At 64.8% G+C, this 55,931-nt stretch carries 54 protein-coding genes (2 of these 54 running past the window's edge); 29 read left to right on the forward strand and 25 right to left on the reverse strand.

Annotated elements, in window-relative coordinates:
* On the reverse strand, positions 1–697 hold the 5' portion of the coding sequence (gene carA / locus QM467_RS11110; protein WP_283366387.1) for a glutamine-hydrolyzing carbamoyl-phosphate synthase small subunit. The gene continues 494 nt to the left of window position 1, outside the view; the window shows 697 of its 1,191 coding nt (coding positions 1–697); the start codon lies at positions 695–697; its stop codon lies off the left edge, out of view.
* Between the two features lie 180 nt (positions 698–877).
* Between carA and QM467_RS11115 the strand changes: the two genes are divergently transcribed.
* Together QM467_RS11115 and QM467_RS11120 are read left to right on the forward strand one after the other, a co-directional pair.
* Positions 878–1,330, forward strand: coding sequence for a GatB/YqeY domain-containing protein (locus tag QM467_RS11115; RefSeq protein ID WP_283366388.1), 453 nt, complete (start codon positions 878–880; stop codon positions 1,328–1,330).
* 76 nt (positions 1,331–1,406) lie between these two features.
* Positions 1,407–1,979: a retropepsin-like aspartic protease family protein gene (locus QM467_RS11120; protein ID WP_283366389.1), complete on the forward strand. Its 573-nt coding sequence runs from the start codon at positions 1,407–1,409 to the stop codon at positions 1,977–1,979.
* A 112-nt stretch (positions 1,980–2,091) separates the two neighbouring features.
* On the opposite strand, the gene rpmE is transcribed toward QM467_RS11120, so the two are convergent.
* Entirely contained in the window at positions 2,092–2,322 is a 231-nt protein-coding gene (rpmE, locus tag QM467_RS11125; protein WP_283366390.1) for a 50S ribosomal protein L31, read from the reverse strand.
* Positions 2,323–2,569: 247 nt separating this feature from the next.
* Between rpmE and QM467_RS11130 the strand changes: the two genes are divergently transcribed.
* Positions 2,570–4,372, forward strand: coding sequence for an ABC transporter transmembrane domain-containing protein (locus QM467_RS11130; protein ID WP_283366391.1), 1,803 nt, complete (start codon positions 2,570–2,572; stop codon positions 4,370–4,372).
* Between the two features lie 416 nt (positions 4,373–4,788).
* The gene (locus tag QM467_RS11135; RefSeq protein WP_283366392.1) at positions 4,789–5,139 is read left to right on the forward strand and encodes a hypothetical protein; all 351 of its coding nucleotides are present in this window, start codon (positions 4,789–4,791) and stop codon (positions 5,137–5,139) included.
* A 358-nt stretch (positions 5,140–5,497) separates the two neighbouring features.
* Here QM467_RS11135 and QM467_RS11140 read toward each other — a convergent pair whose 3' ends face one another.
* The 10 genes from QM467_RS11140 to tkt all read right to left on the reverse strand — a co-directional run bounded on the left by QM467_RS11140 (position 5,498) and on the right by tkt (position 16,188).
* The gene (locus QM467_RS11140) at positions 5,498–5,959 is read right to left on the reverse strand and encodes a GNAT family N-acetyltransferase (protein ID WP_283366393.1); all 462 of its coding nucleotides are present in this window, start codon (positions 5,957–5,959) and stop codon (positions 5,498–5,500) included.
* Complete coding sequence (locus QM467_RS11145) at positions 5,956–6,942, reverse strand: peptidoglycan -binding protein (protein ID WP_283366394.1); 987 nt, start codon at positions 6,940–6,942, stop codon at positions 5,956–5,958. Before QM467_RS11145 ends, QM467_RS11140 begins: the two co-directional genes overlap by 4 nt.
* Positions 6,942–7,835: a flagellar motor protein MotA gene (locus QM467_RS11150; protein ID WP_283366395.1), complete on the reverse strand. Its 894-nt coding sequence runs from the start codon at positions 7,833–7,835 to the stop codon at positions 6,942–6,944. The genes QM467_RS11145 and QM467_RS11150 overlap by 1 nt, the downstream gene beginning before the upstream one ends.
* 116 nt (positions 7,836–7,951) lie before the next feature.
* Positions 7,952–8,743, reverse strand: a complete 792-nt coding sequence (locus tag QM467_RS11155; RefSeq protein ID WP_283366396.1) for an inositol monophosphatase family protein — start codon at positions 8,741–8,743, stop codon at positions 7,952–7,954.
* A gap of 146 nt (positions 8,744–8,889) precedes the next feature.
* Complete coding sequence (locus QM467_RS11160) at positions 8,890–9,807, reverse strand: SEL1-like repeat protein (RefSeq protein ID WP_283366397.1); 918 nt, start codon at positions 9,805–9,807, stop codon at positions 8,890–8,892.
* Complete coding sequence (locus QM467_RS11165) at positions 9,804–10,439, reverse strand: thiamine phosphate synthase (RefSeq protein ID WP_283366398.1); 636 nt, start codon at positions 10,437–10,439, stop codon at positions 9,804–9,806. The genes QM467_RS11160 and QM467_RS11165 overlap by 4 nt, the downstream gene beginning before the upstream one ends.
* Before the next feature lie 101 nt (positions 10,440–10,540).
* Positions 10,541–11,608 (reverse strand): class II fructose-bisphosphate aldolase, encoded by a 1,068-nt coding sequence (gene fba, locus QM467_RS11170; RefSeq protein WP_283366399.1) that lies wholly within the window; start codon positions 11,606–11,608, stop codon positions 10,541–10,543.
* Between the two features lie 233 nt (positions 11,609–11,841).
* A complete protein-coding gene (locus tag QM467_RS11175; protein ID WP_283366400.1) occupies positions 11,842–13,035 on the reverse strand; it encodes a phosphoglycerate kinase in 1,194 nt (397 codons plus the stop codon).
* Between the two features lie 69 nt (positions 13,036–13,104).
* Entirely contained in the window at positions 13,105–14,112 is a 1,008-nt protein-coding gene (gene gap / locus QM467_RS11180; RefSeq protein WP_283366401.1) for a type I glyceraldehyde-3-phosphate dehydrogenase, read from the reverse strand.
* Between the two features lie 90 nt (positions 14,113–14,202).
* Entirely contained in the window at positions 14,203–16,188 is a 1,986-nt protein-coding gene (gene tkt / locus QM467_RS11185; RefSeq protein ID WP_283366402.1) for a transketolase, read from the reverse strand.
* Between the two features lie 341 nt (positions 16,189–16,529).
* Here tkt and QM467_RS11190 point away from each other — a divergent pair, with 341 nt between their 5' ends.
* The gene (locus QM467_RS11190) at positions 16,530–16,904 is read left to right on the forward strand and encodes a DUF4164 family protein (protein WP_283366403.1); all 375 of its coding nucleotides are present in this window, start codon (positions 16,530–16,532) and stop codon (positions 16,902–16,904) included.
* Positions 16,905–17,270 (forward strand): cell division protein ZapA, encoded by a 366-nt coding sequence (locus QM467_RS11195; protein WP_283366404.1) that lies wholly within the window; start codon positions 16,905–16,907, stop codon positions 17,268–17,270.
* An 8-nt stretch (positions 17,271–17,278) separates the two neighbouring features.
* On the opposite strand, the gene QM467_RS11200 is transcribed toward QM467_RS11195, so the two are convergent.
* Complete coding sequence (locus QM467_RS11200; RefSeq protein ID WP_283366405.1) at positions 17,279–18,061, reverse strand: helix-turn-helix transcriptional regulator; 783 nt, start codon at positions 18,059–18,061, stop codon at positions 17,279–17,281.
* A gap of 268 nt (positions 18,062–18,329) precedes the next feature.
* Here QM467_RS11200 and QM467_RS11205 point away from each other — a divergent pair, with 268 nt between their 5' ends.
* The 4 genes from QM467_RS11205 to QM467_RS11220 all read left to right on the forward strand — a co-directional run bounded on the left by QM467_RS11205 (position 18,330) and on the right by QM467_RS11220 (position 23,339).
* Positions 18,330–19,463 (forward strand): E22 family MetX-like putative esterase, encoded by a 1,134-nt coding sequence (locus tag QM467_RS11205; protein WP_283366406.1) that lies wholly within the window; start codon positions 18,330–18,332, stop codon positions 19,461–19,463.
* A gap of 68 nt (positions 19,464–19,531) precedes the next feature.
* The gene (locus QM467_RS11210) at positions 19,532–20,137 is read left to right on the forward strand and encodes a hypothetical protein (RefSeq protein WP_283366407.1); all 606 of its coding nucleotides are present in this window, start codon (positions 19,532–19,534) and stop codon (positions 20,135–20,137) included.
* A gap of 90 nt (positions 20,138–20,227) precedes the next feature.
* The gene (locus tag QM467_RS11215; RefSeq protein WP_283366408.1) at positions 20,228–21,343 is read left to right on the forward strand and encodes an acyltransferase family protein; all 1,116 of its coding nucleotides are present in this window, start codon (positions 20,228–20,230) and stop codon (positions 21,341–21,343) included.
* Positions 21,344–21,416: 73 nt separating this feature from the next.
* Positions 21,417–23,339, forward strand: coding sequence for an ABCB family ABC transporter ATP-binding protein/permease (locus QM467_RS11220; RefSeq protein ID WP_283366409.1), 1,923 nt, complete (start codon positions 21,417–21,419; stop codon positions 23,337–23,339).
* A gap of 105 nt (positions 23,340–23,444) precedes the next feature.
* Here the strand turns inward: QM467_RS11220 and QM467_RS11225 are convergent, their stop codons facing one another.
* Together QM467_RS11225 and QM467_RS11230 are read right to left on the reverse strand one after the other, a co-directional pair.
* Positions 23,445–24,332: an alpha/beta hydrolase gene (locus QM467_RS11225; RefSeq protein ID WP_283366410.1), complete on the reverse strand. Its 888-nt coding sequence runs from the start codon at positions 24,330–24,332 to the stop codon at positions 23,445–23,447.
* 77 nt (positions 24,333–24,409) lie between these two features.
* Entirely contained in the window at positions 24,410–25,423 is a 1,014-nt protein-coding gene (locus QM467_RS11230; protein ID WP_283366411.1) for a polyprenyl synthetase family protein, read from the reverse strand.
* Between the two features lie 161 nt (positions 25,424–25,584).
* On the opposite strand from QM467_RS11230, the gene QM467_RS11235 reads away from it, so the two are divergent.
* Both QM467_RS11235 and QM467_RS11240 read left to right on the forward strand, forming a co-directional pair.
* Positions 25,585–25,809 carry a putative signal transducing protein gene (locus QM467_RS11235; protein ID WP_283366412.1) on the forward strand — a complete coding sequence of 75 codons (225 nt, stop codon included), beginning with the start codon at positions 25,585–25,587 and terminating at the stop codon, positions 25,807–25,809.
* The gene (locus QM467_RS11240) at positions 25,784–26,545 is read left to right on the forward strand and encodes a tRNA1(Val) (adenine(37)-N6)-methyltransferase (protein ID WP_283366413.1); all 762 of its coding nucleotides are present in this window, start codon (positions 25,784–25,786) and stop codon (positions 26,543–26,545) included. The genes QM467_RS11235 and QM467_RS11240 overlap by 26 nt, the downstream gene beginning before the upstream one ends.
* Before the next feature lie 48 nt (positions 26,546–26,593).
* Here the strand turns inward: QM467_RS11240 and QM467_RS11245 are convergent, their stop codons facing one another.
* A complete protein-coding gene (locus QM467_RS11245) occupies positions 26,594–27,091 on the reverse strand; it encodes a hypothetical protein (protein ID WP_283366414.1) in 498 nt (165 codons plus the stop codon).
* 303 nt (positions 27,092–27,394) lie between these two features.
* On the opposite strand from QM467_RS11245, the gene QM467_RS11250 reads away from it, so the two are divergent.
* The 4 genes from QM467_RS11250 (at position 27,395) to QM467_RS11265 (ending at position 32,449) form a co-directional block, all read left to right on the forward strand.
* Positions 27,395–28,336, forward strand: coding sequence for a glycine--tRNA ligase subunit alpha (locus QM467_RS11250; protein WP_283366415.1), 942 nt, complete (start codon positions 27,395–27,397; stop codon positions 28,334–28,336).
* A gap of 114 nt (positions 28,337–28,450) precedes the next feature.
* Positions 28,451–30,583, forward strand: coding sequence for a glycine--tRNA ligase subunit beta (gene glyS / locus QM467_RS11255; RefSeq protein WP_283366416.1), 2,133 nt, complete (start codon positions 28,451–28,453; stop codon positions 30,581–30,583).
* Between the two features lie 62 nt (positions 30,584–30,645).
* Positions 30,646–31,002, forward strand: coding sequence for an endonuclease domain-containing protein (locus tag QM467_RS11260; protein WP_283366417.1), 357 nt, complete (start codon positions 30,646–30,648; stop codon positions 31,000–31,002).
* 217 nt (positions 31,003–31,219) lie between these two features.
* Complete coding sequence (locus QM467_RS11265; protein WP_283366418.1) at positions 31,220–32,449, forward strand: cell wall hydrolase; 1,230 nt, start codon at positions 31,220–31,222, stop codon at positions 32,447–32,449.
* A 1-nt stretch (position 32,450) separates the two neighbouring features.
* Here QM467_RS11265 and QM467_RS11270 read toward each other — a convergent pair whose 3' ends face one another.
* The 3 genes from QM467_RS11270 to QM467_RS11280 form a co-directional block, all read right to left on the reverse strand.
* Positions 32,451–32,858, reverse strand: coding sequence for a hypothetical protein (locus tag QM467_RS11270; protein ID WP_283366419.1), 408 nt, complete (start codon positions 32,856–32,858; stop codon positions 32,451–32,453).
* 288 nt (positions 32,859–33,146) lie between these two features.
* Positions 33,147–34,064 carry a L,D-transpeptidase gene (locus tag QM467_RS11275; RefSeq protein ID WP_283366420.1) on the reverse strand — a complete coding sequence of 306 codons (918 nt, stop codon included), beginning with the start codon at positions 34,062–34,064 and terminating at the stop codon, positions 33,147–33,149.
* A gap of 156 nt (positions 34,065–34,220) precedes the next feature.
* Positions 34,221–35,105, reverse strand: coding sequence for a lytic transglycosylase domain-containing protein (locus QM467_RS11280; RefSeq protein ID WP_283366421.1), 885 nt, complete (start codon positions 35,103–35,105; stop codon positions 34,221–34,223).
* Positions 35,106–35,259: 154 nt separating this feature from the next.
* On the opposite strand from QM467_RS11280, the gene QM467_RS11285 reads away from it, so the two are divergent.
* Positions 35,260–38,445 (forward strand): efflux RND transporter permease subunit, encoded by a 3,186-nt coding sequence (locus tag QM467_RS11285; protein ID WP_283366422.1) that lies wholly within the window; start codon positions 35,260–35,262, stop codon positions 38,443–38,445.
* On the forward strand, positions 38,442–39,761 hold the full coding sequence (locus tag QM467_RS11290; protein WP_283366423.1) for an efflux RND transporter periplasmic adaptor subunit: 1,320 nt from the start codon (positions 38,442–38,444) through the stop codon (positions 39,759–39,761). The genes QM467_RS11285 and QM467_RS11290 overlap by 4 nt, the downstream gene beginning before the upstream one ends.
* Here QM467_RS11290 and QM467_RS11295 read toward each other — a convergent pair whose 3' ends face one another.
* The 5 genes from QM467_RS11295 to QM467_RS11315 form a co-directional block, all read right to left on the reverse strand.
* Complete coding sequence (locus QM467_RS11295) at positions 39,762–41,036, reverse strand: acyltransferase family protein (RefSeq protein WP_283366424.1); 1,275 nt, start codon at positions 41,034–41,036, stop codon at positions 39,762–39,764. It abuts the gene before it with no gap.
* A gap of 141 nt (positions 41,037–41,177) precedes the next feature.
* Complete coding sequence (locus QM467_RS11300) at positions 41,178–42,332, reverse strand: GNAT family N-acetyltransferase (protein WP_283366425.1); 1,155 nt, start codon at positions 42,330–42,332, stop codon at positions 41,178–41,180.
* A complete protein-coding gene (locus QM467_RS11305) occupies positions 42,325–43,128 on the reverse strand; it encodes a glycosyltransferase family 2 protein (protein WP_283366464.1) in 804 nt (267 codons plus the stop codon). The genes QM467_RS11300 and QM467_RS11305 overlap by 8 nt, the downstream gene beginning before the upstream one ends.
* A gap of 398 nt (positions 43,129–43,526) precedes the next feature.
* Entirely contained in the window at positions 43,527–44,912 is a 1,386-nt protein-coding gene (locus QM467_RS11310; protein WP_283366426.1) for an MBL fold metallo-hydrolase RNA specificity domain-containing protein, read from the reverse strand.
* A gap of 52 nt (positions 44,913–44,964) precedes the next feature.
* The gene (locus QM467_RS11315) at positions 44,965–45,930 is read right to left on the reverse strand and encodes an LOG family protein (RefSeq protein ID WP_283366427.1); all 966 of its coding nucleotides are present in this window, start codon (positions 45,928–45,930) and stop codon (positions 44,965–44,967) included.
* Positions 45,931–46,033: 103 nt separating this feature from the next.
* On the opposite strand from QM467_RS11315, the gene QM467_RS11320 reads away from it, so the two are divergent.
* From QM467_RS11320 to QM467_RS11340, 5 genes are all read left to right on the forward strand, one after another.
* Positions 46,034–47,017 (forward strand): magnesium transporter CorA family protein, encoded by a 984-nt coding sequence (locus QM467_RS11320; RefSeq protein WP_283366428.1) that lies wholly within the window; start codon positions 46,034–46,036, stop codon positions 47,015–47,017.
* Positions 47,018–47,121: 104 nt separating this feature from the next.
* Positions 47,122–47,445 carry a hypothetical protein gene (locus tag QM467_RS11325; protein ID WP_283366429.1) on the forward strand — a complete coding sequence of 108 codons (324 nt, stop codon included), beginning with the start codon at positions 47,122–47,124 and terminating at the stop codon, positions 47,443–47,445.
* Between the two features lie 132 nt (positions 47,446–47,577).
* The gene (locus QM467_RS11330; RefSeq protein WP_283366430.1) at positions 47,578–48,153 is read left to right on the forward strand and encodes a sigma-70 family RNA polymerase sigma factor; all 576 of its coding nucleotides are present in this window, start codon (positions 47,578–47,580) and stop codon (positions 48,151–48,153) included.
* Entirely contained in the window at positions 48,150–48,812 is a 663-nt protein-coding gene (locus tag QM467_RS11335; protein WP_283366431.1) for a hypothetical protein, read from the forward strand. Before QM467_RS11330 ends, QM467_RS11335 begins: the two co-directional genes overlap by 4 nt.
* A 24-nt stretch (positions 48,813–48,836) precedes the next feature.
* Entirely contained in the window at positions 48,837–50,303 is a 1,467-nt protein-coding gene (locus QM467_RS11340) for a S8 family peptidase (protein ID WP_283366432.1), read from the forward strand.
* Between the two features lie 25 nt (positions 50,304–50,328).
* On the opposite strand, the gene QM467_RS11345 is transcribed toward QM467_RS11340, so the two are convergent.
* Positions 50,329–50,568, reverse strand: a complete 240-nt coding sequence (locus tag QM467_RS11345; RefSeq protein WP_283366433.1) for a hypothetical protein — start codon at positions 50,566–50,568, stop codon at positions 50,329–50,331.
* A gap of 371 nt (positions 50,569–50,939) precedes the next feature.
* On the opposite strand from QM467_RS11345, the gene QM467_RS11350 reads away from it, so the two are divergent.
* From QM467_RS11350 to QM467_RS11375, 6 genes are all read left to right on the forward strand, one after another.
* Positions 50,940–52,169, forward strand: a complete 1,230-nt coding sequence (locus tag QM467_RS11350) for a tyrosine-type recombinase/integrase (RefSeq protein ID WP_283366434.1) — start codon at positions 50,940–50,942, stop codon at positions 52,167–52,169.
* 156 nt (positions 52,170–52,325) lie between these two features.
* Positions 52,326–52,925 (forward strand): hypothetical protein, encoded by a 600-nt coding sequence (locus QM467_RS11355; RefSeq protein WP_283366435.1) that lies wholly within the window; start codon positions 52,326–52,328, stop codon positions 52,923–52,925.
* A 108-nt stretch (positions 52,926–53,033) separates the two neighbouring features.
* The gene (locus tag QM467_RS11360; protein WP_283366436.1) at positions 53,034–53,228 is read left to right on the forward strand and encodes a helix-turn-helix domain-containing protein; all 195 of its coding nucleotides are present in this window, start codon (positions 53,034–53,036) and stop codon (positions 53,226–53,228) included.
* A complete protein-coding gene (locus QM467_RS11365; RefSeq protein ID WP_283366437.1) occupies positions 53,228–53,830 on the forward strand; it encodes a hypothetical protein in 603 nt (200 codons plus the stop codon). Before QM467_RS11360 ends, QM467_RS11365 begins: the two co-directional genes overlap by 1 nt.
* Entirely contained in the window at positions 53,830–55,608 is a 1,779-nt protein-coding gene (locus QM467_RS11370; RefSeq protein WP_283366438.1) for a DNA polymerase, read from the forward strand. Before QM467_RS11365 ends, QM467_RS11370 begins: the two co-directional genes overlap by 1 nt.
* A 142-nt stretch (positions 55,609–55,750) precedes the next feature.
* Positions 55,751–55,931, forward strand: partial view of a hypothetical protein gene (locus QM467_RS11375; protein WP_283366439.1) — the 5' portion only. 209 nt of this gene lie beyond the right edge of the window; only the first 181 of its 390 coding nucleotides appear in the window; it begins with the start codon at positions 55,751–55,753; its stop codon lies beyond the right edge, outside the window.

A 55,931-nucleotide genomic window follows, 5' to 3' on the forward strand; every position in this document is an offset into this window, starting at 1 on the left:
CTTTGACATCGCAGCCCGCTTCCGCCAGCAGGCGCAGGATGTTGCGCTTCACGCCGAAATCGAGCGCCACCACCTTGAGGCGCGTCCCGTCCTGAGCGCCATAGCCCGAGCCGAGCCGCCAGGTCGTCTCGGTCCAGCCATAATCCTGTTGCGCCGTGACGTCGGGCACGAGGTCCATGCCGTCGATTCCCGGCCAACCCGCTGCTTCCGCCTTCAGGGCGTCGAGATCGAACTTGCCGTCCGGATCATAGGCGATCACCGCATTGGGCATGCCCTTTTCGCGGATCAGGACCGTCAGCGCGCGGGTGTCGATGCCGGCCAGCCCGATGATTCCGCGCGTCTTGAGCCAGGCGTCGAGCCCCGTCTGGGCGCGAAAATTCGACGGCCCCGTCACGGGCGCCTGGACGATCAGGCCGCGCGCGCCATGGACGCGCTCGAAATCCACCGTCTCGATGTCCTCGTCATTGGCGCCGACATTGCCGATATGGGGAAAAGTGAAGGTCACGATCTGCCCGGCGTAGGACGGATCGGTGAGAACCTCCTGATAGCCGGTCATGGCCGTGTTGAAGCAGACCTCGCCCACGGCCTTGCCGGGCGCGCCGAATCCGACGCCCTCGATCACCGTTCCGTCAGCCATGACCAGCACGGCGGTGGCGACGGGCCTGGCCCATCCTTGTTGTTTGGCTTGATCCTGCATCGCGACCACTCTAGAAATCTGCGCGAACGAACCGCCCCTCGGCGCGGCCGTCCCGGCCCGTCTGCATTTAAGAGGCTTAAGCCGCCGGCGCAAGTTTTGCGCGCGGCTTTCGCGGGACGGCCAAGAGAATCGCCAAGAGACAAGCGCCAAAGAAACGCCGCCAATCGACAGGAACAAGCCATGCTGCGCGAAAATTTCACTTCCGAACTCAAACTGGCCATGAAGGCGGGCGAAAAGCGCCGCGTCGAGACCATCCGCATGATCACCGCCGCGCTGAAGGACAAGGACATCGAGGCCCGCGGCGCCGGCAAGGAGGTGAACGAGGACGACATTCTCGCCCTCCTGCAAAAGCTGGTGAAGAGCCGCCAGGAATCGATGGAAATCTATGACAAGAACGGCCGCCCCGAACTCGCAGCGCAGGAGCGCGAGGAAATCGCGGTGATCGCCACCTTCCTGCCGCAGCAGATGAGCGATGAAGACGTCGCCGCCGCGATTCAGGCCGCCATCGCCGAGACCGGCGCCGCCTCGATCAAGGACATGGGCAAGGTGATCGCGCAATTGAAGGCGCGCTACGCTGGCAAAATGGATTTCGGCAAGGCCAGCGGCCTGGTTAAGGCGGCATTGGCGGGATAATTTTAACGGTCCTGCAGGTCTTGCCGGTTAGGCTCGATCTCGTGCGCGCCCTGCGCGAGATCGAGCAGCAAGGTCCATGTTAGCGCAAACCGTGAAAATCGTCGCCGCGCTGGTCTTCGTTGCCCTGATTTCGGTCGCGGCGCTGCAAGATCACTGGTTCGAGCGGGGCGGAAACGCCATTCGCGCCCTGCTCGCGCCGCAACGCGAGGCCATCGTCGTCCAGCCCGCCCCCGCCGCCCTCCCTGCGCCCGCCGCAAGGCCGGGCTCCAGGTCCGGCTTCGGCGTGGTCGAGCTTTCGCCGGATCGCAACGCGCAATATGCGACCGATATCGAGATCGGCGGGGCGCGCATTCACGCCCTGGTGGACACCGGCGCCAGCCATGTGATGCTGACGGCTGAAGACGCCCGCGCCGCCAATATCGACCCGCCCGCCTCGGCCTATACCGCCGCCGTGCAGACCGCCAACGGAACCGTCATGCTCGCCCCGGCGCGCCTGCGCGAACTTCGCGTGGGACAGATCAGCGTGAGCAATGTCGAGGCGCTCGTCGCAAGGCCGGGCCAAACCGGAACCAGCCTGCTCGGAATGAGCTTCCTGCGCAAGCTCACCAGCTTCCAGGTTGCCGACGGCCATTTCCTGATGAAGCAATGAAAAAGGCGGCCAGATGGCCGCCTTTTCTTCATTTGACCGCGCGAGGCGCGGTCAAAATTCCCTCGCGTCAGCTCGGCGGCGACTACGCGCCTGTTTCTCCGAGCCCCTCGGCTTACTTCTTGCCGAAGGACAGGCCGGCGAAGCGCGAGTTGAAGCGCGACAGGCGGCCGCCGCGATCGAGCAGCTGCTGCGAGCCGCCGGTCCAGGCCGGATGGGTGGAGGGATCGATGTCGAGATTCAGCGTGTCGCCCTCCTTGCCATAGGTGGAGCGGGTCAGGAACTCGGTCCCGTTGGTCATGACGACCTTGATCGTGTGGTATTCGGGATGGATATCGGACTTCATGGCTTCGACCTTGCGGCTTCCGTGACGGAAGGCCGCCTTGGAACCCCTAAAAGCGACGCCTCGCGGCGCCGGGAAAGTGGAAGGCCGCCTTCTATACCAGCCGGCGTCCAAGAGCAAGCCTTCGCGGCGTCAAAGAGCAAGCCTTCGCGGCGCCCAGGAGCGAGACTTCCTGACAAGCGCAAGACGCCTCAGGTCTTCACGAGCGGGAAGCCGTGCCTTTTCCGCCGCGACGCCTTATATAGGCGCCATGACCGACGCCCCCACGCCCAAAAGCTCGCCGCGCGATTCCCTCAAGTCCCTCGCGCCCATCCTGCCCTACGCCAGAAGACGCCTCGCCTGGGCGCTGGGCGCGCTCGCCGCCCTGACCGTCGCGTCGGCCGCGACACTGGTGATGCCGCTGGCCGTGCGCGGCATGATCGACCGGGGCTTCGCCGCAGATCACGCCGGCGTGGTCAATTCCTATTTCCTCATCCTGATCGGCGTCGTCGGCCTGCTCGCGGCTGCTTCCGCGGCGCGCTACTTTCTGGTCATGACGCTTGGCGAACGCATCGTCGCCGATCTGCGCGAGGACGTCTTCGCCCATCTGACCCGGCTCGACCCCGCCTTTTACGACACCGCCCAGACCGGCGAGCTGGTGTCGCGGCTCACCGCCGACACCACCCAGCTCAAATCCGCCTTCGGCGCATCGGCCTCGATCGCCTTGCGAAATCTGTTCATGTTCGTCGGCGCGACCGGCCTGATGATCTTCACCAGCGCCAAATTATCTGCTCTGGTGCTCATCGCCATTCCGATCATCGTCGTGCCTCTGGTGACGGCCGGACGCTCGGTGCGGGGCCGCTCGCGCGCCGCGCAGGACCGGCTCGCCGAAGCCAGCGCCTTCGCCGGGGAAAATCTCGGCGCCTTGCGCACCATGCAGGCCTTCGGCGCCGAGGCCGCCACCACAAAGCGCTTCGCCGACGCCGCCGAGGGCGCCTATGTCGCCGCCCGCGCCGCCACCAAGGCCCGCGCGCTGCTCACCGCCTTCGCGATTTTCCTCGCCTTCTCCAGCGTGGTCGGGGTGTTGTGGCTCGGCGCGCATGACGTGCTCGCCGGGCGCATGACCGGCGGCGAGCTTTCGCAATTCGTGCTTTACGCCGTGCTCGGCGCCAGTTCGCTGGGGCAATTGTCGGAAGTCTGGAGCGAAATTTCCGCCGCCGCCGGCGCCGCTGGCCGCCTCTCCGAAATTCTGGCCACGGTTCCCACCATCGCCGCGCCGGTTCATCCGCAGAAACTGCCCGAGCCCGCGCGCGGCGAGATCGCCTTCGACGAGGTCGGTTTCGCCTATCCCGCGCGGGAGGACAAGAACGTGTTCGACAATCTCTCCTTCGTCATCGCGCCGGGAGAGAAGGTCGCCATAGTCGGGCCATCCGGAGCCGGCAAATCCACCCTGTTTCAATTGCTGATGCGCTTCTACGACCCCATCTCCGGCCGTGTCTGCGTCGATGGCGTGAATGCCCGGCAACTCGATCCCGCCGATCTGCGCCGCCGCATCGCGCTGGTGCCGCAGGACCCGGTGATCTTCTCCGGCTCGGTCACGGAAAACATCGCGTACGGGACGCCAGACGCCGCGCCCGCCGATATCGAGGCGGCGGCCGAACGCGCGGCGGCGGGCGATTTCATTCGCGCCCTGCCGCAGGGCTTCGCGTCGCGGCTTGGGGAACGCGGCGTCACCCTGTCGGGCGGCCAGCGCCAGCGCCTCGCCATCGCCCGCGCCATTCTCAAGGACGCGCCGATCCTGCTGCTCGACGAGGCGACCTCGGCGCTCGACGCAGAAAACGAAATTCTGGTGCAGCAGGCGCTCGACCGGCTGATGCAGGGCCGCACCACACTCATCATCGCCCACCGCCTGGCCACGGTGCTGGCCGCCGACCGCATTCTGGTGATGGAGGGCGGCCAGATCGTCGAGCAGGGAACCCATGCAGAACTCGTCGCCGCCGACGGGCTTTACGCCCGGCTGGCGCGGCTGCAATTCGACACGGGCGCAAAGGGATTGGAAGCCGCGACGGTCTGATGCGCCAAAGCGCACGATTGGCGCCATATGGCGATGACAAGATTCGGCTCTAAGCCGAAGTTCGCTGAATGGAGCGTTGTCTTGCTGCGTCGCAAATTTTGGGGTTACGCGCAGGAAAGGCTGCCGCCAATCTTATGCGCCGAATGTCTCTCCGACCGAGAGCAATCAAGTAAAAGTGAATTAGCTGTGACTTAAGTGTTATTCGAATAATTTATATGCTTATTTCAATTTGTTGCCCGACGTTTCCAACATAATCTGGTTATCATATCGCTATGATAAGCTGCATAAAAAAAGCGATTAGCTTTGTCTATAATATGTTACATTCCAGTTTGATCGTCCAAGCGGGTCCGTTGGAAATAAACAGGCGTCAATTTTCCAGTGCCTAGGTCTCGTTGTTCAAACGGGAGGATCATCCAATGAAACACAGGTTTGGCATTCTAACGGCCGCCGCCGCGTCGGCAGCCGCGCTTGCTGTCGCCAGTTTCGCGGCGACGCAGGCAGTACAAGCGCAAAGTATGAGGACCGTCGATGGACAGACGTACTGGCGCGGCGATCCTGGGCCGATCGATCCGGGATCCTTCTGGGATGGCGGCCAAAATAAATACGATCGGCATCACTATTCCGGTAGTTATACCACGAGTCCGGGGATGTTTACTGATGTGGTCTATGCGTCCCATTCGGGAAGCGCGCGCTGCGTCTGGCGCCAGCGCGTCGTCAACTCCAATTGGGAGTTTCACCACCCGTATCTACAGGTGTGTCGTCCGTAAAGGAGCTGGCGGCCCGCTAGAATTGAGACGATCGACGGGACGAAGGCCGGCTACAAGCCGGCCTTTTCGCGTCCGACGCGCCGCGGGCTCAGATGGAAAAAAATGGGCCGCTTGAATCCGAAGGCGTTCGCATCCGCGCCTGCCGGCGTCTCTGCGATATCGACCTTTTCGGTCAATGCGATCGAAGCTCCGCTCTGCGCCGGTTTTCGCCATTGGCTTAATGGGATGTCGTGTCAACCTAACGCCACTGGAGCGCTTTCAGTCGAAGTGGGTTCAGATCCGCGCGATCAACCACCGGGCCGCGAAGCTGAAAATGCATAGCGACAAAAAACAACGGTCACGATCGAATGAAAAGGCGTTAGCGCGCCTGCTGCGGCGGTGTCCAGCGTAGCGAAAGAACCGGCAGGCCGGAGAGCGGGTTCGTTCCCGCGCCGACGAGCTCAAAGCCTTCGCCATGATAAAAGGCCAGCGCCCGGGAATTGTCGGCGTTGACATCGAGGCCGAAGCCCTCGGGGCAGGCCTGTTTTGCGTGACGGATCAGCTTCTGCGCCGCGCCCGTGCCCAGCGCGCGGGGATGGACCGCAATCTGCTCCAGCCAGCTGCGCGCCGGTTCGTAAAGCACGAAGCCGATCAGGCCCTCGCCGTCCTCGGCGACGACGATATGGGCGCCGCGCGCGGCGGAGTCCGCGAACAATGTCCCGAGCCAGGGCGCGCGGGCGGCGAAATCAATTTCTGGTCGCGCGAGGGTCCAGGTTTCGATCCACAGGGCGAGTACAGCCGGCCAGTCCTTGTCGCGATAGGGACGCAGCGAGACTGTCATCGTTCCGTGATCTTGAGTTCGATCCGTCGGTTGCGCCTCAGGGCGTCCTCGCTGTCGCCCTCGTCGATCGGCTGGAATTCACCATAGGCGCCGGCCAAAATATGTTGCGGCGAGAAGCCCTTGGTCAGCAAATATTGCACGACGGCTATGGCGCGCCCGGCGGAGAGGTCCCAGTTCGACTTGAATTGCGGCGACGAGATCGGGCGCTTGTCGGTATGGCCGTCCACCCGCAGAACCCACGGAATTTCCGGCGGAATTTCTTTCGCCACTTCGGAAAGCGCGACAAAGATCTTGTCCACCGCCGCCTTGCCTTCCGTCGTGAGGCTCGCCTGCCCGCTTTCGAACAGAACCTCGGACGGCAGCACGAAACGGTCGCCCACCACCTTGACGTCGGCCCGCTCGCCGAGAATTTCCCGCAGCCGGCCGAAGAAATCCGAACGATAGCGCGCGAGCTCCTGAACCTTTTGCGCCAAAGCAATATTGAGCCGCGAGCCGAGATCGGCGATTCGCGCCTGGTTTTCCTTGTCCTTGGCCTCTTGCGCGCCAAGCGCGTCCTGCACCGCGGCGAGCTGGCGGCGCAAGGCGGCGATCTGCTGGTTGAGCAGATCGAGCTGCGCCTGCGCGCGCGCGGAAAGCTGCTTTTCAGCGTCGAGATTTTCCGCCGCAGCGCCCGCGCCGGCTGCGAGCGCATCGCGCTCCCGGCGCGTCGATTCGAGCGTGGCGGTCAGCGCCGCCAGGTTTTGCTGCGTCTCCGCCTTGCCGCCCTTTTCCAGCGACAGGATCGCTGTCAATTCCTCGATCTGCCGGTTCAGACGCGCCAGCGCCGCGTCCTTGCCGCCGACGTCGCGCGACAGGAAATATTGCGCGAAGACGAAGACCGAGAGCAGGAAGGTGAGGACCAGCAGCAAGGTCGAGAGCGCGTCCACGAAGCCCGGCCAGTAATTCATCGCCTCGGGCCGGCGTCGGCCGCGCGAAAGAGCCATCAGCGCGGCTCCGGCTTCTCGCCCGCGAGATGGGCTTCCATCGCCGCCTGCAAGCGCGCCTGCCGATCCGCCTGGGCCTCGACCCAGTCTCGGATCATCTGCTGCTCCTGCCGCATGTGCCGCACCAGGGCCTGAACGCCGGTGGCGAGGCCTTCCAGCGCCTCGGTGGGATCCTGCTGCGCGCCCTGCGGCGCCCGCGCCGCTTCGAGATCTGCCGAGAGCCGGTCTTCCAGCTCGGTATAGAAGCGGCTTTGCGCCTGCCCGGCCTGAAGATCGAGAAAGCCGAGCACCAGCGAGCCGGAAAGGCCGAACAGCGAGGAGGTGAAGGCGAGGCTCATGCCCGCCAGCGGACGGGCGAGGCCGGATTTGAGGTCGTTGAACAGGGAGGTCGTTTCGCCGCCGCCCTGAAGCGAGGCGATGACGCCGCCGATGGAGCCGACCGTCTCCAGCAGGCCCCAGAAGGTGCCCAGCAGGCCGAGAAAGACCAGAAGTCCAGTGAGATAGCGCGAGGTTTCGCGCGATTCGTCGAGGCGCGTCGCGACCGAATCCAGCACCAGCCGCAAGATCTGCGGCGACAGGGGCGTCCTGCCGCCCTCTCCGACGATCTTCGCCATCGGCGCCAGCAAGGTGGGAAGCCTTGCGGGCGTGCCGTCGTCGCGCGCATTGACCCAGGCGATTTCACGATAGAGCCGGCCGACCTGCGCCAGCGCCAGCAGCACGCCCAGCGCCGCCGCCGCCACGATGAGGCCGTTCAGGCCGGGATTGGCCATGAAGGCGGTTTCGATCTGGCGATGCAGGATCGCGGCGACGAAGCCGACCAGAATCAGGAACACCACCATGCGCACCAGGAAAATGGTGGGCGAGGACAGGCGATAGGCGTCTTTTTCCGGCATTTCCGGCGCCCTCTTGAGGATTGACCTTAGGTTGAGCGCAAGGATGAGGTAAATTCAAGATGAATATTCACGGCCCGCCGCGACAATGCGCGCTGGCCGAGCGAATATCGCCCCCCTCAGGCCTTTTTAAGAAGATCGAGCAGCTGCTTGTGGATGATTTCATTGCCACAGCAGACCGACCCGGAGCCGAACAGATCCTGCTTGCCGTCGGCGTCGGTCAGATAGCCGCCCGCTTCGCGCACCAGCACGATTCCCGCCGCCATGTCCCAGCTCTTGAGGCCGCGCTCCCAGAAACCGTCAAAGCGGCCCGCCGCGACGAATGCAAGATCGAGCGAGGCCGCGCCGAGACGGCGCACGCCGCCCGCCCGGGTCATGACCGAGGACAGCTCCAGCTTGAAGCGCGGATGAATCTTGGCGGCGGCGAGCGGCGGAATGCCGGTGGCGATCAGGCCCTCGGAGACGTCCCGGCGCGCGGCGACGCGGATGCGGCGGTTGTTGTAATAGGCGCCCTGCCCCTTTTCGGCGACGAAAATATCGTCAGTGGCCGGATTGTATATCACGCCCGCGACCATCTGGCCCTCGCGTTCCAGACCGATCGAGACGGCGAAGATCGGCAGGCCGTGAAGGAAATTGGTGGTGCCGTCGAGCGGATCGACATGCCAGACATGGCTCTTGTCGGAGCCCTCGACAATGCCGCCTTCCTCGAGCACGAAGCCATAGCCGGGGCGGGCCTTGGACAATTCCTCGAAAATCGTCCGTTCCGCTTTCTTGTCGGCGATGGTGACGAAATCGCCCGGTCCCTTGACCGAGACCTGGAGGTTTTCGACCTCGCCGAAGTCGCGCTTCAGGCCGCGCCCCGCCTTCAGGGCGGCGGAGGTCATCACATTCATAAGTGCGGAATTGATCATGGGGCTTTCCGGGGCCTGTCCCTGTAGGGACGGCAAAGGCGAACGGCAGGCGCGCAGGCGAAGATCAGGCGCGATACGAAAGTCTCAGGTGATTTGCCCTGCGCGAGCGCCCGCGTCAAGCCGAGGCGCAGGCGACGCCTCGTGGATCATTTGCCGAGATAGGACTTGATCGCCGTCTCGACCTTCTGGCGCTCGTCCTGGGTCAGCTTCCCCGTTTCGGAATCGAGCCAGGGGTCGCGCAGCCCGGCGGAAGCCGAAAGAATGGCCCATTTCGCCGCCTCGACGTGATCCGGCTTCACGCCGCGCCCCGCGAAGAGCATGCGCGCGATACGGTTCTGAGCCACGGGATTGTTGCGATTGGCGGCGCGCAGCAGCCATCTGGCCCCGCCCGCCTCGTCCGCCGGAACGCCGTCGCCATTGAACAGCACGATGCCATATTCGACCTGCGCGGCGAGGAAATCCGCCTGCGCCGCGCGCAGCATCCATTGCGCCGCCTGGGTCCGGTCCTTCTCGACGCCTTTGCCCTCGCGGTAGAGCAAAGCCAGCGAATAGGCGGCGTCGGCGAAGCCGAGGTCGGCGGCGCGGCGGAAATCCGCCGCCGCCAGCCTGAAGTCAGAGGCGACGCCATTGCCTTCGAGCGCGATGACGCCAAGATTGAACCAGGCGCCCGCGTGATCCTGCGCGGCGGCCTTCTCGAACAAGGCCCGCGCCTGCGCGACGTCTTTTTTCTCGCCGTCGCCGGCCATAAAAGCGTTGCCGAGGACATATTGCGCGTTCTTGTCGCCGGCCTCCGCGGCAAGCTTGTACCACCGCATGGCCTCGTCGCGCTTTTGCGGCGCACCGACGCCCGACGAATAAAGCTCGGCGACAAGGGTCATCGCCGCCGCGTCATGGCTGTCGGCGTCGATGCGCTTCATCGCCTCGTCGAAAGCGGTGCGGAAATAACCGCGTTGGAAGGCGCCGAAGGCGAGGTCCGGCTGGCCCGGCGCAAGAATGGCGCAGGCCGGGCTGGCGGCAACGACGGCCGCGGCCAAAAACGCAAATCTGGCGGCGTGACGTTTCAAGCCCGCGCCTCCGCCCGGTCGAGCGCGGCCTGGGCTTCGGCGACCGCCGCGGCGGGACCGCGCGGATCATCGAAAATCTTCGCCCCCAGCGCCACGAATTCGGCGCCCGAACCAGCGAGCGGCTCCACGTCGGCCAGTTCATGCGCTACGGCGATGCAGGGCACATTGAACAGCTCAGCCCACCAGGAAGCGCGTTCAAGAATCTCGGCGGCGCTTTCGTCGCCCGGCTCAAGGCCGCCGAACATCAAATAATCCGCGTCGCTCTCGCCGGCCGCCATGGCCTCGTCGCGATTGGCGAGCGCGCCCACGCCCACGATGCGCTCCGGCTTGAGACTGTCCAGCGCGCCCGCGAAATTCTCGCCGACGCCCTCAATATGGACGCCGTCGGCGCCCGCGCGGGCGGCCAGTTGCGGATCGTCGGGCACCAGCACGGCTGCGCCGGCATCCTGCACGAGCGGCGCGAGCGATTTGACGATCTTCTTGCGCGCTCCTTCATCCTGCGAGGCGAAGCGCAGCAGCACGCAGGCGACGTCGCCCGCGCCGAGCGCGGCCTCCAGCGCAGGCGCGAAGCCTTCCGCATCGGCGATCGGCGGCGTGATGAGATAGAGGCGTGGTTTGATAAAGTCGATCATGGCTCGCCGAGGGAATGGCTCAATTCAAAGGCAAAAATGGGGCCGCGGCAAGCCGCGGCCCCATCGCGATTCTGTCGGACGAAAACCGCCCGGAACGCCGCTCAGGCGGCCTTAGTGGCCAATTCGCCGGCGGCGTAGCGCTTGGCCATTTCGCCCAGCGTGAAGACTCGTCTGATCTTCGACGCCTGGCCGGCGGTGTTGAACTCTTCCAGTCGCTGGCGGCAGATCTTGGTCATGGCGTCGGTCGCCGGCTTCAGATATTTGCGCGGGTCGAATTCGCCAGGATGCTCCGCGAAGACTTTTCTGATCTGGCCGGTGATCGCCATGCGGTTGTCGGTGTCGATGTTGATCTTGCGCACGCCGTGCTTGATACCGCGCTGGATTTCCTCGACCGGCACGCCCCAAGTCTGGGGCATCTTGCCGCCATAGGCGTTGATGATGTCCTGCAGGTCCTGCGGCACCGAGGAGGAGCCGTGCATGACCATGTGCAGGCCGGGCATCTTGCGGTGAATTTCCTCGATGACGTTCATCGCCAGGATGGCGCCGTCGGGCTTGCGCGAAAATTTATAGGCGCCATGCGAGGTGCCCATGGCGATGGCCAGCGCGTCGACGCCCGTCGCCTTGACGAATTTCACGGCGTCGTCGGGATTGGTGACGAGCTGGTCATGCGACAGCTTGCCCTCAAAACCGTGGCCGTCTTCCTTCTCGCCCATGCCGGTTTCGAGCGAGCCGAGCACGCCGAACTCGCCTTCGACCGAGATGCCGCCAAGATGCGCCATGTCGGCGACATATTTCGTGACGCCAACATTATAGTCCCAGTCGGCCGGGGTCTTGCCGTCCTCTTTCAGCGAGCCGTCCATCATCACCGAGGTGAAGCCGGCCTGCATCGCGGTGAAGCAGGTCGAGGCGCTGTTGCCATGGTCCTGATGCACGCAGATCGGGATCTGGGGATAGATTTCGACGCAGGCGTCCATCATGTGCTTGAGCATGACGTCATTGGCGTATTGGCGGGCGCCGCGCGAGGCCTGGATGATGACCGGCGCGTCAACTGCGGAAGCCGCCGCCATGATGGCCAGCGCCTGCTCCATATTGTTGATATTGAAGGCCGGAACGCCGTAATCGTGCTCGGCGGCGTGGTCGAGCAGCTGGCGAAGGGTGATACGAGCCATGCGCGATCCTCTCCATTTTTGAAATCTGATAGGCGCGCGTTTAATGCAAATGGCGTCCGTTGGGAAGCAAGCCCTTTGACGCAGCCTTAATGCGCGGCGCCGGGATGTTCGCCGACATCAAAGCCGGGAGTTCGTTGGCGCTCGCTATCAACGGCCTGCATATCAAGACGTTCCGAGGCGTTCGGCGATGCGAACGGCTGTTTGCGGGACAGCCGTTCGCATTCATTCGCAGGTCAGGCGCGAAGCGCCTCGACGCCTGGCAGGACCTTGCCTTCCAGCCATTCGAGGAAGGCGCCGCCGGCGGTCGAGACATAGGAGAAATTCTCCGCCGCGCCGGCGTGATTGAGCGCCGCCACGGTGTCGCCGCCGCCGGCCACGGAAAGCAGCTTGCCTTCCTGCGTCAGCCGCGCGGCGAAACGCGCCACGGCGTTGGTCGCCGCATCAAAGGGCTCCAGCTCGAAAGCGCCGAAGGGACCGTTCCAGACCAACGTCTTGATCGCGCCCAGCACCGCTTCGACCTCCGCCGCCGATTTCGGGCCGGCGTCGAGGATCATTTCGTCGTCGCCGACATGATCGACGCTGACGACATGCGACGGCGCATGGGCCCTGAACTCGGTCGCGACGACGGCGTCGATCGGCAGAACGATCTGGCATTTGTTGGCGGCGGCGTTTTTCAGGATATCGCGCGCGGTGTCGAGCAGGTCCTTCTCGCAAAGGCTTTTTCCCACCTTCTTGCCCTGCGCGGCGAGGAAGGTATTGGCCATGCCGCCGCCGATAATCAGGAAATCGACCTTTTTGGTCAGATTGCCGAGCAGCTCCAGCTTGGACGAGACCTTGGCGCCGCCGACGACCGCGCCAACCGGGCGGGCCGGCTTTTCCAGCGCCTTGGACAGAGCCTCGATCTCGGCCTGCATGGTGCGGCCGGCATAGGCGGGCAGCTTGCGCGCCAGCCCCTCGGTCGAGGCGTGGGCGCGATGCGCGGCGGAAAAGGCGTCGTTGACATAGACGTCGCCGAGCGCGGCCATTGCCTCGACGAGCGCGGGGTCGTTCTTTTCCTCGCCCTTGTGGAAGCGGGTGTTTTCCAGCAGCAGGAAATCGCCGTCGGCCAGCTTGGCGATGGCCTCCGCAGCCGGCGCGCCGATGCAATCCGTGGCGAAGGCGACCGGCTTGCCGAGATGCGCGGCGAGCGCGGCGGCGACGGGCTTGAGCGAATTGGCTTCGTCCGGCCCGTTCTTCGGACGTCCGAAATGGGCGAGCAGGATGACCTTGCCGCCCTTGCCGGAGATTTCGTTCAGCGTCGGCAGGATGCGGTCGATGCGTGTGGAGTCGCTCACCTTGCCGTTTTCCATCGGCACGTTGAGATCGACGCGGACAAGCACGCGCTTGCCCTTGAGTTCAGCAGAATCCAGGGTGCGAAAAGCGGACATGGCGGCCTCGAGCGAAAGAAATGAAGAAAAAAGCGCGCTTCCGTTATGGAAGCGCGCCTGAAATTTCGTTCAGATCAGCTTGGCCATCGCGACGGCCGTGTCGGCCATGCGGTTCGAGAAGCCCCATTCATTGTCGTACCAGGACAAGACGGACACCAGCGTGCCTTCCATGACCTTGGTCTGATCCATGTGGAAAATCGACGAATGGGGGTCGTGGTTGAAGTCGATCGAGACGTTTTTCTCGGTGGTGTAGCCGAGCACGCCCTTGAGCGGGCCTTCGGCCGCCGCCTTGATGATGGCGTTGATCTCGTCCTTGGTGGTCGCGCGCCTGGCGATGAACTTCAGGTCGACGACCGAGACGTTCGGGGTCGGGACGCGCAGGGCGAAACCGTCGAGCTTGCCATTGAGTTCCGGCAGCACCAGGCCGACGGCCTTGGCGGCGCCGGTCGAGGTCGGGATCATCGACAGGGCCGCCGCGCGGCCGCGATAAAGGTCCTTGTGCATGGTGTCGAGCGTCGGCTGGTCGCCCGTATAGGAATGAATGGTCGTCATCATTCCCTTTTCGATGCCGACGGAATCATTCAGCGCCTTCGCGACCGGCGACAGGCAATTGGTGGTGCAGGAGGCGTTGGAGACGACCAGGTGATCCTTGGTCAGCTTGTGGTGGTTCACGCCATAGACCACCGTCAGGTCGGCGCCGTCGGAGGGGGCGGAGACGAGGACGCGCTTGGCGCCGGCGGTCAGCAGGGTCGCCGCCTTGTCGCGGGCGGTGAAGATGCCGGTGCATTCCAGCGCGATGTCGACGCCCAGCTCGCCGAGCGGCAAGGCGGACGGGTCCTTGATCGCGGTGACCTTGATCGGGCCGGTTCCGACGTCGATGGTGTCGCCCGAGACCGTAACCACGCCGGGGAAACGGCCATGGACCGAGTCATAGCGCATCAGATGAGCGTTGGTCTCGACCGGGCCGAGATCGTTCAGGCCGACGACCTGAATGTCGGTGCGGCCGGACTCGACGATGGCGCGCAGGACGTTGCGGCCGATGCGGCCAAAACCGTTGATGAAGACCTTAACCGTCATTTCGATGCGCTCCTTGAATGATCCCGTCAAAAAACGGGGGCGTTTTGCATCGCCCCTTTCAATTCCGGCGTAGTTGGGCGCGGAATTGCGTTAGAGGCCCTTTAATCCGTTTCGCGCTGCACAAGCAACCGCGGCGGAGTCGATTCCGAAGGCTTCATAGAGCTTTCTAAAAGGCGCGGAGGCTCCAAAGCCGGTCATTCCGACAAAAACGCCCTCGCGGCCCAGGAAAATGTCCCAGCCCATGGCGATGCCGGCCTCGACCGCGACGCGCACTGGCGCCGAGCCGATGATCTCGCGCCGGGCCGCGTCGCTTTGCCGCAGGAACAGTTCGAAACAGGGGACCGAGACGACGCGGGTCGCAACGCCCTCGGCTTCGAGCGCCTTCTGCGCGTCGAGCGCGATCTCGACTTCCGAGCCGGAGGCGAACAGGGTGACCTTGGCGGGACCCGAGGCCGGCGAAAGCTCATAGGCGCCCTTGGCCGAGAGGTTTTCGGCGACGAATTCGCGGCGCACGGCAGGCAGGTTCTGGCGGGTGAGCGCCAGCACGGAGGGCGCCGCGCGATTTTCCAGAGCCGCCTGCCAGCATTCCAGCGTCTCGGTCGCGTCCGCCGGACGGAACACGAGCAGGCCGGGAATGGCGCGCAGCGAAGCCAGATGCTCGACCGGCTGATGGGTCGGGCCATCCTCGCCAAGGCCGATGGAATCATGGGTCAGCACTTCGATCGAGCCGATTCCCATCAGCGCGGCGAGGCGCAGCGCCGGACGGCAATAATCGGCGAAGGCCAAAAACGTCGCGCCCGAGGGGATCAGGCCGCCATGCAGCGTCATGCCGTTGACCGCAGCCGCCATGCCATGCTCGCGGATGCCCCAATGGACATAGCGTCCGCCATAGTTTCCGGGCGAAATGGCCGGGGTGGCCTCGACCTTGGTGTTGTTGGAGCCGGTGAGGTCCGCCGAGCCGGTGATCAGCTCCGGCACGGCCGGCGCAAGAATTTTCAGCGCGGCTTCCGAGGCCTTGCGGGTGGCCACGGCCGTGTCCATGCTGGCGAGGCGGCGCTTTTCCGTCGCGACGGCCTCGGCCAGAGCCGCCGGGAGGCGGCCTTCGAGACGGCGCAGGAATTCCGCGCGCCTGGCTGGCTCCAACGCGTCGACCTTGGCCTGCCATTCAGCTTGGGCCTTGGCGCCGCGCGCTCCGGCCGCGCGCCAGGCGGCGAGAATATCGTCCGGCACTTCGAACGGCGCATGGGGCCAGTTCAGGGCGGCCTTGGTTCCCGCCATTTCCTCGGCGCCCAGCGGTTCGCCATGGGCCTTGGACTTGCCCGCACGGGTCGGCGCGCCGAAGCCGATCACGGTCTTGCAGGCGATGAGGGTCGGCTTGTCGGATCTCTGCGCGGCTTCCAGCGCGGCGAGGATCGCGACCGGATCATGGCCGTCCACGCGGGTCGCCGCCCAGCCGGCGCTTTCGAAACGCTTCAGCTGGTCGACCGAATCGGACACCGAGATCGCGCCGTCGATCGAAATGCCGTTGTCGTCCCACAGGACGATGAGGCGGTTCAGCCGGAGATGGCCGGCGATGGCGATGGCCTCCTGCGAGACGCCTTCCATCAGGTCGCCGTCGGAGGCGAGAACATAGGTGCGGTGATCGACCAAATCGCCGAATTCGGCGGCAAGCATGCGCTCCGCCAGCGCGAAGCCGACTGAGGTGGCGAGGCCCTGCCCCAGCGGGCCGGTGGTCATCTCGACGCCCGCCGTATGGCCATATTCCGGGTGGCCCGGGGTCTTCGAGCCGAACTGGCGGAAATTGCGGATTTCCTCCAGCGTCATGCTCTTCTCGCCGGAGAGATGGAGCAGCGCATAGAGCAGCATCGAGCCGTGGCCGGCTGAAAGCACGAAACGGTCGCGATCCGGCCAGGCCGGGTCGGCGGCGTTATATTTCAGAACTTTGGTGAACAGGACCGTGGCGACGTCGGCGGCGCCGAGCGGCAGGCCGGGATGGCCGGACTTGGCCTGTTCGACGGCGTCGATGGAAAGCGCCCGGACGGCGTTGGCCAGAGAGGCGCTGCTGACTTCGGTCATTTCAGGATTCCGATGGTTTCGCTTGGCGCGTTGGCGTTTGGCGGGTTGGCGTTTGGCGGGGTTGATATCAGGTCGCGCCCCCGAGTCAAAGCTTCACCGGGTCAAAGGGCGAAGCCGTCAAAGCGACGCCGCGTCCGACCGCCCGCGCGCGGCCGATCCAGCGAAAATCGGCTCGCGGCGCCCGATTTCCTGTGGCCTCAGCCGGGAACCACTTGGCGGCGGCTGGGACGATGCTAGATTGTTGGTTAAATTGTCGGCTAGAGTGTTGGAATCGCCCGTTCTCGCGCGCGGCGCCCGACCTGAGCCGCGAGATGAACCGCAAGCCGATCTGAAAGCCGCACTTGTCCCCGACGCTGAACGAACAGACGCCAGCCGAAGTCGAGAGCGCCGCCCCCGCGGCTGCGGCGGATCCGCGCGGCGAGCGGCTGGGGCCTCAGGAACGGCTTGACGCGGCGCGGCGCCGGCTGCGGGCGGCGCTGGAGGGGCTCGACGCCGCCGTGATCCGCCAGGCCGAGCGGGCGATCGAACAGGCCGACCAGACCGCCGAATATTCCGCCTTGCAGGACGATCGCTCCCGGCTGGCGCTGGAAGTCGATTCCGCCCTCAATCGAGTCCGCGCGCTCGAAGGCGCCAATGGCGAGGCCGCGCGTCGGATCGAGCGCGCCGCCGCCGCCGTGCGCGCCGTGCTGGCCGCCGATTCCGGCGAGGAGGCCTGAATGGCGCAAGCCGTCGTCATGATCGCGGGCCGCACCTATCGCATGAATTGCGATGAGGGCGAGGAAGCGCATATCGAATCGCTGGCGCGGCTGGTGGATTCCAAGATCGATGAATTGCGCGGCGCATTCGGCGAAATCGGCGACCAGCGCATCACCGTCATGGCCGCTCTGACCGTCGCCGACGAACTCGTCATGACCCGCAAGAAACTGGCGGCGGAAGTCGAGGCGGCCGCGCAGGCGCGCGAGGAGACGGCGCAATTGCGCCTGCGTCTGGACGAAAGCGCGGCATGGGCGGCGGCGGCGCTTGATGACGCGGCGGCCGAGGTGGAGGCCGCGACCCGGGCGCTGAACGACGAAGGCTCCTGACGCGGCGTCTATTCGACGTCGGGGCCCTCGCCCTTCGACAAGGCGCGGATCTGCTCCATGTCGAACTGGGCCAGCATGACGATGGCGCGGGCGCGGTTATAGACCTTCAGCTTGCGCAGGATCTCGCCGACATGGGCCTTCACGGTCGTCTCGCTGATGCCGAGTTCATGCGCGATGACCTTGTTGGGCAGGCCCTCGGCGAGCAGCTCCAGCACCTTTTTTTGCCGTGCGGTGAGCCTGTTGAGACGCGAGAGCAGGGAATCGCCCTCCTCCGGCGGCCCGCGATCCGGCGGCGCCATTGCGCCGGACAAGGCGCGCAGGTGCCGGTTCAGCGGGTCGGTCATCATCGACGCCATCTTGCGCGCCGAGGCGAAAAATTCCGTGACGCGCTCATTGACGGTGTCGCGCTGGCGGCGCGCCAGCTCGATCTGGCGGCTGGCGAGTTCGCCCGGCGTCTGGGCGGCGCCCAGAGCCTCGAAGAGGTCTATGGTCGCGAGCGCGCTGTCATGGATCGAGCGCAACGCCCGCGCCTGGAGATCCTCCAGTTCGGCCGCGATCTTCACATTACTGCATTCCACCGATTCGGCGGCCTCCTCGACCGCGGTCTGCAGCAGGCCATAAGCCATGCGCACCTGACGGGCGAAAAGGTTCGAAGTCGCATGCGGATCGTCGGCGGCGGGACCGGGCAGCGGTTCACTCGAAAGCGCGCCATCTATATGCGACGCCGTCAGCAGATTCCGCCCCTGCGCGACCCGCGCTTTGCTGCTGCGGCTGTCTTTGACGATGGGCATCTGGCGACCTTGAATTGACGTGAAAGGGGCGACCGGCAAAGCGCCGCGGCGAGCTTCCATCATTCCAATGCTGCAATGCAGCATTTCAGCAAGGTGCGGCTATAGTACTTTCTTACATCCTCGTCGCGCGGCCCTGATTTTTCCCCCGCCTTCGTCCTCCTGAACAATCTCGGCGCGCGGCGGGCGAACGCCTGCGGGCCTCGAAATATTCACGAAAAGAATATAGTGCCGATCAGGCCCCATTCCAACGCTCCCGAAAGGACAGCACGTGGCGGAAGATCTCCTGGTCACAAAGCAGCGTTTCGAGCTTCCCGAATTGCGCACGGTCGGCGGCGCGACGGTCCGCGACGTCGCGGTGGGCTATGAGACCTATGGCGCGCTCAACGCCGCCCGCGACAACGCCATTCTCGTCGCGCATTATTTTTCCGGCACGAGCCACGCGGCGGGCCGCTATCGCCCGGACGACCCCCTGCCCGGCTATTGGGATTCGATCATCGGGCCCGGCAAGGCGGTCGACACGGATCGCTATTTCGTCATCGCTTCCGACACCCTGGTCAATTTCAACGCCAACGACCCCAATGTCGTCACCACCGGCCCGGCGAGCCTCGACCCCGCCACGGGCCGTCCCTATGGCCTGAGCTTTCCCGCCGTCGCCATCGCCGATTTCGTGCGCGTGCAAAAGGCTCTGGTCGATTCTTTCGGCATCAAGCGGCTTCATGCGGTGATGGGCCCCTCGATGGGAGGGTTGCAGACCTTCGAATGGGCGGCCTCCTTCCCGGATTTCATGGAGCGGATCATTCCAGTGATCGCCGCCCCGAACTTCAATGGCTGGCTCACGGGCTGGCTATCGATGTGGACGCAGCCGATCCGGCTCGATCCCGACTGGCGCGGCGGCGCTTACTACGACGGAGCGGCGCCGCGCGCCGGACTCGAAGCCGCGATGCGGATCATGACCTTGCACGCCTTGCATAGCGAATGGGCCGACACCGCCGGCGGGCGCGCCGTCGCGGAAGGCGGCGATCCCGCCGACATCGCCTCGACGCCCTTCGCCATCGACAAGACTCTGGAAGAGGCCGTGCGGGCGCGTGCGCCGATGGCCGACGCCAACCACATGCTCTATCTCGCCCGCGCCAACCAGACCTATATCCCCGGCGCCGGGGCGGGCGCGGCGAGCGTCGCCGAAGGCCTTGGGCGGATCAAGGCGCCGACGCTGCTGATCTACGCGCCTGACGATCTGGTCTTTCTGCCCGAATGGGTCGAGGCGACCGCGAAAGCCCTGCGCGGCCAGGGCGTCGCGGTCGAAACCGCCCAACTCGCCGGTCCCTATGGCCATTACAACGGCATCATGCGCATCGCCGACGCGGGCCCACAGATCGCCGATTTCCTCGCGCGGCGGATTTAGGCCATAATCGCACTGGCTCACGCCCGATGGAGCCGCAATTTCGATTTTCCGCGCGGGGCGTTTTCGCAATGAACAAGAAAAGCAATATGGCGCCGATGGATTCAGGCGCAGGGACGCCCGACGAAAGCGTCGCCCCCAAGAAGCGGACAACGCCAAAGAAGCGGGCGGCCGGCTCGGCGGCGCGCGGCGCCAAAAAGGCCGCCGCCAAGAAGAGCGTCGGCAAGAAGAGCGTCGGCAAGAAAGGCGGATCAAAGAAGGCCGCCGCCAAAAAGCGTTCGTCGGGCGGCCTGAACCTGTTCCTTCCATTAGCCAAGGCGCGCAAGCTCGCCGGAGATCTTTACGAGGCGGCGGGGCTCGCTTTGTGGACCGAAGCGATCGCGTCCGCCGAGGAGCCGAAGAAATCCGGGCTCGTCCATCTCCAGGACTCGATCTGCGACGCCGCCGATTTCCTGCGCGAAGCCAAGGCGTCCAACCCCCGGCACCTACAACTGTTCTGGGTCGCCTGCCTGGACCGCAACGGCCTGCCCTCCACCACGCCGCGCTTCGTCACGGCGGCGACCGAGGAAGACGCGCTGGCGATCTGGCGCGAGGCGTTCAAGGGCGAATATGGCCGCCGCCGCCCGCACGCCTGGCCGGTTCCGGCGCTGGCGCCCGCCCCCGGCGTGCATGAATGACGCGCGCCGGCGTTTCCGCGCCAAAGCTTGCCGATCGGGGGCGAAGCCCCTAAGACGGCGGTCGACAGAAGCGATCGGGGCCGTCAATCGATGATCTATCTGGAGAAGGCGCGCGGCAGGGACAATAATTTCAACCTGATCCGCGTCGTGGCCGCCTTCATCATCCTGTTCATCCACAGCCGCGCGCTGCTCGGGCTCGAACCCGCGGGCGATCCACTTTACCCGCGCCTGGTCGAACTCGGCGGCGCGGCCGTGGACACCTTTTTCTTCACCAGCGGCTTTCTCATCGCCGGCAGCCTGTTTTCGCGCGCCAATATCTTCGATTTCGTCTGGGCGCGCTTCATGCGGGTATTCCCCGGCCTGTGGGTGATGCTGCTGATCACGGTGACCGGCCTCGGCCTGTTCGTCGGAACCCTGCCTGCGGCCGAATTCTTCGCCTCGCCCGCCACCCATGACTATTTCTGGCGCTGCGCGACGCTCATCAATGGCATCCGCTACAAATTGCCGGGCGTTTTCGAGAGCAATCCCTTCGGCGCCGGCGTGAACGGCTCGCTCTGGACGCTGCCGGTCGAATGGCGGCTCTACGAATATATGGCGGCGGCCTGGGTTCTCTTCGCGCTCAAGCCGTCCTGGCGCCCCGCCGCCTTTCGCTATGGCGCGCCGCTCGTGGCGCTGATCCTGGCGATCGTCGCTTTCACCAAGATCGAGATCCATAACGGGCGCGACAATATCGAAGCGCCCATGGCGATGTTTTTCTTCGGCGCCGCTTTCTATTTCTGGCGCAGTCACGTGCGGCTTTCCTATTATCAGCTGGCCGCGCTGGCCGCAGCGCTCGGCCTTGCCGCGCTCAACCGCCACGCCTTCCTTGCGGTCTATATGCTGACGCTTGGCCCGATCGTGCTGCATATGGCCTATCTCTTCGGCGGGCCGATTCGCGCTTATAATCGCCTCGGCGACTATTCCTATGGCGTCTACATCTACGCCTTTCCGATCCAGCAAAGTCTCGTCGCGCTGATCCCCGGCCTGACGCTGACGGGCATGAATCTCTATGCCTGCGCCCTGAGCCTGACCTGCGCGGCGCTCTCGTGGCGGCTGGTGGAAAAGCCGGCGCTGGCCGCGAAACTCATTCCCGCGCAGGCGACCGAGCGCCTGTTCGAACGGCTCCGCTTCGAGTTTCTCGAATGGCGCCGCCGCCGCATGGCCTGATCGCGCGTTGGCGCAACGGCGCGCACGGCCTATATGGGAGAAGAAATTTCCCCCCTCCAGCCCAAGGGCAGGAATGCGCGACTTATCCGCCGACAAGAAAGATGCAGCCAGGGGTCCCCGCCTCGGGCGGGTGCTGATCCGGCTCTGGCCCTATATCTGGCCGCGCGAACGCGCCGATTTGCGCCTGCGCATCTTCGCATCGCTGGCGCTGCTGACGCTCGCCAAGCTGGCGACCGTCGCCGTTCCCTTCGCCTTCAAATGGGCGACCGACGCGTTGGTCGCCCTGCGCGCGGGCGACGCGTCCAGTCTGTCTCTTCTCGCCGCGCCGCTCGCCCTCACCCTGCTTTACGGCGCATTGCGCATTCTCATGGCCGGTCTGACCCAGGCGCGCGATGCGGTCTTCGCCGATGTCGCGATGAACGCCGTGCGCCGCCTTGCCGTGGATGTTTTCGTGCATCTCCACGCCTTGTCGATGCGGTTTCATCTCGAACGCAAGACCGGCGCGCTGACCCGCGTGCTGGAGCGCGGCCGCAACGCCATCGAAACACTGACGCGCATGGTCACGCTCAATGGCGTGCCGACGGCGCTGGAATTCGCCCTGATACTGGGGGTGATGTTTTTCCAGTTCGACTGGCGCTACGCCGCGATCACGACCGGGACCATCGCCGCCTATCTCGCCTATACGGCGGCGGCGACGAACTGGCGCATCGGCATCCGCCGCTCAATGAACGAAAGCGATTCCGACGCCAACGCCAAGGCGATCGACTCCCTGCTCAATTACGAGACGGTCAAATATTTCGGCGCCGAACAGCGCGAGAGCGCGCGCTATGACCGCTCGATGGAGCGTTACGAGCGCAACAGCGTCCGGAGCTACGTCTCGCTGGCGGTGCTCAATTTCGGTCAGGCCTTCATCTTCACGCTCGGCATGGTCGCGATCATGTCGCTTTGCGTCAAAGGCATAAGCGAAGGCCGCAACAGCGTCGGCGATTTCGTCATGCTCAACGCGATGCTGATCCAGCTCTACCAACCGCTCAATTTCATGGGCATGCTCTATCGCGAGGTCAAACAGGCGATCATCGACATCGACATGATGTTCGACATCCTCGAAACGCCCAATGAGATCGCGGAGGCGCGCGACGCGCCCGCGCTGGTGGTCAAGGCGGGCGACCTGCGGTTCGAAAACGTGCATTTCGCCTATGATCCGGCGCGGGAAATCCTCCGCGGCGTCGATTTCGAGGTTCCCGCCGGCCGCACGCTCGCTATTGTCGGCGCCTCGGGCGCCGGCAAATCCACCATCTCGCGGCTGATCTTCCGCTTCTTCGACCCGCAGCAGGGCCGTATCCTGATCGACGGCCAGGACATCGCCAGGGTCTCGCTGGAGTCCCTGCGCGGAAAGATCGGCATGGTCCCGCAGGACAATGTGCTGTTCAACGACAGCGTCCGCTACAACATCCTTTATGGCCGCCCCGACGCGACCGACGCGGAAATGCGCGCCGCCGCCGCGCAGGCGCAGATCGACACGTTCATCGAAAGCGCGCCCGGCGGCTATGACGCCCAGGTCGGCGAACGCGGCCTGAAGCTGTCGGGCGGCGAGAAACAGCGCGTCGCCATCGCCCGCACCCTGCTCAAGGCGCCGCCGATTCTGGTGCTGGACGAGGCGACCAGCGCGCTCGACACCTTCACCGAACGGGAAATTCAGGGCGCGCTGGACGAAGCCTCGCGCGGTCGCACCACCATCGTCATCGCGCACCGGCTCTCGACGGTGGTCAACGCCGATGAGATCCTGGTGCTCGACAAGGGCCGGGTGATCGAACGCGGCGGGCATGAGAGCCTGTTGGCGGCGGACGGCGCCTATGCGGCCCTGTGGCGGCGGCAGGCGCGCGAGGAAGAAGAGTTGGCGGCCTCGCCGCGCGAAGAGGCGCCGATGGCGGAATCCGACGAGGATTCCCTGCGTCGCGACCGCGACGAAGCCCTGCTGCGGGCGTCCGAGATCTAGGTCATTTCTCGCCTATGGCGAGTCCCTCGCATAAGCTCGGCGTCGCATCGGCTCCTAAGAGCTGTTCCCGCTTCACATGAAGCGGGAACAGCTCTCGTGAAAGAGTCAGGCCAGCCAGCGCCGCGCAAAAAGCCCGACATGGTCCAGCGCCTGGCGGCCGGGCTCAAGTCGCGCGTTCCACAAGGGCCACGCGTGGATCATTTGCGGCCAGATTTCGAGCGTGACCGCATTTCCCGCCGCGCCAGCCGCCCCGGCCAGTCGTGTCGAATCCGCCAGCAGGGTTTCGTCGGAGCCAACCTGGATCAGCAGCGGCGGCAGCCCGCTCAAATCGGCGAAAAGGGGCGAAATGCGCGGGTCCTTGCGGTTCGCGCCCGCCGGAACATAGGCCTGCGCGAGTTCTTCGAGATAGGCCTTGTGAATGAGCGGATCGACCGCGTCCTTGCTCGCCATGGCGTCGCCGGACATGGTGAGGTCCGTCCAGGGCGAAGCGAGCCAGCCGCAGGCCGGCGCGTCTTCGCCGGCGTCGCGCAGATGCTGTAGCAGCGCGAGCGTCAGGCCGCCGCCCGCGCTGTCGCCGCCAACGACGATCTTGCCGGCGGCGATTCCCTGCGCGCGAAGATAATTCCATGCCGCGATCGCGTCCTCGATCGCGGCGGGAAAGGGATGTTCCGGCGCCAGCCGATAGCCGATCGCCAGCGTGCGCAAGCCGCAGGCGCGGCCAGCCTCCGTGACCATGCGGCGATGGCTCAGTATCGAGCCGGAGCAATAGCCGCCGCCGTGAAAAAAGAGCAGGATTCCGGAAGGATCGGCGCCCGGGACGCTCGAAAATTCACCCGGCGTCTCGCCGATATCGACGCTTTCGAGCCTGACGTCATCGGCGACCGGCCATACCGAGCCGACCTCATCGAGGCGCAGCCGCCGTTGTTCCCAGCCGACCGGGCGGGGTTTCGACCCCAACAAGGCGCGAATGGCGTCGATTTCGCTCTGTCCCATCGGTCCTGCTCCGATGTTGCGGCACGCTTTCAACGTAAAATATCAGCGCCGCGCGGCGATTGAAAACGCCGCCCGCGTCAGTGCGCGCGGGCGATGCAGAAATCGACGGTATCGAGCAGGGCCTGCTTCCAGGGCGAATCGGGGAAAAGCCCGAGGGCGTCGCGCGCCATGGCGCCATAATGGCGGGCGCGCTCGACCGTGTCTTCCAAGGCGCGGTGCTTCTTCATGGTCGCCAGCGCGGTTTCGAGGTCGCCCTCGGCGATCTCGCCCTGCTCCAGCACGCGCTTCCAGAAGGCGCGCTCGCTTTCGGAACCGCGCCGGAAGGACAGAACCACCGGCAGGGTGATCTTGCCCTCACGGAAGTCGTCGCCGACATTCTTGCCGAGCTTGGCCGACTGGCCTCCGTAATCCAGCGCGTCGTCAACGAGCTGGAAGGCCACGCCGAGATTCATGCCATAGGCGCGGCAGGCCTCAATTTCCGCCTTGGGGCGGTTGGCGACGGTCGGCCCGACTTCGGCGGCGGCGGCGAAAAGCTCCGCGGTCTTGGCCCGTATCACGGCGAGATAGGCGTCTTCCGTCGTTTCCGTGTCCTTGGCGGCGGAAAGCTGCATCACTTCGCCTTCCGCGATCACGGTAGCCGCGACCGAAAGCACGTCGAGACAGGCGAGCGAGCCAACCTCGACCATCATGCGGAAGGCCTGACCGAGCAGGAAATCGCCGACCAGAACGCTGGCCTCATTGCCCCAGAGCATGCGCGCCGCCAGCTTGCCGCGCCGCATGTCGCTCTGGTCCACGACATCGTCATGCAGCAGGGTCGCGGTATGCATGAATTCGACGGCGGCGGCGAGCTTGACGTGGCCTTCGCCCTTGTAGCCGCACAGTCCGGCTCCGGCGAGCGTCAACATAGGCCGCAGGCGCTTTCCGCCGGAGGAAATCAGATGGTTGGCGACTTCCGGGATCATCGCGACATCCGAGCCGGTGCGCGAGAGAATGGTCTGATTGACCCGGTTCATGTCCGCGGCGACCAGGGCGACGAGATTTTCCAGCCCGGATTCGCTGGTTTTCTCATCGAAAGGTATGACCAGACCCAAAGCGCGCCCCTCTTTAACTAGCGGCGCGACCATAGAGCGGCGGAAGCAAAAGGAAAAGTCGCTTTTTCGCCACACAGGTTACGAAAGCCCCGATCGCGGCCGCATTGCCAGCGCCCGGGCGCGGCCTTACAGTTTCTCTCGTCCTCGCCGAGCCCCATGACATGATCGAACTGTTGCGCACGAATGACATCGTGCTGATCTCCGCCATCGAGGCCATTTTGCGCGACGCGGGCGTCTATTTTTTCATCGCCGACCAGAACATGAGCGTGATGGAAGGCTCGCTGGGCTTCCTGCCGCGCCGGTTCGTCGTCCCGGAGGACCAGGCGGACTGGGCGCGGCGCCTGCTGCGGGAGGCCGGCTTTGGCGGCGAATTGTCCGACACCTGAGCCGGACCGCCTCTTCGGCGGCAGGCTCGCGCTGCATCAGCCGGCGCGCGGCCATCGCGTCGGCACGGACGCCGTGCTGCTCGCCGCCGCCGCGCCGGAAATTCCACGCGGTCTGATTGTCGATGTCGGCGCCGGCGTCGGCGCGGTCGGCCTCGCGCTGGCGCAGAAAAATCCGGGCGCGCAGATCGTGCTGCTGGAGAAAAACGCGCCCGCCGCAGCTTTCGCGCGCGAAAATGTGGCGCTGAACGGGTTGGAGGCCCGCACCCGCGTGGTCGAGGCCGATCTGTTCGATGTTCCGGCGCGCAAGGCCGAGGGACTGGTCGAGGCGGCGGAGCTGGTCGTCACCAATCCGCCCTTTCTCACCGCCTGCGCAGCGCGGCGCTCGCCCGACTCCGACCGGGCCTTGGCCCATGTGCTGGACGAGGGCGGCGTGGACAAATGGCTGCGCGCCAGTCTGGCCCTCTTGCGTCCCGGCGGAACGCTCGTCGCCGTTCACCGCGCGGACGCGCTTGACGCTCTGCTCGCGGCCTTGTCGGGGCGGCTCGGCGAATTGCGCGTACTGCCTATCTTTCCGAAAGTGGGAGAGAGCGCCGTGCGCGTGATCCTGCGCGGCCGGAAGGGATCGAAGGCGCCGCTGGCGCTGCTGCCGGGCCTCATCCTGCACGAGCCGGACGGGCGCTTCACCTCGCTGACGGAGGACATCCACCGCACGGGCCGTCGCCTCTTCGCAGACTGAATCAAAAACCGGCCCGAAGGCCGGTTCGAGACGTCGTGAGACCAAGCCTCACTGATAGCAATAGCGCACCCGGCGCCAGCGCCAGCCATAGCGCGTATGCACCTGCACGCGCCGGAGGAAGCATTGCGAATAGACGGGCGACCTGTAAACCGGCGCAGCGTAATAGCCGTCGTCCCAGCCCCAGCCCGGCCCCCAGCCGCCGCCCCAGCCCCAGCCGAAGACGGGCGCCGCGACAATCGGAGCGCCCCAGCCCCAGCCGCCGTTCCAGCCGTTGTTCCACCCGCCATTCCAGCCCGGACGGCCCGCCCAGCCGCCGCCGCGCCAGGCCCCGCCGTTCCAGCCCGGGCGTCCCGCCCAAGCGCCGCCCGGACGTCCGGCCCAGCCGCCGCCACGAAAGCCGCCGCCGCCAAAACCGCCGCCGCGGAAGCCGCCGCCGTGGAAACCGCCGCCGCCATGGAAAGCGAAGGCGGGTTCGGAAAGGACGAGCGCGCCAGTGGAGACCGCCACCACCGCCGCCGTCTTGAAGAAACCACTAGAGAACGCCATGGCGAAACCTCCTGGAAGCCAATTGATCGCCTATTAACCCTTCGCCCCTGAACCTTAGCTGAACGCGAGCGCCTCGCTTTCGTTCCTGCGGCGCTGTGTCGTGAGTCCCTTGGAATTCCTGACCGGATTTTGGCCAATTTACACCGGCGCCGCGCGAAAGAGGCGCAATTCACGCATTAACCTTGCCAGCGCGCTTCCCGCCAACGTCCGCGTGTTGACCGGCCCTGACGCGCGCTTTAGTTTGCGCCCGCCTCGCCGCGACTGCGCGGCCCCCTTTCCCGCCCTTGCCCCCGTGACGGCCCGATGATTCAATCCGACGCGACGCCCAATTCCTCCGCTCTCGACCCGAAGAAGAGCTTTCAGGGCCTAATCCTGACGCTGCAGAATTTCTGGGCGCAGAAGGGCGCGGTGATTCTCCAGCCCTATGACATGGAAGTCGGCGCCGGCACGTTCCACCCGGCGACGACCCTGCGCTCGCTCGGCAAGAAGCCGTGGAAGGCCGCCTATGTGCAGCCCTCGCGCCGGCCCAAGGACGGCCGCTATGGCGAGAACCCCAACCGCCTCCAGCATTATTACCAATATCAGGTCATCCTGAAGCCGAGCCCCGACAATCTGCAGGAGCTTTACCTGCAATCGCTCGCCGCCATCGGCGTCGACGCCGCCCTGCATGACATCCGCTTCGTCGAGGACGATTGGGAAAGCCCGACGCTCGGCGCCTGGGGGCTGGGCTGGGAATGCTGGTGCGACGGCATGGAAGTGTCGCAATTCACTTATTTCCAGCAGGTCGCGGGCGTGGAATGCGCGCCGGTTTCCGGCGAGCTGACCTATGGGCTTGAGCGCCTCGCCATGTATGTGCAGGGCGTCGAGAACGTCTATGACCTGAACTTCAACGGCCTCGACGGCGACGCGCGCATCACCTATGGCGACGTCTTCTTGCAGGCCGAGCAGGAATATTCGCGCCATAATTTCGAGGCCGCGAATGTTGAAAAGCTGTTCGGAGATTTTTCGCGCGCCGAAGCCGAATGCAAGGCCCTGCTGGCCTTCGGCGAACAGGTTGACGACAAGCATCACAAGATGGTGCTGCCGGCCTATGACCAGTGCATCAAGGCGAGCCACGCCTTCAACCTGCTCGACGCGCGCGGCGTGATCTCCGTGACCGAGCGGCAGAGCTATATTTTGCGCGTCCGCGAGTTGGCCAAGGCCTGCGGCGCCGCCTGGATGAAAACCGAAGGCGCGGGACGTTGATTTATTGCCGGTCGCGCCTCAGCGCAACCGGCGCCCCTCGCGTCAGCTCGGCGTCGCATTCGCTCCTACTAGCCGGCCCCAATGGGAACCGGCGTGAATTTCCGAAAGTCCACCATGTCCGATCTTCTGCTCGAACTCTTCTCCGAGGAAATTCCGGCCCGGATGCAGGCCCAGGCCGCCGCCGACTTGAAGAAGCTCGTCACGGACGCGCTGGTCGAGCGCGGGCTCACCTATGAGGCGGCGGAAAGCTTTGTCACGCCGCGCCGGCTGACCCTGCATATCGTCGGCCTGCCCGTGCGCCAGCCCGATCAGCGCGAGGAGAAGAAGGGCCCGCGCGTCGGCGCGCCCGAGGCCGCCGTGCAGGGCTTCTTGAAAAGCGCCGGACTGGCCTCGCTGGATCAGGCCAGGATCGAGACGGATAAAAAGGGCGGCCAGTTCTATCTCGCCGTGATCGAGCGCCCGGGCGCGGCGACGCTCGACGTGCTGGCCGAGATCCTGCCGGCGATCATCCGAAATTTCCCCTGGCCAAAGGCCATGCGCTGGGGCGCGCATTCCGCCGAGCCGAATTGCCTGCGCTGGGTGCGTCCGCTGCACGCCATTGTCGCCACCTTCGGGCCGGAGACGGAAGAGCCGGAAATCGTCCCCTTCGAGATCGGCGGCATCAAGGCGGGCAACACCACCTACGGCCATCGCTTCATGGCGCCGCAGGCGATCAAGGTGCGCCGCTTCGACGATTATCTCACGGCGCTTGGCGCGGCAAAAGTCGTGCTCGATCCGGCGCGGCGGCGCGACATCATCCTCCATGACTGCAAGGACCTCGCCTTCGCACAGGGGTTGGAGCTGGTCGAGGACGAGGGCCTGCTGCATGAGGTCGCCGGGCTGGTCGAATGGCCGGTCGTGCTGATGGGCGAGTTCGACGCGAGCTTCCTGGACATTCCCGGCGAAGTGATCCGCGCCACCATCCGCGCCAACCAGAAATGCTTCGTCTTGCGCGACCCGGAGACCGGCAAGCTGGCCAACAAGTTCCTGCTGGTCTCGAACGTGATCGCCAGCGACGGCGGCAAGGCCATCGCGGCGGGCAATGGCCGCGTCGTGCGCGCTCGCCTCTCGGACGCGCTCTATTTCTGGAAGACCGATCAGGGCCCGCTGCCCGATTACGCCCATCTCGGCAAGCCGCTCGACCAGCGCCTCGCCAAGCTGCGCGCGCTGAATATCGTGTTCCACCAGAAGCTTGGCACACAGGGCGCGCGGGTGGACCGCATCATGGCTCTGGCGCGCGAACTGGCGCCCTTGGTCGGCGCGGACGCCGAAAAAGCGGCGCGCGCGGCGGAACTGGCCAAGGCCGATTTGGTGACCGAAGTGGTCGGCGAATTTCCCGAAGTGCAGGGCCTGATGGGCCGCACCTACGCCGAATTGCAGGCCGAGGACGGCGAAGTCGCCGCCGCCATCGAGGATCATTACAAGCCGCAAGGCCCAAACGACCTGATCCCGTCGGCGCCGGTCAGCATTGCGGTCGCTCTGGCCGACAAGCTCGATACGCTGGTCGGCTTCTGGGCGATCGACGAAAAGCCGACCGGCTCGAAAGACCCGTTTGCCTTGCGCCGCGCGGCGCTGGGCGTGATCCGCATCATTCTCGAGAATGGGCTGCGGCTGCGCCTCGCGTCCCTGTTCGCCGAAATCGCCAGGACCTTCGGCGTCCGCGACGCCGCGGAGCTCGCCAAGAGCCTGCTCGCCTTCTTCGCCGACCGCCTGAAAGTCGACCTGCGCGACCGCGGCGCCCGTCACGACCTGCTCGACGCGGTTTTCGCTTTGGGCGAGGACGACCTCGTGTTGATTGTGTCGCGCATCAATGCGCTGGACTCTTTCCTCAAGACCGAAGACGGCGCGAGCCTGCTCGCCGGCTACAAGCGCGCGGGCAATATTCTCAAGGCCGAGGAAAAGAAGGACGGCGCCGGCGCCTTTGAAAAGCACCCGGAAGCCAATCTGCGCATCGAACATGAGGAACATGTGCTGGCCGCCGCGCTCGACCGCGCCGAGCGCGAGGCCGGCGAGGCTCTGAAGGCCGAGGATTTCGAAGGCGCCATGCACGCCCTCACGAAACTCCGCGCGCCGGTGGACGCGTTTTTCGACAAGGTCACGGTCAATTCCGAAAACCCGGACCTGCGCCGCAACCGCCTGCAATTGCTGGCGCAATTGCGCCGCGCCATCCATCTGGTCGCGGATTTCTCCAAAATCGGCGGCGCGTAGCTTTCTCCCCTTGCGGGAGAAGGTGGCTCGCCCCGCAGGGGCGAGACGGATGAGGGGACTTCGTGTCCGACGAAACAAAGCTTCGTGAACTCCGCTTCCGCGCCCGCGCCATGCGCTGCGAACCCACCGAAGCCGAGGCCGCTCTTTGGCGCATTTTGCGCAACCGGCGCCTCGCCACGTTGAAATTCCGGCGGCAGGCGCCGATCCCGCCTTACATTGTTGATTTCATCTGTTTTCAGCATCGCATCATTGTCGAGGCTGATGGCTCGCAACATGCGGAAAGCCGTTACGATGAGAAACGCGATGCTTTTCTGGCGTCGCAAGGGTTTATTGTCCTGCGGTTCTGGAACCATGATGTGCTGAACAATCCGCGCATAATCGAGGATACCATTCTCACTCGATGCGGACTTGCGATCTGACCCTTACCCCTCATCCGGCGCTCCGCGCCACCTTCTCCCGCCAGGGGAGAAGGAAATCCCTCCTCGTCCCAATTCGGGACTTCGTGCAGCTTGCCCCCGGTAACGCGCTCTCAAGCCTAACAAGCGATAACCATGAGGCTCTTCGCACGCTCAATGCGTCGTGACGGGTGTTGGTGAAGCGGCGCCGCCGCTCCGTTTGTCGAGCATGGGAACGCGTATGCGGAAGGCGCGGCGTCAGGCGCATTTCAATTGGGCGGTGGGCGTCGTCGCGCCCTGGGTCCTTGGCGCCGGCCTGCTGGCGGCCTCCGTCGCCGACGCCGGGCAGGAAATTCCCGCCGGCGCCTCGCTGGCGCCGCTCTCATCGAAAAGCGCCGCCGTCATCCCCGCCGATCTCGCGCCGCCGCCGCAATTTTTCGCGGCCTCCTTCGGCGAGCGCTCCGGACGAGGACTGCTCCGCGAGGCCCGCCTTATCATCGGCGGCCCGGATCAGCTCTCAGGACAGCCGGACGAGGAAATCGAGCCGCGCAAGGATTTGAAGAAAGGCGCCGCCGCCTTTCCGGAAATAGACCGCCGCCACAAGGGCGACCCCGTCGTCGGCCTGCGCCCGACCATCGACGGCCGCCTGCGCCAGCAGAACGCCGTCACGAAGATGCGCAGCAATATTCTGACCTTCGGCCAGGATGAAAGCGGCCTCGCCTCGACCTTCACGCCCGGCGACGGCGACGCGCCCGGTCCCGATTCCGTCGCCAGCTTCGAAGCCTGGCAGGATGGCGAAACGCCCGTGACCGAGCCGAGCGCCGGAGGCTCCTCGCCTTCCGCCGGCGCCGGGGCGCTCACCATGCGCCCGGCGGCTGTGGCCGAACGCATAGCGCAGGGGGCCAGTCCCGCCGTCCCGCGCGCCGCCGCCCTGGCCTCAAGCACGCCCTTCGCGGCCGACCAAACGCCCGTCGAGGCCAATCTTGCCGCCCTGGCGCCCGCCCGGCGCGGGCCAGCCGCCAGGATCGACGAAAAACGCGGCTATCTGGCTTTGCTGGCGCCGGAGCGCGCCGATGCTGAAAAACGCTGCCTCGCGCAGGCCATCTATTTCGAGGCGCGCAGCGAGCCCGTTGAAGGGCAGGCCGCCGTCGCGCAGGTGATCCTCAACCGCATGACGTCCGGCCTCTATCCCTCGACCATCTGCGGCGTGGTGTTCCAGAACCGCAGCCATTACCGCGCCTGCCAGTTCTCCTTCGCCTGCGAGGGCAAATCCTTGCGGATCGTGGAGGCGGAGTCCTGGGCGCAGGCGACGCGCGTCGCCAATGAGGTGCTGGAAGGCAGGACGTGGCTCGCCGACGTCGGCGGCTCAACGCATTACCACGCAAACTATGTGCGACCGCGCTGGGCGCGGTCGCTCAAGAAGACCGACACGATCGGCCGTCACATCTTCTATCGTCTCAAATCCGGCTGAACTATTCCGCCGGCTCAAGCTCGACAGGACGCGCTTCCTCCGCGGGCGCCTGCTCCTCTTCGCGGCGGGGCGTTTCGCGCGCGATGTCGGCCAGGCTGACCAGAACGCCGACGCCGAGCCTGTTCAGCGCGATGCGCAGGCCACTGGCGAATTCGACGCCGTCCCGATACAGGCCTTCCCGAAGATGAACGAAGACGACATTCTCGGCCTCGCTCACCCCAAAAGTCTTCCGGGTTTCTTCCGACAGGTTTTCCAGAGCCAGGCGGGCTCCGCAGCAGATGCAGACCGCGGTCTCGCGATCCTCGGGAGCCACAAGGCCGATCGAACCGCTCGGGAAGCGCGAGGTGACATAAACCTCGCCCTCGCGCGCCGCCCGCGATTGATAGGATTCCAAAGAGTAGTCACACATGGCGTTGCTCCACTTTTCTGAGCATCGCCTCGTCGCTTCGACGACGTCGGCTTCATCGAGCCGAGCTGCGTCCCGGATATTTTCGGTCGGATCGCCTGGACGAGGCGCGCGGGCGATCGCCATTCGTTGTTCAACTTAAGACGAATCGCGCCGAAAAGTTCCGCGCCTTTTCGCCTCTTTTTTGAACGCTGCCAAATGTTTCGCCGCGCGCGCCGCCGCCGCCCGGAAAAAGAAAAAGGCGCGCCGGTCGTCCGACGCGCCTGCCAGGCCTTTGCGGGGCGATTTCGCTTACATCACGACGACGTGCGCGCCCTTGTTGACGCGGCCGTAAAGGTCGATCACATCGGCGTTATGCATGCGGATGCAGCCGGACGACACCGCGTGGCCGATCGAATTCGGCTCGTTGGTGCCGTGGATGCGGAACAGGGTGTCCTTGTTGCCCTGGAACAGATAGAGCGCGCGGGCGCCGAGTGGATTGGCGAGGCTGCCGTCCATATGTTCCGGCAGGTCGGGACGGCGTTCAATCATTTCGGGCGGCGGGGTCCAGCCCGGCCAATAGGATTTGCGGCCGACCATGGCGTCGCCTTTCCAGGCGAAGCCCTGCTTGCCGACGCCGATGCTGTATTCCATCGCCTTGCCGTCGCCCATCGAGAGGTAAAGCTTGCGCTTGGCCGTGCTGATCGTGATGGTGCCCGCCGGCTGCCCGGTCGTGTCGGCGACTTCCTTTTGCGTCTTGAACTTGTAATTGACATCCGGATCGTAATTCACCGGCGTGGAGTAGTTCGGATCGGCGTCGGGCGGCAGCACGGCGCTGGCCGCGGCGGCGCCGGAAACCGCCCCTTGGCGGCGATAGCCGCCATCGAGCAGGGAATTGCGCGAGGCCAGATCGACCACCGGCGCGTTGTCGTCCTCGGGCAGGCGCTGGCGCGCGACCTGCGGACGGGGCTGCTGCGGCTCGGGCTGCGGCTGCCCCCAGAACCATTGCTGCTCCTGGCGCGGCTGGGCCTGTTGCTGATGGGCCTGCTGGGGCTGGCCCTGCTGCTGCTGAACCTGCCGCTGGCGCTGTTGCTGCTGTGGCGTGGGCTTGGCCCGCTGCTGCGGCTGCGGGTCGGGCTGAGCGAACCAGAACAACTGGGCCTGCGCCTGCGGCGCAGCCAGAAGCAGGCCGGCCAGCAGGGCGGAACGAAAATTCGATTTGGGGGACATGGCGGTCCAATCCTTGCGCGGGCGGCGCGCCAAAGACCTGAGCTTCGTTTGGCCGCGCCGAAACAGCTGCGTCTTATTTGCGAAACGCGACCGCCTTTGTAAAGGCTGTTCCTGCAAAGATAGACCCGCTCCGGCGCCTTCTGTGTCAGTAGTGTATCATGTTTTCAACACTGCGCAGGCGCCGCCGGCCCGCTCGATCGCCGTGCAGAGCGCCTGGGCCGCGCCACGGGTCTGCGCGGGAGCCCGCACGCGCCAGAACCGGGCGAAGCCGCGTCCCGGCGCGCGCTTGCCGATCACCATCGGCTCGCCGTCGCCCAGAAGCCCCGCGAATTGCCGGTGCGCGCGCTGGTACGCGGCCAGCGCCGCTCTCTTGTTGAAAGAGCCGGCAAGCTGCACGCCCCAGGGCGCGGTGAGGGTCGAGCCTGCGAAGCGCTGCGGCTCGCGGGCGTTGATCGCCTCGGCCGTGGCGGCGCAGGTCGCCGGCTGGGCGAGTTCGGCGTCGAGCTTGGCGGCCGCCGCGGCGTCGCGCCAGTCCTCGGCCGCGTGGCGGGTGACGAGTTCGACATAGATCTGGGTCTCGAAGGGCAGCCCTCCGCTGCCGGCGAGCCAATTGGCGACCCGGTTCGGCCCGCCATTATAGGCCGCCGCCGCCAGCCCGAGATTGCCGAAGCGCAGCCGCAGCTCGGCGAGAAATTCAGCGGCCTTGGGAATGGCCTGTTCAGGATCGAAGGGATCGGCCAGGCCGCGCTCCGCCGCCGTGCCGGGCATGAACTGGGCGATTCCCTGCGCGCCCGCCGGGCTGATGACATGCGAGCGGAAGCTGCTCTCGCGCCAGATCAGCCGGGTGAGAAAGGCTGGCGGAAGGTTGTGCGCGGCGGCCGCCTGTTCGATCATCCGGCAGACTTCGCCGCGCAGACCGCTCGAAGCCTCGGCCTGGGCCTTGCTCTCGACGCTGGCCTCCGCCTGGCCGTCGACCGCGGCCAGGCTCGCGCTCGCCGTCAGCAGGAGGGCCGCTCCGATGGCGGGCGCAATCTTTCGCATGCGCGAACGCAAAATGCGGCTTGCAGGCCAGCCCCCTGTCAAATGCGCCAAAAAAGGCCAAATTTGGGGACTTGATTTTCGCGCGTGAAAAACGTCCGGCGACGCCTTCGCGGCCGGCTTCTCGCGGCGCTTCTGGAAAAAGATTGGGCGTTTCATGGGCCTCGTACGTTTCGCCTTGCGCTTTCCGCATACGTTTTACGTGCTCGCGGCGCTGATTCTGTTCCTTGGCGGCATCGCCATCAAGACCATGCCGGCGGATATTTTTCCCGAAATCCGTATCCCCGTCGTGACGGTGATCTGGCAATATTCCGGCCTCAGCACCCCGGAAATGGAGCAACGCGTCACCACTTACAGCCAGTTCGCCATCAGCTCCAACGTGAACGGCATCAAGAATATGGAAGCGCAGACCCTCAACGGCCTGTCGGTCCAGAAAATCTACTTCCAGCCTGACGTCAATATCGACCTCGCCATTTCCCAGATCATCGCGGCGACCAATTTCATTCGCGTCGTGATGCCGCCCGGCATTCAGGCGCCGGTGGTCGTGCAATTCAACGCCTCCAGCGTGCCCGTGCTCCAGCTCAGCCTCAGCTCCGACACCATGAGCGAGCAGCAGCTTTACGATTACGGCATCTATCGCGTGCGCCAGGGCCTTGCGCCCGTGCCCGGCGTCACCCTGCCGACGCCGTCGGGCGGCAAATATCGCCAGATCATGGTCGATATCGATCCCGACAAGCTCGCCGCGCGCGGCCTGACGCCGATGGACGTGGTCAGCGCCGTCAACGCCCAGAACCTGACCCTGCCATCAGGAACGGCCAAGCTCGGCGACACCCAATATGTCGTTCGCACCAATGCGACGCCCGCCAGCATCGCCGAACTGAACGACATCCCGATCAAGAGCGTCAATGGCGCGATGGTTTTCGTGCGCGACGTCGGCCAGGTTCACGACGGCTGGCTGGTGCAGCAGAATGTGGTGCGCGAGGACGGCAAGCGCTCGGTGCTGCTGAGCATCATCAAGAATGGCAACGCCTCGACGCTCGACGTGGTCAATGGCGTGCGCAACGCCCTCAAGACCTTGCGCGCCGCCGCGCCGCCCGGGCTGAGGATCGGCGAATTGCTCGACCAGTCGGTCTTCGTCCGCGAGGCCGTCGACGGCGTGATCCGCGAAGGCCTGATCGCCGGCGCGCTGACCGCCGCAATGATCCTGCTGTTCCTGCGCTCCTGGCGCTCGACATTGGTGGTGATGGTCTCGATCCCGCTGTCGATCCTGGCCTCGCTCGTCGTGCTCTCGGCGCTCGGCCATACGCTCAACACCATGACGCTCGGCGGCCTCGCGCTCGCGGTCGGCATTCTGGTGGACGATTCCACCGTCACCATCGAGAACACACACCGCCTGCTGACCGAAGAGAAAATGCCCCTGCCCTACGCCACGCTGCATGGCGCGGCGGGCATAGCGGTGCCGACGCTGGTTTCGACCATCGCCATCTGCTGCGTCTTCACCTCGGTGGTGTTCCTCGACGGCCCGGCGAAATTCCTTTTCACCCCGCTCGGCCTCGCCGTGGTCTTCGCCATGCTGGCGTCCTACGCCCTGTCGCGGACGCTGACGCCGATCATGATCGGCCTGCTGCTGCGCCACGAGAAGCATGGCGACGAAGAGCCAAGCGGCTTTTTCGGCCGCATCAGCGCCAGTTTCGAGCGTGGTTTCGAAAACATGCGCGCCAGCTATGTCGAGCTGCTGCAATCCCTGCTCGCCCATCGCGTCGTCATTCCAGTCGTCATCGTCGCCATTCTCGGCCTCGCCGGGCTCATGTTCTCGCTGGTCGGGCGCGATTTCTTCCCGCTGATCGACGGCGGCCAGATCCAGCTTCACGTCCGCGCGCCCGCCGCGACCCGCATCGAAGCGACTGAAGCCCTGTTCCAGCAAGTCGAGGACAAGATCCGCGAAGTCATCCCCGAGAAGGACCGCGAGCGAATCGTCGACAATATCGGCCTGCCCGCGCGCTCGTATAATCTGGCCTTTACCGACGGCTCGACCATTGGGGTCAACGACGGCGTGATCGTTGTCGCGCTGAAAGAGGGCCACGCGCCGACGCAGGACTATATCGACAAGCTGCGCCTTGCCCTGCGTCAGGACTTTCCGCAGGCCATCTTCTATTTCCAGGCCGCCGACATGGTGACGCAGATCCTTAATTTCGGCCTGCCGGCGCAGATCGACATCCGCACCGTCGGCTATGACCGCGCCAATAATCTCGCGGTCGCCAAGGAGATCAGGGACCGCCTCGGCGCCACGCCCGGCTTTGCCGACGTCCATCTGCAACAGGAGACGGATGCGCCCTCATTATTGGCGTCGATCGACCGCTCCCGCGCCCAGCAACTCGGCATGAGCGCCAGCACGATCGCCTCCAATCTCAATATCGCGCTCAGCTCCTCGGCGCAGGTGTCGCCGAATTTCTGGACCGATCCGACCTCGGGCATTCCCTATTTCTTCGCGGTTCAGACGCCGGAACGGCGCATCGCCTCGCTGGACGACATCAAGAACATTCCGGTCTCCAGTTCGCTCGGGAGCAACGGCGGCGCGCCCGTGCCCGGGCTGCTGTCCAATGTCGCCACCTTCGCGCGCGGGGCCATCCCGACCAACGCCAACCAGAGCAACATCCAGCCGGTCTATGAGATCTACGCCAGCCTGCAGGGGATCGATCTCGGGACCGCCTCGCGCGAGATCGACAAGGTCGTCGCGGAGCTGAGCCCCAAGCTCAAGCCGGGCAACCGCATCGAAGTGGTCGGCCAGATCCAGTCGATGCGCGATTCCTTCCGCAATCTCGGCATCGGCCTGCTTTTCGCCGCGGTGCTGGTCTATTTCCTGATGGTGGTGAATTATCAGAACTTCGGCGATCCGCTGGTGGTCATCCTGGCCCTGCCCGCGACCTTCTGCGGCATTCTGACCATGCTTTTCGTCACCGGCTCGACCCTTAACGTGCCGTCGCTGATGGGCGCGATCATGGCGGTCGGCGTGGCCTCGGCCAATTCGATCCTGCTCGTCACATTCGCGCGCGAGCGCCAGCTTGAGGGAGCGTCGTCGTTCGAGGCGGCGGTCGAGGCAGGCCACACCCGCATCCGCCCGGTGCTGATGACCGCGGCGGCGATGATCGTCGGCATGATTCCCATGGCGATCGGCGGCCCGGGCGAGGAGCAGAACGCGGTTCTCGCCCGCGCGGTGATCGGCGGCCTGCTGTTCGCCACGCCGACGACTCTGCTGATCGTGCCCTATCTTTTTGCAATCATGCGGCGCGGCAATGATGGCAAGCCCGCGCATGGCGTCTTCCCGGAGGCGGAACTCGTATGAACGAAGTCTGGAAAAATCCGCCCGAGCACGGCGATCCCGAGCGCCAGAAGGCGCATGAGGTCCATGAGACGCATGAGTCCCATGGTGAACTCGGCTGCACCTGGCGTCCGCCGGACCCGGCGGCGTGCGACCTGAAGCTGGCGCAGGCGCGCGCCCGCCAGCGCCGTCGCTTCGGCCTGTGGCTCGGCGCGGCCATCATCGTCGGGCTCGGCTGGGGCCTGTGGCAGAATCGCGCGGCAAGGACTGCGGCCGAGGAGGCCAAAGCGCAGTTCCACGATGTGGTTCCGGTCGTCCGCGTCGCGCAGATCGCGCCCGGCGCCGCCTTCATTCCGGTCAAGCTGCCCGGCGCCACCCTGGCGCACGAGGCCGCCGACATTTACGCCCGCGCCAATGGCTATGTCGAAAAGCGCAATGTCGATATCGGCTCCCACGTCAAGGCGGGCGACGTGCTGGCGGTGCTGGCTGCGCCGGAACTCGATCATCAGATCGCCCAGGCCGAGGCCGCCATCGCCCAGGCCAAGGCCGACGTGCGCCAGAACGACGCCAACGCCAAGCTCGCCGCGACGACCAACGCCCGCAGCGCGGCGCTGGTGCGGCAAGGCTGGGTCACCGCGCAGCAGGGCGACATTGACCGGCTGACCGAGGAAGCGAAAAACGCCGCGCTCGGCGCTTCGAAAGCCAATGACGACGCCCTGACCAACGCGCTTCGCGTCTTGAGACAGCAGAGGGATTATCTCACCCTCGTCGCGCCCTTCGACGGCGTCATCACCCAGCGCGGCATCGACGTGGGCTCGCTCGTGCAGTCCGGCGCGACCTTCATGTTCAACCTGCAGAACACCAACACGCTGCGCGTCCAGGTCTTCGTGCCGCAGGATCAGGCCTTTGCCCTGGCGCCGGGCGTCGAGGTCGCGGTGCGCGTTCCCGAAATGCCGGATCGCGTCTTCCCCGGCAAGGTCACCCGCATTGCGGAATCCCTGCAGCAAGGCACCCGCACGCTGCTGGCGGAAGCCGACGTCCCCAATCCGGACGGCGTTCTGAAAGCCGGGATCTATTGCCAGGTCGAACTGAAAATCCCGCGCAAGACCCCGGCGGTGAACGTCCCCGCCGACGCCCTGATCTTCAACCGCAACGGCACGCAGGTCGCGGTAGTGGAAGACGGCGTCGCGCATTTGCGCAAGATTGTCGTGGCGCGGGATTTCGGAACGTCGATCGAGGCCTCGTCCGGTCTCGAGCCGGGCGAGAAGGTGATCCTCTACCCCGCCGCCGATCTCGCCGACGGCCAGAAGGTCAAGATCGCCGAAGCCGCGGCGAAATGATCATTCCGCCGCCTGAACCCGCCGCGCCGCAGCCCGGCGCGCGGCCAAGTCAGCGGCCAAGTCAGCGGCCAGGGTCGCGGGCTGTTCGGCGGCGTCGCGGCGCGCGGCGACGGCGTTGAAATAGCGCCGCGCCGGCTTCTCCACGAAGCGGAAGGTGAGGCTCGACATCAGCAGCACCGCGCCGAGATAGGCGACGATGACCGCGCCGACCATCAACGGCCCCTGTTGATAGAGCCCCGCGACATAATCGCCCGCGTCGGCGCCGGGAACGGCGTGGAGTCCAAGCCAGCCCTTCTTGCCGACCATCGAGGCGAGTCGTCCGAATACATGCATCAGCAGGAAGCTATGGACCAGATAGAGCGAATAGGACCATTCGCCGATGGCGTGCAGCGGCGGCATCAGCAGCAGGCGTGAGAATGGCCCCTTCTCATGCGCATAGACCAGCGTAAGAAGGCTGAACAGGACCGGCATGATGGCGAACAGCCAGAACCAGGGCAAGTAAATCACCAGCACCAGCGTGACGCAGGTCATGACGACTTCGCCCAGCGCGATCCCGTTGTCCGAGAGACGGGCGAAGGGATCGAGGCCGCCAGCGCGAAGGCGCTGCGCCAGCACGCCGCAGAAGAAGCCGTAGATGCAGCGCAACAGGCCAAAATCATAGCTCATCGCATGGCTGTAGCGCGTCGCCCAGATCGTGCCGGCGCAGCCCGCCACGGCCAGGGCCGCCATGATCCATGTCTTCCGGCGCAACACATCGCCGCCCGCCGTCTCGGCGCGTTCCGTCCGGCGCAGCGGCAGGATCATGATCAGGCAGAACAGCAGGTTCACATAAAACTCGACGCTGATGCTCCAGGCCGGGAAATTCCAGGTCAGCCGGTCATGCACGCCAAGCGCCTGGATCAGCAGAAGATTGGAGGCCAGCGCGGGCAGCGAATTCTCATTGGCGAAGGGCTGGGCGAGCATCGCGACGCCGTGGCGCGCCGCAAACCATTTCGCGGCCTCCAGCGCCACGAACAGCATCAGCATGAAGAAATGCAGCGGATACATGCGGCCGAAGCGGCGGATGGCGAAGGACCAGCCCCCGCCCTTGAACGCCAGCTTGTCGAAAAAGGCATGGGCGAGCACGAAGCCGGACAGGACGAAGAAGAAATCGACGAAGGCGAAGGCGTGGCCGATCGATTGAGGCGACGGAACCTTCATGAATTCGTAGAGATGGAACAAGGCGACGGCGAGGGCGCATAGGCCGCGCAAACCATCCAGGGCATGAAATCGCATAAATCCACTCCGCAAGACAATTTCTGCTTGACCGCGATAAATCACGGTCAAGGAACCCCTCACATTGGTTCGGCGGCGCAGTCGCACCTAACCGAGTCTCACAGGCTCTCGCCTGTGAGACTCGGTATTAAAATCAGGCGCTCAGGCCCCGGCCAATTCTCCGGCCTCGGCTTCCTCCGGCCCCTCGTCGCGCTCCGGCGCCGCAGCCCCGGCGCCGCGCAGCTTGCGCATCGCCGCGAAGGCGAGCCGTCCGCGCCAGCCGGCGCTCACGGAATAGAAGCCCTCAGAGGCGATCATTTCCGGTCGGAATCTCGTCTTGGAGCGATCGACGCCCGAGGACAGATTGACCAGAGCGACCCCGTTCTCATGCGCCCATTGCAGCGTCTCGGCCATCAGTGTGGTCATGATGCTGTAGGGGCCGTAATCGGGGTCGTAGCCCGAAAAATAGAGATAGAGCTGGTCGCCGAAGGCAAAGCCGAGACGCGCGGCGACGATCCGGCCCGCGACACGGATCTGGAAGATGCGCATATCGCCGGCGCGAGCCATTTGCGCGCAATAATCGTTGAGGAAGGCCCGCTCGGCCTCGCCCGCGAAGACATCGGGATGGCGCGCGACATCGGTCAGGGCGGCGCGGCGCGAATGCAGGTCGTAAAAGGCGGCCAGGCCTTGCTCGATTTCTTCGGGCGTCGTCGCCACGCGGAAGTCTATCGCGATCCCTGCGGCGTTCAGATCATTGCGGCTCTTGCGAAGATGCTTGCGCGTCTTTTTCGGCAAGGCGCCGTGGAAGGCGTCCCAGCTTTCCCGCATGATGAGGCAGGAATCGATGTCCTCGAGCGCGGGCTGGCGCTCGCCTTGCGCGGTCGCGCAGGCGCCCTGCGCCATGCCGCGCCATTGCACAAGATCATGTCCCTTGCGCGAGCGGAAAAAAGTCGCCAGCGCGGCGCCGACGTCGGGCAGATGGTCGCGGACGCAGACCGGACCGCGCAATTGCGTCACATAGGGATCGGCGCCGAAAAACTGCAGTTCGCGCACCAGAGCCGGGCCATAGCCGGGACGCCGCGTGAGCATCATCGGCGCGACCGCGTGCAGCGCGCCATCCGCTCCACGCAAGGTGACGACCTGCATGTCATGGCGGCAAGCGAGGCTGCGCCGGGCGCCGAAATGACGCCACCATGTCAATTGCCATAGCGGGGATTTCGATGGCGTGCGCAGCGACGTCCGCGCAAACAGCGCGCTCCATTCCGGCGCGAGGACCTGGAGCGCATCAAGGTTTTCGATGGTGGCGATTTCAAGCATGGAGCCGGTCCAGAATTTTGGCGAATGTCTTCAGGGCGAAGAAATCGACCGGGCCATGCTCGCGGCGGTAGCGGGCATGGATGGCGCGATAGGAGGAGTCGATCAGCGGCTGGCGGTCGGGCAGGCGCATCAGCGACGGGCCGATGCGGTAATGGATCGAGGTGCGGTCCAGCACGGCCGCGCCCGAATGACGGATCGCCCGCGCGTAAAAATCCACGTCCTCCGCCAGCGAGGGCTCGGGATCGAACCCGCCGATTGCTTCGACGCAACTCTTGCGCACCATGCCGGCGCTGCAAATCAGCAGGGTCCGCTGGAAGAACATGGCCGCCGAAAAGCCAAGCTTCGGCCCGAGCCTGCCATAGCGCCGGGCGCGGCGATAAGCCGTCTCGAAATAGTCGCGCTCGGACGCCACGTCGATGTCGCCGAAGGGCTCGACCTTGCCGAACACCACGCCAATGTCCGGTCGCCGCGCGAAGACTTCGAGAGCTTCAGCGTAATAGCCCTCGGGCGCGAGATCGTCGTCGTCGAGGAAATGGATGATGTCGGCGCGGGCCTGCCTGAAGCCGAAATTGCGGACGACAGCGGGCCGCCCGCCGGAGGGCGACGGCGAGCGCATGTAGATCACGCCACGAGCGGCGAAGGGTCGCACGGCGTCTTCGGCGCTGCCTTCAGGGCAATCGTCGATCACGAGGATTTCGCAGTTTGCGCCCTTCTGGACGAGGACGCTTTCAATCGCCTCGACCAGAGGGCCGGGACGACGGTAAGTCGGGATGATAACGGAAATATCCGGGGCCATGAACACGCTTGCTCCACCGAAATTCATATTTCGGGATTTGAGCGAGACTAGGCGGCGCGTGGTTAATGAAACGTTACTTCTATAATATAAAAGTCGTTAATATCCGATATTTTGTGTATAATTTTACCAAAACCAATCGTAACCCTAACATAATTTTCTTCTCCACGAAGTATTTATGGTAAACGCGAGCTCGCGGCTCGGCGCGGCCGCCTCAAAACGCGACCGCCCGCCCGAAATCGGGCAGGCGGCTTTGGCATTGCCTGAATTTGTGTCAAAAGCTCGAAGACTTCAGTCTTCCGAACCGGGACAAAGCCGGCCCCCGCGTCCGAGAGATACGCAGGCCCGTTCCGCTTCGCGCGGCGCCGCGCATATAAAGGCCGCATGGCGACGAATGCGTCTCAGAGATCGAAAGTCTGCCCCAATTCAGGCAGGACGACATCCGCATCGCCGGTCTTCGCCGCGAAAGACTTCATGGCTTCCTCCTCGCCATGAACGAGAAAAGTGCGCCGCGGATTGGCCGTCCTGCGCCACGCCAGAAGTTCCGCCTGATCTGCATGGGCGGAGAAGCCGTTGATGGTGTAGATATGGGCGCGGACGGGGACGTTTTCGCCGAAAATCGTGACATGCCGCGCGCCGTCGACGATCTGGCGCGCCAAGGTGCCCTTCGCGGCGAAGCCGACGAAGATCACGCTGGAATCCGGGCGGCCGAGATTGCGCCGAAGATGATGGCGCACCCGCCCGCCCGTACACATGCCCGAGCCGGCGAGAATAACCGCGCCGCCGGAAATGGAATTGAGCGCGATGGAGTCCGCCGTCTCCCGGCAGAAATGCAGGCCGGGCGGGCCGAATGGGTCGATGCGCTCCGCGAACAGCCGCGCCGTTTCCGGCCCATAGCAGTCGGGATGTTTGCGGAAAATTTCAGTGGCCGAGATGGCCATGGGCGAATCCAGAAAGACCTGAATGGAAGGGGCCAATTTGTTCTTCTCCACGCCTTCGCGCAGGAAGAACAGCACGTCCTGCGTGCGCTCCAGAGCGAAGGTCGGGATGATCACATTGCCGCCGCGCTGGAACGCCTCGTTGAGCGCCAGATAGAATTCCTCCAGCGTCGCGGGGAGCGAACGATGGAGACGGTCGCCATAGGTCGTCTCCATGATCGCGACATCGACATTTTCGGGCGGGTCCGGATCGCGCAGCAGGGCGCCGCCATAATTGCCGATGTCTCCCGAAAACAGAATTTTTCGCGCGCCGCCCTCATCGGCTTCGATCAGCACGCTCGCCGAACCCAGAATATGGCCGGCGTCGAAGAAGGTGGCGCGAAGTCCCGGCGCCAGTTCGATTTCCTTGCGATAGGCGGCGACGCGGCCGAAACGGTCGAACACGTCCATGGCGTCGAGCAGGGAAAACAGCGGCTCGACCGGCTCATTCGCAGCGCCGCGCCGCTCATGCGGGCGGGAGCGAAACCGCGCTTCCTCCTCCTGCAGATGCGCGGCGTCGAGCAGCACAACCCGCGCCAGTTCGCGCGTCGCCGCCGTGGCTATGATCTCGCCGGTAAATCCGCGACGCGTAAGCAAGGGCAGTCGGCCGCAATGGTCGAGATGGGCGTGGGTCAGCAGCACGATGTCGATCTTCGCCGCATCGAAGCCGAAGTCGCGCGCATTTTCCTCCTCGATCTGCCGGCCGCCCTGATAGAGGCCGCAATCGATCAGGATCGTCCGGCCCGCCGCCTCCAGCATGTGGCAGGAGCCGGTGACGCCGCGATCGGCGCCGTGGAAGGACAATTTCATTGTGGCGGCTCCCGGGTAAGAGTTCGAGGCGGATCGCCTCGGGCGGCGGCTTTCAGGAAGCTTGCGCATTGCGCTCCCAGGCGATCATCGACTCGTAGATTTCCTGCGCCGTTTCGGCGAACCAGAACAGGCCCCGGTCCTCGACGTCGATCACGCCCTCGGCGACGAGGAAATCGAAATCCACCGCACGCCGCCAGAAATCCACGCCAACAAGCACGATGGGAATGGGCTTCATCACGCGCGTCTGCACGAGGTTCAGCACTTCGAACAGTTCGTCCAGCGTGCCATAGCCGCCCGGAAAGGCCACCAAAGCCCGCGCGCGCTGCATGAAGTGAAGCTTGCGCAGCGCGAAATAATGAAACTGGAAGCAAAGCTCCGGCGTGACATAGGGGTTTGGATACTGTTCGTGCGGCAGCGCGATATTGAGGCCGATGGTCTCGGCGCCGGCGTCGAAGGCACCGCGATTGGCCGCCTCCATGATCCCCGGCCCGCCGCCGGTCATCACCAGCGTCGTTGGACGTCCGTCGCCGTCATTGGCCTCGCCGATCAGCCGCCCCAGTTCGCGCGCGACCTCGTAATAGCGGCTCCCCGCGAGGATGCGCTCGGCGACATCAAGGCGAGCGGCGAGGTCGGGCGCCGCCTGCGGCCCGCCGGCGGCGGCAAGGCGCGCACCGGCCTCGTCCACCCGGCGGCGGGCCTCGGCCGGCTCGCAGATGCGCGTGCCGCCGAAGACGACGATGGTCCTCTCCACGCCATGCCGCTGCAAGGCCAGTTCCGGCTTGAGGTAATCCAGCAGCAGGCGCAGGCCGCGGGTGTCGTCGCTTTGCAGAAAATCCGGGTCCTCGCTGGCGACGCGATAGGACGGCGAGGCGATGATCCGGCCCACGCGCTCCGGCGCTTCGGGGTCTTCCTCGGACGGCTTGGGCTGGCGGCAGGGCAAGGGCTCGCGCCGCGCCAGCGGCGCAGCCGGGACGGAATTTGCGGGATCGCTGTCGGTTTCGTCCGGGATTTCGGTCAAGGTCGCGACTCGCTTGGCGGACGGGAGCGCCGCGCTTATCAATATAGTCACATTACGCGAATATCGCTCTCAGCGAGCTACCTCCCGATCATCGAAACGTCCCATGCTGAAATTCGGATCAACACATTTCCGGGGCGACGTCGAAGTCCCGCTCGAAGCGGAGAAAATTCCCCCGGAGGTGAACTGGATCGACGCCATCCGTCCCACGGCGGAGGAGATCGCATTCCTCGAGGGGAAGCTCGGCGTCAAGGTCCCAACACTGGAGCGGCTATCGGAAATCGAAACCTCCAGCCGCCTTTATACCGACCGCGGCCATCTCTTCATGTCCATGCCCATGATCGTGCATACCGAACGCGGGCTGGCGAGGACCTCGCCGCTCGGCTTCGTGCTCGGGCGGGATTTCACCTTGTCGATCCGCTTCGACCACATCAAACCCTGCGACGACCTGCACACGGCCCGGGTCTATGAAAACGGCCGCGGCGCCAGCGGGCCCAACGCTTTCATCATGCTGATCGAGAGCATCATCGATTCCATCGCCGACGAGCTGGAGCGGGTGACCGCCGAACTCGACGCCTTGTCCCAAACCATTTTCGAGCAGGGCAAGGGCGGCGACGGCGACATGAAACGCGACAACACCGTCATGAAGCGCTCGCTCGGCGCGATTTCCGGCAATGGCTATCTCACCGCCAAGGCCTCGGACACCTTGCTCGGCATTTCGCGCATGCTGGCCTTCGTCTCGGGCGAGGCGAAATATTTTCTTTCGGCCGAGGAAAGCTCCAAGCTCAAGGCGCAGGGCCGCGACGTCGCCTCTCTGATCGATTATGCGCGCTCACAGAACGACCGGCTGCAACTGCTGCTCGACGCCGCGCTGGGCCTGACCAATATCGAGCAGAACAATATTTTCCGGCTGCTGACGGTGGTTTCGGTCGTCGGCATTCCGCCGACGCTGGTGGCCAGCATGTATGGCATGAACTTCAAGAACATGCCGGAGCTCGACTGGGCCTGGGGCTATCAATGGGGCCTCGGGCTGATCCTGTGCAGCGCGCTCATCCCGGCGCTCTGGTTCAAGCGGCGCGGCTGGTGGTGAGCCGCCGGAATAATTCTTCAAAAAAGTTTTGAACCTTTCGCGCGGTCGCCGCGACCCATGGATGCAAGGCCGATGAGATGGCCTCCAACATGGGAGTTACGACAATGACCGCCACTTCTTCTTTCGCCCGCAAGAACACTTCTTCCCTCTTCAGCAAGACCATCAGCGCCCTGCTCGTCGCCGGCGCCCTCGCCACCACTTCGCTCGCCGGCGCCTCCAGCGCGCAGGCCTTCCCGTTCCACCCGCACCCTCATTTCCATCATCACTGGGGTCCGGGCTGGGGTCCGGGAATCGGCCTTGGCCTCGCCGCCGGAGCGATCGGCGCCGCCGTCGCCTATGACGCCTACGCCGCGCCCAGCTATTGCCACCTGGAACGCCGCTTCGGCCCCTATGGCGAATATCTCGGCCGCGTCCGGGTCTGCGAATGAAAGCGCATGAATGAGCCGCGAAAGGGCGGCGGGCTCGGATGAGCGCGCCGCCGCTTCGCAAGAAAGGCGCCTTGACCTTTGGGACTTCAAGCTGGAACGTTCCGCCGACAGCTGAGCTCCCTGAAGGCCCCCATGACGCAGGATGGCGCCGAAGCGTGCGACGATCCACATCTGATCCGGCGGATCGCAGAAGGCGACCGGCTGGCCATGCAAGTCCTGTTCGGGCGCCATCGCGTCCGGGTGTTCCGCTTCATCCTGCGTTTCGTGCGCGACGAGGCCGGGGCCGAGGACATCCTGGCCGAGGTCTTCCTCGACGTCTGGCGCCAGGCCGGCAAATTCGAGGGCCGCTCCAGCGTTTCGACCTGGCTGCTGTCCATCGCCCGCTTCAAGGCGCTGTCCTGCGTGCGGCAGCGCCGCGACGCGCCCTATGACGAAGAGGCTGCGGCGGAAATCGCCGACGAGGCCGACGATCCCGAGATCGAGATCGCCAAGCGCGACAAGAGCGCGGCCCTGCGGCAATGTTTGCAAAAACTCACGGTCGAGCATCGCGAGATCATCGACCTGGTCTATTACCACGAGAAATCGGTCGAGGAGGTCGCGCAGATCACCGGCGTTCCGGCCGCGACCGTCAAGACGCGCCTGTTTTACGCGCGCCAGAAATTGTCGGAAATTCTCAAACGCGCAGGCGTCGATCGAGGCTGGCCATGACCACGCGGACTCCAAATCAGGATCTGGCTGAACTCGCGCCCTTCTATGTCGCGGGCGCGCTGACGCCCGACGAGCAGGCGCGTTTCGAGGCTGCGCTGGCGCAGGATCCCGAACTGGCGCGCAATGTCGCGGCGGCCCGCGCCGAGCGCGACGAAATCCTGGCGCTGAACGAAGCCCTGCCCGCCCCCTCCGCCCGCGCCCTTGACGTCCTGTTCGCGAAGATCGACGCCGAGCCCGCGCACAAGCCGAGCCTTTGGGCGAGGCTCGATCTCGGCGGCGCGCTCGCGGGCCTGCTTTCGCCGCGCGCGCTGGGCTGGGCGACGGTGGCGGCCTGCGCCGTCATCGCCTTGCAGGCGGGCCTGCTGACCCAATCGAAACTCGCCCCCGACGCGCATTACAGCACCGCCTCCGGCCCGCAGGAGAATGTCCGCGCGGCGGGAACTTACGCACTCGTCGCCTTCGCCCCCGGCGCCAATATGGAGGCCATCGGCGCGCTGCTGGCCCAGACCGGCGCGCAGATCGTCGAAGGCCCGCGCGCGGGCGGCTTCTATCGCCTGCGCATCGGCGGAGCCGATCTCGCCCCTGCCGAGGCGCAAAGGAAACTGGACGCATTGCGTCAGGCGAACGCCCTGGTGCGCTTCGCCGCGCCAAGTCCTTGAAAGCTGTCCATCAGGAGCAAGGCCATGAGGCTGCTGGGCCAAATCTTCGCCGTTCTGGCCGCCGTCGCCCTGGTCGCCCCGGCCTCGGCGCAGACTTACGGCAATGGCATGACGCGCGGCGGCTATGGCGGCCCCATGCGCGGCGGCGGATATGGCGTGGTTCCCGGCCTGCTGCTGCCGGCCATCGCGGCGGGCGCCGCGGCGGCGGCCGCGCAGGGCGAGGAAGAGCCGCCGCCGCGCCGTCGTCACACGCCTGCGCGCCAGAAGATCGCAAGTCCCCATCCCCTGCCCCATTCCACTCCGCAAAAACCCGCGCCGAAAAAGCCGGAACGCAAGCAGATTCTGGCGGCGAGCGCGCGGCTCGATCTACCGCGCAAAGGCGAGACGCGCCTTGAGCCCAGGGAAGCGCTGGTCGTGTTCAGGTCCGGCGTCGACGATCGCCAGATCGCGGCGCTGGCCAGGCGCCAGAAGCTGGAGCCGGCGCAATTTCGCGATATCGCTTTGCTCGGCCAGCGCGTCTATCGCCTCCGCTATTTCGACGACCGCCCGCTGGAGGGCGTGTTGAAGGCGCTGGCGCGCGAACCCGCCATCGCCTCCGTCCAGCCAAATTATGTTTACGCCCTCGCTGACGACGCGCGACCTGCCGCGCCCGCGCCGCAAACCGCTGCGGAAAGCGCAGCGCCGGCCTCATACGCCTCGGCCATGCTGCATCTGCCCGAAGCGCATCGCGTCGCCGACGGCAAAGGCGTGCGCGTGGCGCTGATCGATTCCGCCATCGACCTGAATCATCCCGAAATCGCGGGTTCGGTCGTCGCACAATTCGATGTTGCCGCCGCCCCGGCCAAACCAAGCCGCCATGGCGCGGGCATGGCCGCCGCCATCGCCGGCCACAGGCAGATCGACGGCGGGGCGCCGGGCGCCGAGCTTCTTGCCGCCCGCGCCTTCGACGAGACGGGCGACGGCGCTCGCGCGGTCGGGCTGGACCTGCTTGCGGCATTGGACTGGGCGGTCGGGCAAAAGGCGCGGATCGTCAATATGAGCTTCGCCGGCCCCGCCGACCCGTTGCTGGCGAAAATGCTGGAGGCGGCGGCGGCGCGAAAGATCGTCCTCATCGCGGCGGCGGGCAATGACGGCCCCGGGGCGCCGCCGGCCTTTCCCGGCGCCGATCCCCATGTCATCGCGGTCAGCGCCGTGGACGAGCAATCGCGCCTTTATGACCGCGCCAACCGGGGCGGCTATGTCGCGCTCGCCGCGCCGGGCGTCGACGTGCTGGTCGCCGCGCCCGGCGGCGCTTATGACCTGACCAGCGGCACATCCGTCGCGTGCGCCGAGGTCAGCGGCGTCGCCGCCCTGCTGCTGGAGAAGGCTCCTAACCTCGACGGTCCGGCCATGCGGCGTCTGTTGCGCGATTCCGCTGCTGCGCTCAAGGGCGCGCCGGACGCCGGCGCCGGGCTTGCCGACGCCCAGGCCGCGCTGCAGCGCGCGCGCTAGAATTGCAATCCTGGCCGAACAGGCCTTAGCGGCCGATGGTGCGCGAATTCATATGTTCGGGGCGCGACAGGTCCCAGCCGCTGCGCTCGCGCGTTTGCGGCGCGACGGTCTTATCGCCAAGGATGGAATAGCCAATCATCAGAAGCGCGCAGAGGCCCGTGAAATAGGCCGACAGGAAATAAAAGCGATCCACCCATTCGGCGGACCGGAAATTGATCCGGGCGCCGTTCTCGCTCTTGCCGCGAAAAAATCGAAAAATGCTCATGGCGGCGATGCCGAACTCAAAACTCCGCGAAGCCAGACGGCGGATTCCGCCGCGATTTTGGCCGCGTCGGGGCTTGAACCGGATTTTCGCCCTTGGCCATTTCGTTTTGGTTAATCTGCGCGAAAGCCAAGGCCGATGCCGCGCTTTTCAGGCTGCGAGGCCGCCGGGGAGCCATTTCAGGCCCAACCAAGCCGTTTGTGGCGGAGGGAGCGTCCTCCGCATTGCTATACCGATGCGTCCGCATTCATTCGACAAAGCTGCTGATTTAAAGTAATTTTCCGTCGCAATTGTCTTCCACCGTCCTCCCTCGTTCGCTATAATCTGCGTCAGAAAGTGGGGCCGATAGTGGGGCCCAGTCGTGAGGCGGACACTTGGCAAGGGCTCGAAACAAGCTAACGGCACGGAAGGTGGCGACGCTCGCAGAACCGGGACGTCACTCAGACGGCGGCTCGCTTTATCTCGCAATAGACGGCTCCGGGGCCGCCATGCGCCGCCGCTGGCTCTTCCTCTTCAATTGTCGTGGCAAGCGACGGGAAATGGGCCTCGGCGGTTTCCCCGAGGTCTCGCTCGCCGATGCCCGCGCCCAGCGTGACTTGGCTGAACAAGCGGTCCGGGCTGGGCGGGATCCTATCGAGGAGCGCGCAGCGGCTCGGCAGGCGGAGGCCGGAAAGCCGACCTTCGGACAGATCGCCGACGCCCTGATCGAAGCAAAGGGTCCCGAATGGCGCAACGACAAGCATCGGGCGCAGTGGAAAATGACGCTCGAGGTTTACGCCGCGCCCCTTCGCACGCGTCCGGTTGACGAAATCGACACGGAAGCGGTGCTGGGGATTTTGCAACCAATTTGGCAAACGAAGCCGGAGACCGCCTCTCGGCTTCGCGGGCGTATCGAAGCCGTCTTGGACGCCGCCCGCGCCAAGGGTCATATCCCTAGAAACGAGGCCAATCCGGCGCGTTGGCGCGGTCACCTCGACAAACTCCTGCCAAAACGGACAAAACTGTCGCGCGGCCATCATGCGGCGATGGACTATGCCGACGTTCCCGGTTTCATCGCCGAACTGCGCGGGCGCGACGCCACGGCGGCGCTTTGTCTCGAATTCACTATTCTGACGGCCTGTCGCAGCGGCGAAACGCTCAATGCGCTCTGGTCAGAAATCGACATCGACAAGAAACTCTGGATGATCCCCGCCGCGCGGATGAAAGCGGCGCGCGAGCACCGCGTCCCGCTCTCCGACCGCGCCCTGGCGATCCTTGAAAATCTGGCCACGGCAAAGACGGGCGAATTCGTCTTCGGCGGCCAGAAGGCAGGCAAGCCGCTTTCGGGGATGGCGATGGAAATGGTCTTGCGCCGGATGAAGGTCGATGACGTTACTGTCCACGGCTTCCGCTCGGCGTTCCGTGACTGGGCCGGGAATGAAACGCATTTCCCGCGTGAGCTGGCCGAGGCCGCCCTTGCCCACGTCATCGGCGACAAAGCTGAGCAGGCCTATCGGCGTGGTGACGCGCTCGAAAAGCGGCGGGCGCTGATGGAGGCGTGGGCGAATTATTGTGAGCCAACGACCACCATCAATGTGATCCCGATCAAGCGCAACGAGATCTGACCAGCACAGGCGGCGACATGACCGCATCGTTCTTCATTTGTCCTGCCGCGTTTGTCACTATATCTTGGCGTCCACGCGGATAGGACAGTCGTTCCAAAAGCTGGCGCGCTTCGCCCGGGCTCTCCGCATCATAACGGCGCAAAAAAGGGGGGGGTGGTGGGAAAAAATTGGTCGGATAGGAGGTTCGGGGGCGATAGGGCGCGCGAGTTCGTCGAGTTCGTTCGGGATTGCGCCGTTTCAACACTTATCGAGGAACAACATAAAAGTTTCCTCGCGCCGAAAGACAAGGCAGATCTTTTCAGGGCGCTGGAATCGTTGCGTCCGGCGTTCGACGATCTGGAAAAGCGAATTTTCGACCCACTAAAAGATACTCAACCCGAACTCCATTCTGATGGGCGTGAATGGCTTTGGAAGTTGATGGCGGCAATCTTTAAGTTGGGCGCGCTCAGTCTTTTCCCCGCCAGCGCCAAGAACTACTTCTCACCAGAAATCGTCGGCGAGACACGCTCCACACAAGCGGCCACCGCGCGGAAGGCGAGAGCGCCAAAGGTCGAAAAACGGAGAGCCGACCTCTGCAACGCGATAATAGCCGAGGCAGCAGAGAGGGAATTGAAACTCGCGGCAGGTAACAAATTCGCAGCAAGAATTCGTCCGGGCGTTCGGAATCGCCTGGGAGCTAAAGATGGGGACGCATACCCGTCTGCGGGCACGATCAAGGCAGCTATCAGCGAGCTAAAAAAAACAACCAAGACTTAAAGAATTAGCCTCTTACAGGCCAACTCTTGAATTATTAGCCTAAACGATTGCTGACAACTGCGGCAACGTACGTACTAAAGGGGATCGCAAAAATTTGGAGGCGATCCTATGGCACTGCGTGACACTATCCAGCCCACTCAAAAACGGGCCCTTCATGTCAAAGAGGCCGCTAGCGCGTACGGCTGGTCTCGGTCCACAATTTACAAATTAATGAACGCGGGAACGCTGCGCACCGTGAAAATCGGCGGGCGTCGTTTGATTCCGCTTGACGTGCTGGAAGCGCTCATCGGGGAGGGCAAGTGATGACCAGGCGCCCTAACGAAAAGATTGAGGCCGAGGGTCACGCCGCCACGCCCGACCCCTTCGATCCTGCCTCGCTGCGCATCGACCCACAGAGCGAAGCAGCGCTCGGCGTCGAAAAGCCTCTGGTCCATGTGCGCGTCGGCAAGCCGGACCGGCAAGCGTTTTTCCGCGTGCGCCCAGACGCCGAATATCGCCTGGAAATGGCCGTGTTGGAGCTGAAGGAGGAGCGTGAAATTTACGCCGTCTTGCCCAACGTCGCCTGGGCCTTGCCTAGCGAGACGCGTATTGTCGAAATGCGGGTCGGCATCACGCGCGCGGGCACTGTCTTTCTCTGGCCAGTCCCCCTTCCAACCCCCGACGGGCGTGAAAATGCGTGGCACACTACAGCGCGCGCCGCCGCCGAATTCGCGGAAACAAAATGGACGCGCATGGTCGCGAACATGGGCGCAGGCTGCTATGACGTGACGGTTGCGTCCGCGGACATTTCGGAGCCGATTTGGTCCGCAGCCACATTTCAAGAGCTCCTGCGCGTTGCATTCGGCAACGGTCGCCTGATCGACTCTCTCGATCATCCCGTCGTCCAGCGTCTGCTGGGCAAATAATGCTCGGCGATCTCGCCGACATCTTTACCGGCCTTGGCTACCGTCGGGTCTGGTGCGTCGATTTTGAATTCGTCGCACCATCTGGCCATCCGCCAAGGCCGATTTGCATGGTCGCCAAATGCATCCTGACGGGTGAGACCATGCGGCTCTGGGGAGATCAGCTCGCCCATTGCCCGTTCGACGTCGCCGATGACGTCCTGTTTGTCGCTTATTACGCCAGCGCCGAAAGCTCTTGCTTCAACGTTCTCGGCTGGCCACATCCACGTCGCATCCTAGATCTCTTCACCGAATTCCGCTGTCTCACGAACGGCGTTGACACGCGTCACGGCAACGGCCTGATCGGCGCGCTGCTGCATTACAGTCTGCCAACCATCGGCGGCGAGGCGAAGGACGACATGCGCGCCCTCATCATGGGCGGCGGCCCTTGGTCGGATACCGAGCGCGAGCAAATCATCGCCTATTGCGAAAGCGACGTCGATGCGCTGCAGAGGCTCCTGGAAGCCATGTCGCCAGCTATCGTGGCATCTCCTCGCCGCTTCGGCCAAGCCCTGCTCAGAGGCCGCTATATGGCTGCCGCGGGCGTCGTCGAAAATCATGGAGTTCCACTCGACGTCGAGTTGCTTGAACAACTCACCCGGAATTGGGCAACGATCAAGCTCGGCCTCATCGAAGCCGTAGACGGCGATTTCGGTGTCTATGAAAATGGGCGTTTCGTCCAGGCTCGCTTCGAAGGCTATCTGGCGCGAAATCGAATTCCCTGGCCGCGGCTTGCGTCGGGAGCGCTGGCCCTCGACGATGAGACATTTCGGAAGCAGGCGCGGGCATATCCGATCATCGCCCCATTGTGCGAACTGCGCCAGGCACTCGGTCAACTGCGCCTGAACAAACTGAGCGTTGGTCCCGACGGACGCAACCGCATCCTATTGTCGGCTTTTGGGGCCCGAACCGGGCGTAACCAGCCTTCGACCAGCCGGTTCATTTTCGGCCCGTCCGTCTGGTTGCGGTCTCTGATCCGTCCAGCCAGGGGCCAGGCGCTCGCTTACGTTGACTGGTCGTCGCAGGAAATTGCCATCGCGGGCGCGCTATCGGGCGACGAGGCGCTGTGGCAAGCGTACGACTCCGGCGATCCTTACATCGCCTTCGCAAAGCAGGCAGGCCTTGTTCCGCCGGACGCCACTAAAGCGTCGCACGGCGACGTTCGCCAGGCCTGCAAATCCATTGTGCTCGGCGTCAACTACGGCATGGGACCTGAGAGCATCGCCGCTCAATCGGGGATCCACATAGATCGAGCGCGCGAGCTATTGCGCCTGCATCGCGAAACATACCGCGGGTTCTGGAATTGGGCCGACGAAAAGGTTGACCGCGCGCTCCTCGGGCTGCCGCTCGAGACGGTTTTCGGTTGGCGAATCCAATACCCGCCCGGCTGCAACGTCGCCGTCAACAGCCGCTCGATTCTCAATTGGCCGATGCAAAGTCACGGCGCCGAGATGATGCGCCTTGGCCTGGCAATGGGGATTGAAGCGGGCCTGAAAGTCTGCGCGCCGATCCATGACGCGCTCTTGCTCGAGGCTCCAATCGATGAAATCGAAGACCAAGCCGCCCGCCTTGCCGAATTCATGGGCGACGCGTCCGAACTCGTTCTCGGGCCGGGCAAACGCTGCCGCTCCGACATCAAGATCATCCGCCATCCCGACCGCTTCGACGACGAGCGGGGGACGGTCATGTTCAAACGCGTGATGAGCCTCCTCGAGGCGGTGGAGGCCGGATGCGACAGATGACGCCGCCGCCTGTCGGACGAGACCGATACCCCTATTTGGAGCGCGCCACTCCCCTATTTGGGGGCGTCCCTGGAACCTTATTTCTATATTCTATGATAGAACGAGATAGGGGAGTCCGGTGATTGGCAAATCTCGCTCTCCAATGAACGAACACGCTATCCTGGAACAGGTGCTGACGGCGGAACTGGATTGCCACGCCGAACGAGTCGATCTCGAAAAGGCCCCCGTTGCCGCGAGCCGTTACGTCCCCAAAATCCCTGTCGCGATCATAGAGTGCGTTGAACAAGCGGGAGCCATGACAGCCATGGGGCTCATCTTGGCGA

Source organism: Rhodoblastus sp. 17X3, from assembly GCF_030056575.1.
In the GTDB taxonomy this organism is placed as follows: domain Bacteria; phylum Pseudomonadota; class Alphaproteobacteria; order Rhizobiales; family Beijerinckiaceae; genus Rhodoblastus.

What these genes read in the sequence shown, in the direction of transcription:
- QM467_RS11360 (WP_283366436.1), top strand. Translation starts at nt 53,034, where the DNA reads ATGGCACTGCGTGACACTATCCAGCCCACTCAAAAACGGGCCCTTCAT.
- QM467_RS11285 (WP_283366422.1), top strand. Translation starts at nt 35,260, where the DNA reads ATGGGCCTCGTACGTTTCGCCTTGCGCTTTCCGCATACGTTTTACGTG.
- QM467_RS11235 (WP_283366412.1), top strand. Translation starts at nt 25,585, where the DNA reads ATGATCGAACTGTTGCGCACGAATGACATCGTGCTGATCTCCGCCATC.
- QM467_RS11210 (WP_283366407.1), top strand. Translation starts at nt 19,532, where the DNA reads ATGAACAAGAAAAGCAATATGGCGCCGATGGATTCAGGCGCAGGGACG.
- QM467_RS11245 (WP_283366414.1), bottom strand. Translation starts at nt 27,091, where the DNA reads ATGGCGTTCTCTAGTGGTTTCTTCAAGACGGCGGCGGTGGTGGCGGTC.
- QM467_RS11265 (WP_283366418.1), top strand. Translation starts at nt 31,220, where the DNA reads ATGCGGAAGGCGCGGCGTCAGGCGCATTTCAATTGGGCGGTGGGCGTC.
- QM467_RS11115 (WP_283366388.1), top strand. Translation starts at nt 878, where the DNA reads ATGCTGCGCGAAAATTTCACTTCCGAACTCAAACTGGCCATGAAGGCG.
- QM467_RS11340 (WP_283366432.1), top strand. Translation starts at nt 48,837, where the DNA reads ATGAGGCTGCTGGGCCAAATCTTCGCCGTTCTGGCCGCCGTCGCCCTG.
- QM467_RS11200 (WP_283366405.1), bottom strand. Translation starts at nt 18,061, where the DNA reads ATGCCCATCGTCAAAGACAGCCGCAGCAGCAAAGCGCGGGTCGCGCAG.
- tkt (WP_283366402.1), bottom strand. Translation starts at nt 16,188, where the DNA reads ATGACCGAAGTCAGCAGCGCCTCTCTGGCCAACGCCGTCCGGGCGCTT.
- glyS (WP_283366416.1), top strand. Translation starts at nt 28,451, where the DNA reads ATGTCCGATCTTCTGCTCGAACTCTTCTCCGAGGAAATTCCGGCCCGG.
- QM467_RS11165 (WP_283366398.1), bottom strand. Translation starts at nt 10,439, where the DNA reads ATGATCGACTTTATCAAACCACGCCTCTATCTCATCACGCCGCCGATC.
- QM467_RS11365 (WP_283366437.1), top strand. Translation starts at nt 53,228, where the DNA reads ATGACCAGGCGCCCTAACGAAAAGATTGAGGCCGAGGGTCACGCCGCC.
- QM467_RS11145 (WP_283366394.1), bottom strand. Translation starts at nt 6,942, where the DNA reads ATGGCTCTTTCGCGCGGCCGACGCCGGCCCGAGGCGATGAATTACTGG.
- QM467_RS11120 (WP_283366389.1), top strand. Translation starts at nt 1,407, where the DNA reads ATGTTAGCGCAAACCGTGAAAATCGTCGCCGCGCTGGTCTTCGTTGCC.
- QM467_RS11280 (WP_283366421.1), bottom strand. Translation starts at nt 35,105, where the DNA reads ATGCGAAAGATTGCGCCCGCCATCGGAGCGGCCCTCCTGCTGACGGCG.
- QM467_RS11270 (WP_283366419.1), bottom strand. Translation starts at nt 32,858, where the DNA reads ATGTGTGACTACTCTTTGGAATCCTATCAATCGCGGGCGGCGCGCGAG.
- QM467_RS11250 (WP_283366415.1), top strand. Translation starts at nt 27,395, where the DNA reads ATGATTCAATCCGACGCGACGCCCAATTCCTCCGCTCTCGACCCGAAG.
- QM467_RS11130 (WP_283366391.1), top strand. Translation starts at nt 2,570, where the DNA reads ATGACCGACGCCCCCACGCCCAAAAGCTCGCCGCGCGATTCCCTCAAG.
- QM467_RS11300 (WP_283366425.1), bottom strand. Translation starts at nt 42,332, where the DNA reads ATGCTTGAAATCGCCACCATCGAAAACCTTGATGCGCTCCAGGTCCTC.
- QM467_RS11150 (WP_283366395.1), bottom strand. Translation starts at nt 7,835, where the DNA reads ATGCCGGAAAAAGACGCCTATCGCCTGTCCTCGCCCACCATTTTCCTG.
- QM467_RS11135 (WP_283366392.1), top strand. Translation starts at nt 4,789, where the DNA reads ATGAAACACAGGTTTGGCATTCTAACGGCCGCCGCCGCGTCGGCAGCC.
- QM467_RS11295 (WP_283366424.1), bottom strand. Translation starts at nt 41,036, where the DNA reads ATGCGATTTCATGCCCTGGATGGTTTGCGCGGCCTATGCGCCCTCGCC.
- QM467_RS11330 (WP_283366430.1), top strand. Translation starts at nt 47,578, where the DNA reads ATGACGCAGGATGGCGCCGAAGCGTGCGACGATCCACATCTGATCCGG.
- QM467_RS11220 (WP_283366409.1), top strand. Translation starts at nt 21,417, where the DNA reads ATGCGCGACTTATCCGCCGACAAGAAAGATGCAGCCAGGGGTCCCCGC.
- QM467_RS11320 (WP_283366428.1), top strand. Translation starts at nt 46,034, where the DNA reads ATGCTGAAATTCGGATCAACACATTTCCGGGGCGACGTCGAAGTCCCG.
- rpmE (WP_283366390.1), bottom strand. Translation starts at nt 2,322, where the DNA reads ATGAAGTCCGATATCCATCCCGAATACCACACGATCAAGGTCGTCATG.
- QM467_RS11325 (WP_283366429.1), top strand. Translation starts at nt 47,122, where the DNA reads ATGACCGCCACTTCTTCTTTCGCCCGCAAGAACACTTCTTCCCTCTTC.
- QM467_RS11225 (WP_283366410.1), bottom strand. Translation starts at nt 24,332, where the DNA reads ATGGGACAGAGCGAAATCGACGCCATTCGCGCCTTGTTGGGGTCGAAA.
- QM467_RS11310 (WP_283366426.1), bottom strand. Translation starts at nt 44,912, where the DNA reads ATGAAATTGTCCTTCCACGGCGCCGATCGCGGCGTCACCGGCTCCTGC.
- QM467_RS11370 (WP_283366438.1), top strand. Translation starts at nt 53,830, where the DNA reads ATGCTCGGCGATCTCGCCGACATCTTTACCGGCCTTGGCTACCGTCGG.
- QM467_RS11215 (WP_283366408.1), top strand. Translation starts at nt 20,228, where the DNA reads ATGATCTATCTGGAGAAGGCGCGCGGCAGGGACAATAATTTCAACCTG.
- fba (WP_283366399.1), bottom strand. Translation starts at nt 11,608, where the DNA reads ATGGCTCGTATCACCCTTCGCCAGCTGCTCGACCACGCCGCCGAGCAC.
- QM467_RS11195 (WP_283366404.1), top strand. Translation starts at nt 16,905, where the DNA reads ATGGCGCAAGCCGTCGTCATGATCGCGGGCCGCACCTATCGCATGAAT.
- QM467_RS11290 (WP_283366423.1), top strand. Translation starts at nt 38,442, where the DNA reads ATGAACGAAGTCTGGAAAAATCCGCCCGAGCACGGCGATCCCGAGCGC.
- QM467_RS11175 (WP_283366400.1), bottom strand. Translation starts at nt 13,035, where the DNA reads ATGTCCGCTTTTCGCACCCTGGATTCTGCTGAACTCAAGGGCAAGCGC.
- QM467_RS11140 (WP_283366393.1), bottom strand. Translation starts at nt 5,959, where the DNA reads ATGACAGTCTCGCTGCGTCCCTATCGCGACAAGGACTGGCCGGCTGTA.
- gap (WP_283366401.1), bottom strand. Translation starts at nt 14,112, where the DNA reads ATGACGGTTAAGGTCTTCATCAACGGTTTTGGCCGCATCGGCCGCAAC.
- QM467_RS11275 (WP_283366420.1), bottom strand. Translation starts at nt 34,064, where the DNA reads ATGTCCCCCAAATCGAATTTTCGTTCCGCCCTGCTGGCCGGCCTGCTT.
- QM467_RS11155 (WP_283366396.1), bottom strand. Translation starts at nt 8,743, where the DNA reads ATGATCAATTCCGCACTTATGAATGTGATGACCTCCGCCGCCCTGAAG.
- QM467_RS11305 (WP_283366464.1), bottom strand. Translation starts at nt 43,128, where the DNA reads ATGGCCCCGGATATTTCCGTTATCATCCCGACTTACCGTCGTCCCGGC.
- QM467_RS11345 (WP_283366433.1), bottom strand. Translation starts at nt 50,568, where the DNA reads ATGAGCATTTTTCGATTTTTTCGCGGCAAGAGCGAGAACGGCGCCCGG.
- QM467_RS11335 (WP_283366431.1), top strand. Translation starts at nt 48,150, where the DNA reads ATGACCACGCGGACTCCAAATCAGGATCTGGCTGAACTCGCGCCCTTC.